Genomic DNA, 56,055 nt, shown 5'->3' with positions numbered 1-56,055 from the left:
GACGGCCCGCACGCCACCGTGCAGGTGCTCCCGTTCTCGGCCGGGGCGCACGGAGTGGGAAGTTCGATCACGTTGCTCGACTTCCTCGACGCGCCGCGCGTCGTGTACGCGGAGGGCTACGGCACGGGTCAACTCCTGGATTCCACAGCCGAGGTGCAGGACACCGCTCTGGCCTACACTCGTCTCCAGGCGGCAGCCCTGTCACCGGAGGAGTCGAAGCCGTGGCTCCGATGCACAATGGAGGAACTCCTAACATGAGCACTGCGTCCCGCCTGTCCCTCACCGAGTGGCGGAAGTCCAGCTACTCCGACGCGCAGGGCCAGGGCGACTGCATCGAGATCGCGGAGGCGTACGCCGCCTCCCACGGCGTGATCGCCATCCGCGACAGCAAGAACCCGACCGGCGAAACCCTCCTGGTGTCCGTCGACGCCTGGCACGCCTTCACCGCCGCCGTCAGCGCGGGCGAGCTCGGCTCGATCTGACAGCACCCCGCCCCACCGAGCCCCCTCCCGCAGGGGGCTTTCGGCCCTCCTGGAGGAATGCGTCCGATGTGATCAGTGATCAAAAGCGATCATTGAGCGGGAGACCGGGACTCCGATCTCGTTGCTGTGCCAGATTCCGGCGGCCAGCGCGAGGACGCGCTGGGCGGCCCGGTCCGCGACGCCCTCGAAGGTCCGTCTGCCGTGTTGTTCCAGATCGAGCTGTCCTTTGAGGGTGTCGTTGATCGACTCGATCAGTTGGCGGACCTTCTTGGGCACCGGTTCGCCGTAGCGCTTCTGCTCACGCTTGCGCGAGGGTCGCAGTAACTCGATGCCAAACTCGGCGAGCTCCCGCTCGAACGTCTTCGAGGCGAAAGCCCTTGTCCGTGATGAGCAGGATGCCTTCCCGTCGGGCGACCGACTCGGCATCGACCTCGAGCATCGCGGCCACGACTTCCCGCTCACCGATCTTCGGGTCGGCCGGCGCCCACATGATCGGCATGCCCGTCGGCGTGCGGAGCAGGTACAGGCTCAGACCCCGGAAGAACCGGGAGTGGGAGGCGCAGTAGCCGTAATCGGCCCGCCAGGTTCGAACGTTGCACGGTCGGGCGCGACATGCCGCGGGCCACTGGGGTGGAGTCGGTGATCCACACGGTGTCCGTCCAGAAGTCGCTGTCCTTTGACGAGGATCGGTACAAGAAGCGCAACACCGTGGAGCGGGCCATCAACAAGGTGAAGAACCATCGTGCGGTGGCCATCCGTTACGACAAGCGCGGCAACGTCCTCCTCGGCACCGTCACCGCGGCGGCCGTCGTCGTCCGGTTGCGCTCATGATTCGACGTCCCTGGTAGTGGTCGTCGTAGCCGAGTCGGTGCCGAGCGGCCAACGGTAGCCGGCATCATGCAGCCCGGTCAGAGCCGCATGGTCGTTGGACACCAGCACTTGGGCCAGTCGAGCTGCCGCCGCGACCACAGCAGACCAGCCAGGGGAATCCAGATAGACCTCATCGCGGGCATCAGCGCCGACCGAGTCCTGCACTGCGCTGTACGCAGCGCCGAGACGGGACATCAGCTCGACCTCCTGCTCGGTACGAAGGGACCGCCCCAACCACGGCAGCGGATTGTTCGCATCGCAGAAGTCGTCGAAAAGCACGTGCACCGTGTGGTCGAGATCCTCGAACTGCTCCGGATCCGGCCACACCTCTCGCTGCCATGTCGGACTGGCCAACGCCACAACCGCAGGCACGATGTGAAGGCGGTAGTAGGGCAGAGCAATGCCGTGATCGATCACCAGCCGAGACTACTCACCCAGTGATCGGCCGGACAGCTCCTGGCCGGGTGGTGTCACCGTCACAGCTGCTCGAACTGGAGGAACGGATGAAGCAGTCCCGGGGCTGGGAGATCGCGAACAGGACGCAGTCGGTCACCGACCGGGCGGTCAGCGGGCCGGCGGCGGTGCGGGCGGCGGTGCTCCAGGACGGGGCGAGCGGATCGGCGTCGGTGAAGTCCGGCGGGTAGAGCGCGATCAGCGGTCTTCCGCGCTGTCTCCGCGCTCCGTGCGGACAGCAGCGCGCGGGCTCCCAGCCGTCCGGCGCACAGGGCGAGTGCGCGGCCGGTGCCGCGGCCCGCGCCGGTGACGACCAGGACGGTCGGTCAGTTCCATCGGTGGCCCTCTCTCGGTGGCGCGTTCCCGGCGGGGGAAAATACCGGTGGGGGCGGAGGGAGCCGGGGTGCTGGGCTGGGGTGCTGAGGTGGCGGTGGCGTGCGGGTGCGGGGCGCGGGCGTGGCGGGAGGTGGGGCAGTCCGTTCGGGGTGGGCGGCTGTGCTGGGACGCCGAGTTGCGGTGTGCGGGGTGCGGGGGCGGCGGCTGCCTGGGTTTCGGGGAGGGGGACGCGCCGGGCTGGGTCCGTGGGCCGCTGTTGGAGCGGTACGGGCCGGTGCTGGTGCGGTTGGTCGATCCGGGGGCGGGTCGGGGCGCGGCGCTGCGGGTGGTGCGTGCGGCCTGGCCGGTGACGTTGTCGCAGGCCGTCGAGGTGCTGGGGCGGCTGGCCGGGGACGGGTTGGCCGGGACGCCCGCGGAGGCGGCCTGGCTGTGCGGGCGGTTGGCGGGGCAGGGGGTGGCGGCCGAGGCCGTGCCCGGCCCGGCGGGGGCGGACGGTGGCGGGCCGTGGGGGCCGCCCGGGTGAGGGTCGTGGGGGGTCAGTCCTGGTGGGGTTCGGTGGAGCGCTGCCGGTGGGCGGCGCGGGTGAACTCGCCGGTGCCGACGCGGGCGGCGAGGGTGTCGTCGGGGCCGGAGAGCAGGGAGCCGTAGCCGGTGGCGGCCCAGAGGCTGCGGTCGGCGGGGACCTCGAAGTAGGGGACGGTGCGGCCCTGGTCGCGGACGGCGAGCACCTGCGGGGAGCGGCGGGTCTTGAGGGCCTGGCCGCAGTCCGCGCAGACGGCGACGTCGACGCGTTCGCGGCGGCCGAGCGGGCGCCAGGTGGTGCGGCGGGCGGCGGTGCCGTGCCGGGGGTCGAAGAAGCACAGCGGCAGCCGGGGTTCGGGGGCGAGCGCGGCGCGGCCCTCGGCGGCCAGGGCGAGCACGCCGGCCAGGTCGGGGATGCCGTCGGCGCCGTCCAGGACCCGGCCGGCCGCGTCGTAGGCGTCCAGGGCGCGGCCCAGGCCGGGGGTGGAGCCGTCGGCCTCGTCCAGGGCCGCGCCGAGGGCGAGCACCTCGTCGGCGGCCTGGCGGCGCAGCCCGGCCTCGTCGGCGGCCCGGTCGGCGGCGAACACCGCGTCGGGGAAGGTGAACGCGGTGTGCCGGGGCCGGCGGCGGCTGCGGGCGACCAGGGCGGCACCGACCACCAGGGCGAGCACCAGCGCCGCGGCGAGCGCGAACGGGCCGGTGGCGGACGAGGAGGAGGACGCGCCGGGCGTGTCGTCGGTGTGCGGGCGGGCCGAGTACTCGCGGTCGACCCGGTCCGCCTCGGCCTTGTAGACCTCGGTGCCCTTGCCGGTGGCGACCAGGTCGATCACCCGGCCGACCTTGGCGGCCAGTCCGGCGTCCTTGAGTTCCTTGAGCAGGCCGACGGCGTTGGCCGAGTCCCGGACCTGGTGGGTGTCGGCGGGCCACTCGAAGCCGTTCAGCCAGCTGCCGTAGTCGTCGCTGGTGACCATGATCAGCGGCGACCGGCCGAGGCGTTCCTGCACCACGGCGGCCATCGCCTTGGCGCTGCCGTCGAAGGCGTCGCCCTTCTGGAGCGGCACCAGCACGACCTTGACGGGCAGTCCGGTCGCGGCGATCTGCTCGGTGAGCTGCTGCTGCTGGGCGGGGGTGACGGCGGCGGCGAAGGCCGGGTCGACGTACACCGGGGAGGTCTTCAGCGCCTCGGCGATGCTCGCGCCGGTCGCCGTGGTGGCGGGGGTGGCGTCGGCCCGGGCGGGGGCGCCGGTACCGGTGCCGAGCAGGGCGGCGCAGGCCAGCAGCAGGGCGGCCAGCAGGCGGGAGGCCGGTGGGCGGGAGGCCGCCCGCCCGGTGGGCACGGTCGGCGGAGTCGGCGCGGTCGCGGCGGTCGACGGGGTGCGGCGGTCACTGGACACTGGCGGACTCCCTGGCCCTGAGGATGAGTGCGTCGAGGCCCTCGCGCGCGGACGGCAGGACCTGCCCGGCCAGGTCCCAGGCGGTGCGGGTGCGGTCGTCCGGGCCGGGCGGGCGCAGCAGCAGCCGGTCGGCCTCGGCGCGGCGGGCGGCCAGCTCGGCGGCGTCGCGGGTGGCGCCACCGCTGCGGAGGGCGTCCCGGCAGTCGGAGCAGAGCTGGGCGGAGCCGGGGCCCAGGTCGACGGCGGGGAACCAGGACGGGACCCGGCCGCCGTCGGCCGTGCCGTGCAGCGGGTTGAGCCGGCACAGCAGCGGGCCCCGGCGGCCGTGCAGGGCGTCGAACCCGGCCCGGGCGAGGGCGGTGGCGGCGGCCAGGTCGGACGGGTCGGCGGTGCGCAACCCGTCCGCGCCGACCAGGAGTTCGGCGGCGTCCAGACAGTCCCAGGCGCGGGCCCGGCCGGGCGCGTCCTGGTCGACGGCGGCCAGCCGGACGGCGAGGGCGCGGACGTCCTCGTCGGCCCAGGCGCGCAGTTGGCGGGTGGACGGCTGGGCGGCGGTGCGCCGGGGACCGGGGGCGTGCTGCGGGGCGGCCGGGGCGGCGGCCAGGACGCGCCGGGAGCGGAGCACGGCCCGGGTGACGGCGATCGCGGCCCAGGCGAGCAGCAGCAGGACGCCGTACAGCAGGACGCCGAGCACGATGCCGCCGCCGAAGTCGTTGCCGAACAGCGGCGGCAGCTTGTTGCTGCGCAGTTCGGGCAGTTCGGAGCGGCCGTCGCCGGACGCCCGCTCGCCGGTGGGTCGGGCGGCGGCCACCGTGTCCAGGACGCTGTTCAGCCGGTCCGGGAGGCGCAGGTCGTCGGAGGCGGTGCTGCGGTCGGGGTAGCGCAGGTCGGCGCGGCGGAACCGGCTGGGGGCGTCCGTGCCGACGGGGCCGTACTCGGTGAGTTCGAAGTAGCCGCGGACCGGGTCGATCTGCACGTACACGCCGTCCCGGCCGGTGCGCTGGTGCACCTGGGCGAGCAGGACGGCGCCGTCGCCCTCGCTCTCGTCGTCGGAGTCGGAGGGGGTGAACAGCAGGTACACCGGGGTCTTGGCGGCGAGGTCGGCCACCCGCTGCCGGACGGCCGCGAGTTGGGCGGGCGTCAGCGCGGTCGGGGCGGAGGCGTCCTGGTAGACGCCGTCGGCGGTGAGCGCGGCGGCGGCCTCGGTGGTGCGGGCCTCCAGGTCGGCCCGGGTGACGGTGAGGTCGGGGTCGTCGATGGTCTGCGGGAAGACCGCGGGCGCGGCGAGCACCACGCCGAGCACGGCGGCCACCGTGGCCAGCAGGGTCGCCGCGAGGACGCCGCGGCGCAGCGGCTCGGCGGCGCGGGCGGAGGCGGCGCGGGCGGAGGCGGCGCGGGCGGAGGCGGGCCGCTGCGCGGAGCCCTTGGCCGGACCCTTCGCGGGGCTCTTCGTCAGACCCTTGGCGGGCTTCTTGCCCAGGTCGACGGCCCCGGACCGCCGGCCCGGTGCGCCGGTCCGGAGGGGGCGGCGGCGGGAGAGGCGCAGGCCGAGGGCGAGCAGCAGGCCGGGGAGGACCACGACGGCCAGGCCGAGCAGCAGGTTCTGGTTCTGCCGGTCGGTGGCGGAGATGTACAGCCGGGGGTAGTCGTCGTGGCGGCGTTCCGTCGCGCGCGCCTCGGCGGCGACCTGGTCCTCGTCCCGGACCACCCGGTCGGTGAAGGCGGTGAACCCGGCGAGCGGCCCGGCGTCGTACGGGGTGACGCGGTTGGCGATCCGGGCGGCGTCGGCGGCGGCGGGGAGGTCGACGCCGAACGCGGAGACGGTCAGGGCGCCGTACTCCTCCACCAGCACGTACAGGCCGTCGGCGCCCAGCCGGTCGTGCACCTGGGCGAGCAGGGTCCGGTCGGCGTTCGGCAGCACCAGGACGTAGGTGGGCACGCCGGTGCGCCGCGCGACGGCGGCGAACTGCGGGGCGAGCGAACGCGGCACCTGGCGCGGCAGGTCGGCGGAGATGTAGACCGGGTCCCTGCGCAGTTCGGCGGCCAGCCGCTCGGCCTGGGACGCCTCGGCGGGCAACTGCCCGGCGGCGGGGGCGGGCGCGGAGGCGACAGCGGTAGCGGTGGCAGTGGCGGCAGCGGTGGGCGCGGCGCTCGGGTCGGCGGCGGTGGCCGGGGCGGCGGCGGTGCCGAGCAGGGCCAGCGCGGCGAGCACGGCCGCGGCGGCCACCGGGGCTCCCGGGACCACCGGTCGGGTCGGCCGTCTCCGGCCCGGTGTCCGCTTCTGTGTCCGCATGGGGCGCCTCCCGGTGGTTCGGCCGGTCACTTTACCCGCGCTTGATGGGGACGAGAACCGGTGCCCGTCGGTTCCGGATGGTTGGATCGGGGCGGCGGCGTCGCCAGGGGCACCGCCGGACGGAGGGACGAGGACGATGAGCGGCGCGGCGCGGCCGGACGGCGGGGACGGGCAGGTCGGCGGCCAGGACGGGCACGACGGCGGGCGGCACCCGGCGGACCGGCACGACCTGATCCGGGTGCACGGGGCCCGGGTGAACAACCTCAAGGACGTCAGCGTCGAACTGCCCAAGCGCAGGCTGACGGTGTTCACCGGGGTGTCGGGTTCGGGCAAGAGCTCGCTGGTGTTCGGGACGGTCGCGGCGGAGTCGCAGCGGCTGATCAACGAGACGTACAGCGCCTTCGTCCAGGGCTTCATGCCCTCGCTGAGCCGCCCCGAGGTGGACGTGCTGGACGGCCTGACCACGGCGATCATCGTCGACCAGCAGCGGATGGGCGCCGACCCGCGCTCGACGGTGGGCACCGCGACGGACGCCAACGCGATGCTGCGCATCCTGTTCAGCCGGCTCGGCGACCCGTACGTCGGCCCGCCGCCCGCGTTCTCCTTCAACGTGCCGACGGTGCACGGCGCGGGGGCGGTCACGGTGGAGCGCGGCGAGGGGGCGAAGGCCGAGCAGCGGACGTTCGGGCGGGCCGGCGGGATGTGTCCGCGCTGCGAGGGGCGGGGCAGCGTCTCGGACATCGACCTGCGGCAGCTGTACGACGGGTCGAAGTCGCTGGACGAGGGCGCGCTGACCGTCCCCGGCTACAAGCCCGGCGGCTGGAACTACCGGCTGTACAGCGAGTCCGGCCTGGTCGACCCGGGCAAGGCGATCGACGCGTACACCGAGCAGGAGCGGCACGACTTCCTGTACCGGGAGCCGACCCGGATGAAGATCGCCGGCATCAACATGACCTACGAGGGCCTGGTGCTGCGGGTCCGGAAGTCGATGCTGGCCAAGGACCGGGCCGCCCTGCAACCGCACATCCGCGAGTTCGTGGACCGGGCGGTCGCCTTCACCACCTGCCCGGAGTGCGCGGGCACCCGGCTGAGCGAGGGCGCCAGGTCCGCGAAGATCAGGGGCCGCTCGATCGCCGACGCCTGCGCCCTCCAGATCAGCGACCTCGCCGACTGGGTACGGGAGTTGGACGAGCCGACGGTGCGCCCGCTGCTGGAGTCGCTGCGCCAACTGCTGGACTCGTTCACCGCGATCGGCCTCGGCTACCTCTCGCTGGACCGCCCCGCCGGGACGCTCTCCGGCGGCGAGGCGCAGCGGGTGAAGATGATCCGGCACCTGGGCTCCTCGCTGACCGACGTCACGTACGTCTTCGACGAGCCGACCACCGGCCTGCACCCGCACGACATCCAGCGGATGAACGGGCTGCTGCGGCAGCTGCGCGACAAGGGCAACACGGTGCTGGTGGTGGAGCACAAGCCGGAGACCATCGCGATCGCCGACCACGTGGTCGACCTCGGACCGGGCGCCGGGGCGGCGGGCGGCGAGGTGTGCTTCGAGGGCAGCGTGGACGGGCTGCGCGCCAGCGGCACCGTCACCGGCCGGCACTTCGACGACCGGGCCGCGCTCAAGCCCGAAGTACGCACCCCCACCGGCGTGTTGGAGATCCGCGGCGCGGACGCGCACAACCTGCGCACGGTGGACGTGGACGTGCCGCTGGGCGTGCTGGTGGTGGTCACCGGCGTGGCGGGCTCCGGGAAGAGCTCGCTGGTGCACGGTTCGCTGGTGAACGGCGCGGCGCTGGCCGGCGGGGTGCCGGAGGGCGTGGTGGCGATCGACCAGAGCCCGATCCGGGGCTCGCGGCGCTCCAACCCGGCGACGTACTCGGGCCTGCTGGAGCCGATCCGCAAGGCGTTCGCGAAGGCGAACGGGGTCAAGCCCGCGCTGTTCAGCGCCAACTCCGAAGGGGCCTGCCCGAGTTGCAACGGCGCGGGCGTGGTCTACACCGACCTGGGGATGATGGCCGGGGTGGCGACGGTCTGCGAGGAGTGCGAGGGCCGGCGGTTCCAGGCCGCGGTGCTGGAGTACCGGCTCGGCGGCCGGAACATCGCCGAGGTGCTGGCGATGTCCGTCGACGCGGCCGAGCGGTTCTTCGGCACCGGCGAGGCCCGCACCCCGGCCGCGCACACCGTCCTGAAGCGGCTGTCCGACGTCGGCCTCGGCTACCTGACGCTCGGCCAGCCGCTCACCACGCTCTCCGGCGGCGAGCGCCAACGCCTCAAGCTGGCCGCGCAGATGGCCGAGAAGGGCGGCGTGTACGTGCTGGACGAGCCGACCGCCGGACTGCACCTGGCCGACGTCGAGCAACTGCTCGGCCTGCTCGACCGGCTGGTCGACTCCGGCAAGTCGGTGATCGTGGTCGAGCACCACCAGGCGGTGATGGCGCACGGCGACTGGATCATCGACCTCGGCCCGGGCGCGGGCCACGACGGCGGCCGGATCGTCTTCGAGGGCACCCCCGCCGCGCTGGTCGCCGACGGCGGCACGCTGACCGGGCGCCACCTCGCCGCGTACGTCGGGTCCGGCGTCAGCTGACAGGCCGTCACCGACCGTCGCCGCCCCGTGCGTTCGCGCGGGCGGCGGCGACGGTCGGCCACCGCGCCGATCCCCTCCGTCACCCGCCACCGCCCCTCCGGTCACTCCCCCGCATCGCCTCGGCAAAGTTTTCATCCCAGGCAGGTCTTCCCCCGCGACAGCGTCCCGGCCCCGGCCGAGAATGACAGCCGGTCTGCACGGGGCACGACAACGCGGGTACGGACGGTACCGGGTACGGGGGAATGAGCATGGCCATACAGCTGTCGCTGGCCGAGCTGGACACCGAGCGCTGGACGGGGCTGGAGACCGCGCACTGGTCCAGCCCCGCGACGATGGTGCCGCGGGTGCTGCACCGGCTGGCCGCCCCCGGGCCCGGCGGCGCCCGCCCCGAGGACTGCGAACTGCTGCACTGCCTGGTCCCCGAACCGGGCCGGCCCGTCCCGTCCGCGACCCCCGTCGCCCTGCCGTTCCTGCTCGCCCTGGCCGCCGACCCGGCCACCGGCGCCGCCCGCGCCCCGCTCACCGCCCTGCTCGCCCGCCTGCTGCGGGCCGCCCCCGAACTGCCCGAACGCCACCGCTCGCACGCCCTGCCGCTGCTCACCGACCCGGACCCGGCGGTCCGCCGCGCCGCCCTCCCGCTCGCCCCCGACCCGGGCTGCCTGCTCGGCCTGTGGCGCACCGAGGCCGACCCGTCCGTCCGGCTCTCCCTGCTGCTCGCCCTCGCCCCCACCGGCACCACCGGCGCCCGCGCCGTCCTCTCCGAGACGCTCACCGAGGACCACCCGGCGCTGTACGTCGCCGCCGTGCACGGCTCCGCCGCCCACGACCCCGACCTGCCGGTCCGCCACCTCGACCGGCTGCTCACCCTGCTCACCGACCCCGCCCTGCGCCCGCGCTTCGACGACGTCTGGTACCCCCCGCACCACACCGAACCGCTCACCCGCGAGCACCTGCTCTGGTCGGTGTACGGGCTGCTGGCACACCGCCCCGACCTCCGGGCCGACCTCCCCCGCCACCTGCTCGCCGCGGCCGACCGCACCGGCGACGGGCGGCTCCGCCGGGAGGCCCTCCAGCTCGCCCGGCACCACGCGCCCTGACCGCCCCCGGCCCGCCCCGTTTCGTCTCTCAGCTCGGCAGCGGCTGTTCCACCGCCCGGGCCAGCGCGGCCCGCAGCCGGGTGAGCCGGGCGATCTCCTCGTCCAGCGCGGCGATCCGCCGCCGGACGACCGGCCCGCCGGAAGCGCTCCCGCACCGCCGGGACGGGTCGGCGACCAGCAGGTCGAAGGACTCGGCGTGGCCGCGCAGGTCCTCGATGGTCAGCCCGAGCGCGAGCAGCCCCCGGATCACCCGGACCCGGGCCACGTCCGTCCCGTCGTAGTCCCGCTGCCCCCCGGCCGTCCGGGCCGGCGACGGCATCAGGCCGCGCTCCTCGTACAGCCGCAACGCCCTGGGCGTCGCTCCGGCGGCCGCCGCCGCGTCCCCGATCCGCATCCCCGCGCGTCCTTCCTCCCCGTGCCACCCCGTCAAACCGCCGCCACCGGACGGTTGTTCCCGCCACCCGCGCTCGACGGCGAAGGCGGACGGGACGGCGGAGGACGGAACGGCGGCGGACCGAACGGCGGCGCACCCCGCGGGGGACGGCGACCCGCACGACGCCCGGCGCACCACCGGCCGCCGAGCGGAGTCCGCGCCCCCGGCTCAGGCACCGTGCCGGGCCGGGCGGGAGCCCGACAGCGGGCAGGGACGCGGACGGCCCACCACGGCGCGGCGGCCGGACCGCCCGGCTCAGGCACCGGATCGGGTCGGCGACGGGCCGGGGGGACGAGGGCAAGAGCTGCGCGAGCGGCCCGGCCGACAGCGGCCGGACGTCGGCCCGCGCACCGCCACCGCCCGCCGCCCGCCGCCCGCCACAGCTCCCGGCCCGCCCAGCCGCGCCGGGTCGCGCCGGGTCGGCGACCTGCATCCGGTCTCCCGGCCTCGTCCTCCCGGGCGGCCGGGCGGCCGGGCGCCGCGTCCCCGGCTGCGGCCCTGGCACCGGGCCTGCGGCTTCCCCTATCCCAGTTCCACCAGGACCGCGCCGAAGTACCGGCCCTCGATCATCTCCTGGAACGCCTGCGGGGCCCGGTCCAGGCCGGTGATCCGGGTGTGCGGGAAGGTGATGGCGCCGGTGCGCAGCCACTCGCCGAAGCGGGGCAGCCACTCGGCTTCCGCGGCGGCGTGTCCGTCGTTCGCGTAACCGGCCAACCGGACGCCCTTGAGGATGAGCGGGAAGGCGTCCAGGCGCAGCGGGGCGCTGCTCCCGGGGGTGCCGTCGAGCTGGTGGGAGAGGACGCCGATCAGGGCGGCGCGGGCTCCGGGGCGGGCGGCGGCGAGAGCGGCCTCGGCCTGGTGTCCGCCGACGGTGTCGAGCAGGAGGTCGATGCCGTCGGGGGCGGCCTCGGCGAGTTGCCGGGCGAAGCGTTCGGCCCGCTCCGGGCCGGGCGTGCGTTCGTCCACGAGCACGGCGTCGTAGCCGAGTTCGCGCAGCCGCTCGGCCTTGGTCGGGGAGCCGGTGGTCCCCAGGACGGTGCCCGCGCCGAGCAGTCGGGCGGTCTGGCCGGCCAGCGTGCCGACGGCTCCGGCCGCGCCGGTGACCAGCACGGTGTCGCCGGGGCGGACGGGCGCGGTCCGGGTCAGCGCCCCGTACCCGACCGCGCCGGGCGACAGGTGGGCCGCCGGGTCGGGCAGTCGACCGCCCAGCGGGGTGAGCGCCGCCGGGTCCGCCACCGCGTACTCCCGCCAGCCCTGCACGTGCGCGACCAGGTCGCCGGGCCGCAGCCCGCTGCCCGCCGGGGCTTCGACCACCTCCCCGACGGCCGGTCCGAACAGCGTCTCCCCCGGTCCGATCCCGGGGAACGGCGTCCCCGGCGGGGTGTCGCCGAGCAGCGTCGCCAGGCCGGGGAAGAGCACGAACCACCGGTTGCGCAGCAGCACTCGGTCCGCTCCGGGCTCCGGCGCGGGCGTCTCCACCACGACCAGGTCGGCGGCGACCGGACGGCCCTGCGGGAGACGGGCCAGCCGGACCTCCCGGACGGTTTCGGGCACACTCATGACGGCTCCTCGGGGAGGGCCCGGCGGACGGCCGGGCGGGCGGTCGGAAAGTGCCGGAACGGTAATCCCTGCCCCGCGGGTCAGGGTCAAGGAGGCCGGTCCGCCGCGGGCCGCGCGGGTGCGGGCGGCGGCCGGTCAGTTCCCGCCGTGGTGGGTCCGGGCCCAGTCGCAGACGGTGTCCAGGACGCCGATCAGGGAGGTGCCGAGGTCGGTGAGGGCGTACTCGACGTGCGGCGGGTTGCCGCCGTGGTCGGTGCGGGTGAGCCAGCGGTCGCGCTCCATCGCGCGGAGCGTCTCGGTGAGCACCTTGGGGCTGACGCCGCGCAGCCGGGCCTTGAGTGCGGTGAAGCGGTGCGGCCCGTCCTGGAGGCAGCGCAGCACCAGGGCGGACCACTTGTCGCCGATCCGGATCGGCGAGCGGTGCGCGCAGTGCGGGTCGAACACGGCGGCGTCCGGGGGAATGGCCATGCTCCGACGATAACCGCCGTGGGGGCCGGTTCCGTTGCGGTAACCGGGGGTCCCCGTCCTAGCCTCTGCGGCGACAGCGCGGATCGAGGAGGGCGCATGGGGAAGATCGTGGTTTTCGGCGCGGGCGGGCGGGTCGGCCGGGCGGCCGTCGCGGAGGCGGTGCGGCGCGGGCACGCGGTGACGGCGGTGGTGCGCGACCCCGCGGAGCACCCGGAGCTGGCCGGGGCGGCGGGCGTGGCGGTGGTGCGCGGCGACGCGACCGACGCGGCGGACGTCGCCGCGGCGGCGGCCGGGCACGACGCGGCGGTCAACGCCACGGCGCGCCTCGACGTCCCGTCGGTCGAGCACTACACGGCCGCGGCGCGGGCCCTGCTGGCCGGTCTGGGCCGGGCGGGGGTGGGCCGGCTGCTGGTGCTGGGGATCGCCACCACGCTGGAGACGGCGCCGGGCGTGCGGATCATGGACGATCCGCAGTTCCCGGACGAGTACCGGGCGTTCTCGCAGGGCCACGTCGCCGAGTTCGAGCTGCTGGCCGCCGGGGCGGGCGGCGTGGACTGGCTGATGGTCGTCCCGCCGATGGACCTGGCCGCGGACGCCGGGGCCACCGGCCGGTACACCAGCGCGGTCGGCACCGTCACGGGCACCGGCCGGATCTCGCACGCCGACCTGGCCGTCGCCCTGCTGGACGAGATCGACACCCCGCGCCACCACGCCGTCCAACTCGCCGTCTCGCACTGACGGGACGTCACCGGGCCGCGCCACGCCGGGTCCGGGCCGCCCGCTGCCGGTGTCGGTGGCGGCTGGCAGGCTGGCCCGATGAGTGAACCCACCACCTCGCCGCAGAACTTCTCCCCCGCCTGGTCCGACACCGCGGGCCGGGGCGATCCGCCGCTGGTCGGCGACGAGCGGGAGATCCTGCTCGCCTACCTGGAGTTCCACCGCGAGACCTTCGCGCTCAAGTGCGCGGGCGTCCCGGCCGAGCGGCTGTCCGAGTTCCTGGTGCCGCCGTCCGGGCTGACGCTGCACGGGCTGGTGCGGCACCTGGCCGGGGTCGAGCAGTGGTGGCTGCAGATCCAGTTCGCCGGGGACGAGTCCCGCCCGCTGGTGTACTACTCGGACGACGACCCGGACCAGGACTTCGAGCACCTCGACGGGGACTTCGAGCAGGCCCTCGCCACCTGGCGCGCCCAGGTGGAGGTCTCCCGCCGGATCGTCGCCGACGCCCCCTCGCTGGACGCCACCGGCACCCACAAGGCGACCGGGCAGCCGGTCTCGCTGCGCCGCGTCCTGGTGCACCTGCTGGCCGAGTACGCCCGCCACAACGGGCACGCGGACCTGCTGCGCGAGCGGATCGACGGCGCCACCGGGTACTGACCGGCCCCGCGCGGTACCGGCCACCGACCGGCCCGGCGCGGTAGGAGCCCCCGGTGCCCGGGGCCGCGCGGCCCCGGGCACCGGGGGCTCCGGGGGCTCCGGGGGCTCCGGAGGCACCGCCCGGAGCCTCCCGGGCGGGGGTTGTAGCCTGGTGGGGTGCTCCTACTCGTCAGTCGTCGCCACGTGGACCTGCTCCGCGTCACGAGCATGTCCTGTCGACGCTCCGGCTGACCCCACCCCTGCTCGACCCCTCTCTCCCGGCCCCCGCCCTCCCACCTGGACGCGCGGGCCCCCGTCTCCCCCGGCCCGTCCGGCGCGACCCGCCGTCCCCCGCCGGGGTCTTCACCACCGCGGACGCACCCCCATGACGCAGCAGCACCCCACCTCCCTCCCCGCCATCGACCTCTCGCTCGCCGACGGCTCCCCCGCCGACCGGGAGCGCCTGCACCGCGACCTGCGCGCGGCGGCGACCGGTGTCGGCTTCTTCCAGCTCACCGGGCACGGCGTCACCCCCGCCGAGACCGCCGCGCTGACCTCCGCGATGCGGGCCTTCTTCGCCCTGCCCGAGGCCGACCGGCTGGCGGTCAGCAACCTGAACTCGCCGCACTTCCGCGGCTACACCCGCACCGGCGACGAGCGCACCGGCGGCCGCCGCGACTGGCGCGACCAGCTGGACATCGGCCCCGAGCTGCCGCCGCACGTCCCGGCCCCGGGCGAGCCCGCGTACTGGTGGCTGGAGGGCCCCAACCAGTGGCCCGCCGCGCTGCCCGAGCTGCGCACCGCCGCCCTGCACTGGATCGACCGCCTCGACGGCGTCGCCCGCCGCCTGCTGCACGCCCTGCTCGCCTCGATCGGCGCCCGCCCCGACTTCTACGACGACGCCTTCGCCCCGCACCCGCACCTGCGGCTCAAGCTGGTCCGCTACCCGGGCAGCGCCCCCGACGGCCCGCCGCAGGGCGTCGGCACCCACAAGGACTACGGCTTCATCACCCTGCTCCTCCAGGACACCGTCGGCGGCCTCCAGGTCGAGCGTCCCGACGGCACCTTCCTGGACGTCCCCCCGCTGGACGGCGCCTTCGTCGTCAACCTCGGCGAACTGCTCGAGGTCGCCACCGACGGCTACCTCAAGGCCACCTCGCACCGGGTGGTCTCCCCGCCCGGGGCCCGCGAGCGCTTCTCCGTCCCGTTCTTCTACAACCCCCGGCTGGACGCCCACATCACCCCGCTCGACTTCCCGCACGCCCACCACGCCCCCGGCGTCACCCAGGACCCTTCGAATCCCCTGCACGCCGAGTTCGGCGTCAACGAACTGAAGGGCTACAGCCGGGCCCACCCCGAGGTCACCAGGCGCCACCACGCCAAGCTGCTCCCGCTGGGCTGACCACCGCCGCCCGCCCGGTCCGGACGCCGGGCCGGGCTCCCGCGCGGTCCGGCCCCGGGGTAGGCTCCCCGCGCTGATCGGGCCCGACGGGGAGGGGCGGGGCATGACCGCGTACGACCACTGGTTCCGGCTCGACCTGGAGGTGACCGGCACGGCCGGCGGCCGGGCCAGGCTGCGCGCGGGGCTGGAGGCCCACGGCTGGGTGGTCACGGTGCTGGACGAGGACGGGCCGCGCCGGGCCCGCTGGCTGGTGGAGGCCGGGGTCACCGGCGCCCGGGCCGGGGCGGCCCTCGCGGTGCGGCTCACCCTCGCCCGGCTGGTCGGGCAGAGCCCGGCGGAAGCCGACCTGCGGCTCCAGGAGCCGGTCCACCGCCAGGAGCCGCCGCGCGGGCGGTACGCCGTCCGGCGGCCGGTCCCGGGCCCGGCCCGGTGGCGTCCGTTGCTGGCCCGCACCGGGCTGTTCGACACCGGGCGCGAGGTGTTCCTGTCCCCGGGCCCCGACGTCCGTAACCGGGCCGCGGCCGAGGCGGTCCGGGCCCTGCCGGGCGTCGCGCTGCCCCCGGCGGACGGCGAGCCGCACCCGGTCGGCCCGGAACTGGTCCGCACCGGCCGCACCGGGGCCGTTCCGCTGCCGACCCGGACGGTGGTCCCGCTGCTCGCCGCGGGGGTGTTCGCGGTGCTGCTGGCCGGGCTGGCGCTCGGCGGCCTGCACGCCGGTCCGGCGGCCCGGGCGGCGGTCCTGCTGCTCGTCGCGCCGGTGGGCGCCCTGCTCGCGGCGGTGGTCGTCCACGCGCCGCACTGGACGGCCCGTTCCGCGCCCGGCACCCCGGCGGCCTGCGCGGCCGGGGCCGTCGGGGCGCCGGTCCTCGCCGCGCTGGCCGCGCTGGCCGGGGCGTCGTCGGCCCGGCTCTGGCCCACCGCCCTGGCCTCGGTCGGCCTGCTGCTGTGCGGCAACGGGCTGCGGCTGCTGCTGCGCGGCCTGACCTGGCAGGCCACCGCCGCCTGGCTGGTCCCGGCGCTGCTGCCGATCGTGCTGGTCGGGCTGCCCGGGTTCGGCTTCTCGCTGCACGCCTTCTACCTGGACGGCTTCGGCCTGAACCGGGAGGACACCCAGATCCCGGCGCTCTGGCAGGTGATCGCCGACGCCAAGGCGCTGGTGGTGGCGGCGGGCCCGCTGGTCGCGGTGTCGCTGCTCGGCTACGCCCGGCACCTGCACGCCTTCCGGACGCTGGGCGGGGTGTCGGTGGCGGCGCTGCTGCTGCTGGTCGCCTTCGCGGGGGCGGTCGTGCTGTACCAGACGCAGGTCATCGTGCCCGCCGCGCACGCCGCCGACGTCGCCCGGCAGCAGGCCCGGGCGGGCCGCCGGCCCGCGCCGTACTTCGGCGTCGCCCCGCGCCTGGTCTGCCTGCGCCCGGTCGGCGAGGCCGGCTGGGACGGGGCGGCGCCGGTGGCGGAGCACCCGTACCTGGTGTTCCCGGCCGCCGGGGACTGGGCCGCGCTGTGGGACGTCCGCACGGGCGGGACGCTGAACGTCAAGCGCGAGCAGTACCGGATCACCGACTCGACCGGGCCGGGTTGCTGACCGGCCGGACCTGGTGCGGCGGTGGAGGCGGGTGGGACACTGCTGGTGTCACAGTGGCGGCGAGGGGTGTGGGGCGTTGGCGGACGGGCCGCGGTGGACGGTGGAGGAACTGGCGGACCGGGCCGGGGTGACGGTGCGCACGCTGCGGTTCTACGGCGCCAAGGGGCTGCTGCCGCCGCCGGAGCTGGGGGCGCGCCGGGTGGGCTGGTACGGGGCCGAGCACCTGGGGCGGCTGGAGCTGATCGAGGAGTTGCAGCGGCAGGGGCTGACGCTGGCCGCGATCGAACGCTACCTCGCGCAACTCCCCCAGGACATCGGCGAGTTGGACCTGGCGATCCACCGGGCGCTGGTCGCCTCCTGGACCCCGGAGTCGGCCGAGGAGGCCGACCGGGCCCAGTTGGAGCGCCGCACCGGCCGGGCCCTGTCGGACGCGGACCTCGACTCGCTGGCGGCGATGGGCGCCCTGCACCGCACCGCCGACCCGGACGTGTTCAAGGTCGACCCGGGCCTGCTCCCGCTGGGCGTGCGGGTGCTGGACGTGCCGATCCCGCTGGAGACCCTGCTGGCCGCCCGCGCCGTGGTCCGCCTGCACAGCCGGGCCACCGCCCACGACCTGCACCGCCTGTTCCGCGACACCGTCTGGCGCCCGTACCGGGAGAGCGACCCGCCCCCCGGCGAACTGGAACGGATGCGGGAGCTGACCGACCGCATCCAGCCGATGGTGCTGCAGGCCCTGGTGACGGCGTTCCAGCGCTCCCTGGCCGAGGAACTGGCCCGCCCGGCGGAGTGACCGGGGGCGGGCGGGCGGGAACTCCGTTCGTACGGTGAGAAATTCCGAGCGCGCGCACCGCCGGGGCCCCTATGGTGTGCGGCGGTCGGGGCCGTCCGGCCCCCGTGGAAAGCGAAACGATCTGTGCCTTCCCTCCCGTCCCGTCCTTCCGGTCCGCGCCGTTCCACCGCGTCCGCGGCCGCCCTCGGCGTGCTGCTGGCCGTCGGCGGGTTGAGCCGGCCCGCCGCCGCGGCCACCGCCGACCTGCCCGTGCCCGAGGTCCGGTCCACCTCGCCGAGCACCGCCTGCGCGGGCGGCACGGTGCTGGGCGACACGTCCGTGACGTTCTCCGCCCGGGTGGACGATCCGGAGGCGGGTTTCCTGGGCTACGAGTTCAAGGTCACCGAGGCCGGTCACGACGGGACGGTCGTCGCCCGGAACGACCCGGCGCAGCTGACTGTCGGGGCGGGTCAGGACGCCCGCTACGTCCTCGCCCGCGACGTGCTGTCCGCCGCCGCCGACGGCAGGATCACCACCTTCGTGTGGAAGGTCCGCACGGCCGGTGCCGGGCACCACAGCGACTGGGCCACCTGCCGGTTCACCTTCGACCCGACCCGCCAGGGCGCGCCGGTCGTCTCCCCGCCGGCCGACGCCGTGATCGGCAGGCCCGTCACACTCACCGTCGCACCGCCCGTCGACGGCACCGTGCCCGCGGGCTACCGCTTCCAGCTGAACAGCGACCCGTGGACGGACGTGCCCGCCGGTGCCGCGGGCCGGGCCTCGTTCACGTTCACCGCTTCGCAGGAGGTGAACAGGCTCACCGTCACCAGCCTCTCGCCGGGCGGGAACCAGGGCGGGGCCGCCGAGGTCGACTTCGTGGCCGCCGCCCCGCCGCCGGACCTGACCACCGGTGACCTGAACGGCGACGGGAAGCCCGACCTGGTCACCGTCGGCGGCCGCTCCGGCCTCGCCTCCGGCATCTGGTCCGCCCCGGGCGGCGGCGACGGACACATCGGGGCCGCGAGCAACATCGGCGTCAACGGGACGGGCTTCGAGACCGAGCCGACGCCCGGCGACTTCGACGGCGCGGTCGTCCTCACCGGGCGGTTCACCGGCGGCTCCTTCCAGGACGTCCTGGCCTACTGGCCCTCCGGCCCGCGCGCGGGCCTGGCCCTGGTGCTGGCCGGCGACGGCAACGGCGGTCCGCTCCCCGGCGGCGGCGTGCACACCTCCCTGACCGACTGGGACGGCGGCAACTCCCCGACCCAGGTCGTCGAGGCCGGGAACGTCTCCGGGCTCGACCGCGGCACCAGCGACCTGCTCGGCATCGCCCCGGACGGCTCCGGCGGCACGGCCCTCACCCTCTACCCGGCCGGCTGGGCTCCCGGCGCGTTCGGCCTCCCCGTCCCGCTCGCCGTCCCGACCCCCGACGGCGACCAGAACTGGAACGACTGGACGATCGCCTCCACCGAGCTCCCGGCGCCCGGCGGCACCACCACCACCGCGCTCTTCCTGTGGAAGAAGTCCACCGGCGACCTCGTCCTGTGGAAGGACCTCGCCGCCGCCCCCGGCACCCACGTCCTCGGACACCAGGCGTTCCAGGTCGCCACCGGGTGGAACACCGGCGCCGACCTCACCCTGCAGGCCGCCGACATCGACACGGACGGCACCCCCGACCTCTGGACGCTGGACGGCTCGGGCGGTGTCACCGCGAACCTGGTGACCGGCCTCTCCGCCGACGGCCCGGCCACCGTCACCCGGGTCACCGACACGCCGGCCGGCTGACGCGCCGCGGCGGGCCGGCCGTGCGTACGGCCGGCCCGCCGGACGGGTGTCAGGGGCGGAGGGTCAGTAGCGGCCGCCGCTCTCGGCGAGGGCGACCAGGGAGGCGGGCGGGGTGAAGCGGTCGCCGTAGGCGGCGGCGAGTTCGCGGGCGCGGGCGGTGAAGCCGGCCGGGCCGCCGGGGTAGCCGTTGACGTACTGGAGGACGCCGCCGGTCCAGGCGGGGAAGCCGATGCCGAGGATGGAGCCGATGTTGGCGTCGGGGACGGAGGTGAGGACGTTCTCGTCCAGGCAGCGGATCGAGTCGATGGCCTCGGCGAACAGCATCCGCTCCTTCATGTCCTCGAACGGGATCTCCGCGCCGGGCTCGTCCTTGCCGAAATGCTCGCGCAGGCCGGGCCAGAGCCGGGTGCGGCGGCCGTCGACGTAGTCGTAGAAGCCGGCGCCGCCGCTGCGGCCGGGGCGGCCGAACTCGTCCAGCATCCGGTCCATGACCTCCTCGCCGGGCTGGGTGGTCCAGCTGCCGCCGGCCTCCTCGACGGCGCGGCGGGTCTCGTTGCGGATCTTGCGCGGCAGGGTGAGGGTGAGCTCGTCCAGCAGCGCGAGGACCTTGGCGGGGTAGCCGGCCTGGGCGGCGGCCTGTTCGACGGAGGACGGGTCGAGGCCCTCGCCGATCATCGCGACGCCCTCGTTGAGGAACTGGCCGATGACCCGGGAGGTGAAGAAGCCGCGGGAGTCGTTGACCACGATCGGGGTCTTGCGGATCTGCCGGACCAGGTCGAAGGCGCGGGCCAGCGCCTCGTCGCCGGTCTCCGGGCCGCGGATGATCTCCACCAGCGGCATCTTGTCGACCGGCGAGAAGAAGTGCAGGCCGATGAAGTCGGCGGGCCGGTCGACGCCCTCGGCGAGCAGGCCGATCGGCAGGGTGGAGGTGTTGGAGCAGAGCAGCGCGTCGGGGGCGACCAGGTGCTGGACCTCCTGGAAGACCTTGTGCTTGAGCTCGGGCTGCTCGAAGACCGCCTCGATGACGGTGTCGCAGCCGGCCAGGTCGGCGGCGTCCGCGGTGGGGGTGATCCGGGCCAGGAACGCCTCGCGTTCGTCGGCGGTCATCCGGCCGCGGGCCACCTGCTTGTCCAGCAGGCCCGCGCTGTACGCCTTGCCGCGCTCGGCGGCCGCCGCGGTGACGTCCTTGAGCAGGACCTCCAGGCCGGCCTTGGCGCAGGAGTACGCGATGCCCGCGCCCATCATGCCCGCGCCCAGCACCGCGACCTTCGCCGCCTTCCGGGTGGGCACCGAACTCGGGCGGGAGGCACCGGAGTTGACGGCCTGGAGGTCGAAGAAGAACGCCTGGATCATGTTCTTCGAGGTGGGCCCGCAGGCGAGTTCGGTGAAGTACCGGGCCTCGATCGCGAACGCGGTGTCCACGTCGACCTGGGAGCTCTCCACGGCCGCCGCCAGGATGTTGCGCGGCGCGGGGTAGGGCGCGCCGTTCAGCTGCTTGCGCAGGTTGGCCGGGAAGGCGGGCAGGTTGGCGGCGAACGCCGGGGTGCGGGGGGTGCCGCCGGGGATCTTGTACCCCTTGGCGTCCCAGGGCTGGAGGCTGGTCGGGTGGGCGGCGATGAACGCGCGCGCCTTGGCGTCCATCTCCGCCGCGTCGGAGGCGAGTTCGTGCACCAGGCCGTGCTCCAGGGCCTGCGCCGGGCGGTACTGCTGCCCCTGGAGCAGCACCTTGAGCAGGGCGTCGGCGATGCCGAGCATCCGTACGGTGCGCACCACTCCGCCGCCGCCGGGCAGCAGGCCGAGGGTGACCTCGGGCAGGCCGATCTTGCTGCCGGGGGCGTCCAGCGCGATCCGGTGGTGGCAGGCCAGCGCGATCTCCAGGCCGCCGCCGAGCGCGGCGCCGTTGATCGCGGCGACCACCGGCCGGCCGAGCGTCTCCAGCCGGCGCAGCGCGCGCTTGATCCGCATCGAGTTGGCGAAGACCTGCTCGGCGTCGGCCGGGCCGACGGCGGAGAGCAGTTTGAGGTCGCCGCCGGCGAAGAAGGTCTTCTTCGCGGAGGTGATGATGACGCCGGCCAACTCCTCGGTGGCGGCGAGCCGTTCGACGGTGGCTTCGAGCGCGTCGGTGAAGCCGGCGTTCATGGTGTTGGCGGACTGGGCGGGGTCGTCGAGGACGAGGGTGACCACGCCGTCCTGGTCCTGCTCCCAGCGGATGGGGCTGCTCACGTCGGTCATGTCGTGGAAGTCCTTGGGTGAGTACGTGAGTGGACGGGTGGTCAGGCGGTGACGCGTTCGATGACGGTGGCGATGCCCATGCCGCCGCCGACGCACAGCGTGGCCAGGCCGTAGCGCAGGTCGCGGCGCTCCAGCTCGTCGATCAGGGTGCCGATCAGCATCGCGCCGGTCGCGCCGAGCGGGTGGCCGAGCGCGATCGCGCCGCCGTTGACGTTCACCTGGTCGTGCCGGAAGCCGAGTTCGCGCATGAAGCGCAGCGCGACGGCGGCGAACGCCTCGTTGATCTCGACCAGGTCGATGTCGGCGGCGCTCAGTCCGGCCTTGGCGAGCGCCTTGCGGGTGGCGGGGGCCGGGCCGGTGAGCATGATGGTGGGTTCGGAGCCGGAGACCGCGGCGGAGACGATCCGGGCCCGCGGGGTGAGGCCGTGGCGCTCGCCGATCTCGCGCGAGCCGATCGCGACCAGCGCGGCGCCGTCCACGATGCCGGAGGAGTTGCCGGCGTGGTGGACGTGGTCGATGGACTCCACCCAGTGGTACTTCTGGAGCGCGACGGCGTCGAAGCCGCCGAGGTCGCCGATGTCCGCGAAGGAGGGCTTGAGCCCGGCCAGCGACTCCACCGTGGTGCCGGGGCGGATGAACTCGTCGCGGCCGAGCACCACCAGCCCGTTGCGGTCCAGCACCGGCACCACCGAGCGGTCGAACAGCCCGTCGGCCTGCGCCTTCGCGGCCCGGGCCTGCGACTCGGCGGCGAACGCGTCCACGTCGGTGCGGGTGAAGCCCTCGACGGTGGCGATCAGGTCGGCGCCGATGCCCTGCGGGACGAAGCCGGTCTCGTACGCGGTCATCGGGTCGGCGAACCAGGCGCCGCCGTCGGAGCCCATCGCGACCCGGGACATCGACTCGACGCCGCCGGCCAGGATCAGGTCCTCCCAGCCCGAACGGACCTTCGCCGCCGCCAGGTTGACGGCCTCCAGGCCGGACGCGCAGAAGCGGTTCTCCTGCACGCCCGCGACCGTGTCGGGCAGCCCGGCGGCGATCGCCGCGACCCGGGCGATGTCGGAGCCCTGGTCGCCGACCGGGCTGACCACGCCGAGCACGATGTCGTCGATCGCCGCCGGGTCCAGGGACGGGAACCGGCGCCGCAGCTCGTGGATCAGGCCGACCACCAGGTCGATCGGCTTGGTGCCGTGCAGGGAACCGGTCTGCTTGCCGCGTCCGCGCGGGGTGCGGATCGCGTCGTAGACGTACGCTTCGGTGGTCACGGTGGGGATGCCTCTCAGAGGGGGTGCGGACGGTTTCGGACCGGGCGGGTGACCGGGGTCAGGCGAGCAGCGAGCGGCCGATGATCTCCTTCATGATCTCCGTGGTGCCGCCGTAGATGGTCTGGACGCGCCCGTCGGTGAACGCCCGGGCGACCGCGCTGTCGCTCATGTAGCCGGAACCGCCGTGCAGTTGCAGGCAGCGGTCGGCGGTGCGCTTCTGGAGTTCGGTGGCCCACCACTTGGCCATCGAGGCGTCCACCGGGGTCAGCGCGTACCTGTTGTGCTCGCTCACGCAGCGGTCCACGAAGGCCCGGGTGACGGCGCACTCGGTGGCCAGCTCGGCGATCTCGAACCGGACGTGCTGGAGCTTGGCCAGCGGCCGGCCGAACGCGGTGCGCTGCTTCACGTACGCCGTGGTCTCCTCCAGCAGCTGCTCGGCGGCGGCGATCGCGGCGACCGCGATGGCCAGCCGCTCCTGGGCCAGGTTGCGCATCAGGTACAGGAAGCCCTGGTGCTCCTCGCCGAGCAGGTTGGCCTTCGGGACGCGCACGTCGTGGAAGAACAGCTCGGCGGTGTCCTGGGCCTTCTGGCCGATCTTGTCGAGGTTGCGGCCGCGTTCGAAGCCCGGCATGCCGCGTTCCACCACCAGCAGGCTCAGGCCGTGCGCGCCGCCCTCGGCGGTGGTCCGGGCGACCACCACGACCAGGTCGGCGAGGATGCCGTTGGAGATGAAGGTCTTCGCGCCGTTGAGCAGGTAGTGGTCGCCCGCGTCCACCGCGGTGGTGCGGATCGCCTGGAGGTCGGAGCCGGTGTCGGGCTCGGTCATCGCGATCGCGGTGACCAGCTCGCCGGAGCAGAAGCCGGGCAGCCAGCGCTCCTGCTGCTCCTCGGTGGCCAGGCCGGTCAGGTACGGGCCGATGATGTCGTTGTGCAGGCCGACGGCCAGGCCGCTGGCCCCGGCCCGGACGAACTCCTCGGCCAGCACGGCGGCGAACCGGAAGTCCGGGCTGCCCCCGCCGCCGTGGCGCTCGTCCACGGCCAGGCCGAGCAGCCCGGCCTTCCCGGCGGCCAGCCAGGCGGAGCGGTCGACGACGCCCTGCCGCTCCCAGCGGGCGTGGTGCGGGACGACCTCCCGGGCCAGGAAGGCCCGGACGGTGGTGCGGAAGTCCTCGTGCTCCTCGGTGTAGAGCTCGCGCTGCACGGACGTTCCCTTCAGGAGTCTTGCGTGGCAGGGGGGTCGAGGCCGGGGACGGCCCAGTCGCGGGCCACCTCGGCGGTGTGCTCGCCGGGCCGGGCGGGCGGGGTGCGCAGCGCGCCGGGGGTGGCGGAGAAGCGCGGGGCGGGGGCGGGCTGGCGGGTGCCGCCGTGCTCGGTGTAGCTGCCGCGGGCGGCCAGGTGCGGGTGCGCGGCGGCCTCACCGAGCGTCAGCACCGGGGCCACGCAGGCGTCGTGGCCCTCGAAGCGGGCGGTCCACTCGGCCTGGGTGCGGGTGGCGAAGCGGGCGGCGAGGGCGGCGCGCAGCTCGGGCCAGCGGGCCAGGTCGTACTGGTCGGGGAGGTCCGCGTCCAGCTCCAGCAGGCGGGCGAACTCGGCGTAGAAGCGCGGCTCCAGCGGGCCGACGGCCATCCAGCGGCCGTCGGAGGTCGCGTACGTGCCGTACCAGGGGGCGCCGCCGTCCAGCAGGTTGACGCCGCGGCGGTCCTGCCACAGGCCCGCGTCCAGCAAGCCCCAGAGCATGGTGGACAGGTGCGCGGCGCCGTCCACGATCGCTGCGTCGACCACCTGGCCGGTGCCGGTGGCGCGGGCGTGGTGCAGCGCGGCGAGCAGGCCGACCACCAGGTAGAGCGAGCCGCCCGCGTAGTCGCCCAGCAGGTTCGCCGGGATCGCCGGGGGGCCGTCCGCCGGGCCGATCAGGCCGAGCAGGCCGGAGGTGGCCAGGTAGGTGACGTCGTGCCCGGCGCGCTGCGCCAGCGGGCCGTCCTGCCCCCAGCCGGTCATCCGGCCGTACACCAGCGCCGGGTTGCGGGCCAGGCAGTCCCGCGGGCCGATGCCGAGCCGCTCGGCCACGCCGGGGCGCCAGCCCTCGACCAGCAGGTCGGCCCGGGCGGCGAGGGCCAGCACGGTGGCCGGGCCTCCGGCGGACTTCAGGTCGACCAGCACCGAGCGCTTGTTGCGGTTGGTCAGGTCCCGGGCCGGGTCCGGTCCGAGCGTCTGCCCGCCGGGGCGGTCGACCCGCACCACGTCCGCCCCCAGGTCGGCGAGCAGCATCGCGGCGAACGGGCCCGGACCGATGCCCGCGAGCTCCAGCACCCGGACGCCCGCCAGGGGGCCGGAGGGGGGTGCCGCGGAGGCCGCGGGGGGTGTTGCGGAGGTCATCGTCGACCGCCTCCCAGGTTTGACAGTGAAGCTGTCACAGTGGCGATGATAGGGACGTGACCGGCCGGTAACAAGAGCCCGGCCCGGCCGCCGCGCCCGGCGGTGCGGGATCATGGACGGACCGATCGACCGGGAGGGCCGGAACCCCATGCGTGAACTCGACCTCGACACCGCCGCACTGGACGACCCCGTGGGCCACTCGCTGGGCGGGGCGCACGCGCACCTGGCGCGGCGGTGCGGGGAGGCGGTGCGGTACGACCCCGAGGTGGCGAGCTTCAGCAGCGTCGGGGCGCGGCCCGGCCCGGGGGCCTGGGACGACCTGGTCGGGCTGCTGGGGGCCGGCGAGTTCGCCGACCTGTTCAGCTGCCCGGCCCTGCCGCCCGCCCACTGGGAGCCCGAATTCGTCCTGGAGGGCCACCAGTTGGTGCAGGTGGAGCAGGTGCGTCCGGCGCTGCCCGGCGGTCTGCGGGCGGTCGAGCTGGGCGCCGCCGACGTGCCCGAGATGCTCGACCTGGTGGAGCGCACCCGCCCCGGCCCGTTCCGGCCCCGCACCCGCGAACTCGGCACCTACCTGGGCGTCCGCGACCGGGACGGCACGCTGCTCGCCATGGCCGGCGAACGCCTCCACCCGCCCGGCTTCACCGAGGTCTCCGCCGTCTGCACCGCCCCCGGGGCCCGCGGCCGGGGCCTGGCCGCCCACCTGGTCGGCGAACTCGCCGCCCGGATCACCGCCCGCGGCGAACGCCCCTTCCTGCACGTGGCCGCCGCCAACACCGGCGCGCTCGCCCTGTACGGACGGCTCGGCTTCGCCCGCCGCGCCGACGTGGTCTTCCGCGGCTTCCGCACGCCCTGACCGCTCCCGCCGGGCCGTCCCCGACCGCCGCACCCGCCCCGACCGGTGATCTTTTCCGACCGCGGAACCGGCGGGTAGAGTGCGGCGATCTGTCGTGCCCACGGGGGGCACCACCGAAACGAACGTCCGGTGACCGCATGACCGTCTGGACCCGTCCCGCCGCCTGGTGGCGCAGCGCCATCGTCCTGTCCGCGTTCCTGGGGATCTTCCTCAGCAACAGCTCCCTGGTGTACTTCACCATCCAGAGCAACGTGATCGTGCTCGGCTACTTCCTGGCCGCGGTCTACTGGACGGCCCGGCGCGGCACCGCCGACGCCCCGGCCCCCCGCCTGCGCGGCGCCGCCGTCCTGTACATCACCATCACCGGCATCGTCGCGCACGTCCTGCTCAACCACGGCGAGAACCCGCTCCCCGGCCTGTTCTCCGGCCCCGACCGGCTCCAGCACTGGTCCAGCTTCTTCCTGCACTACACCACCCCGGTCATGGTGCTGGTCGAGTGGCTGGTGTTCTCCCCCCGCAACGCCTCCCGCTGGCGCGACCTCCCGCTCTGGCTCTCCTACCCCCTCGGCTACGCCGTCCTCACCGAGACCCGGGCCGTCCTCTTCCCCGACTTCCCGGTCCGCTACCCCTACTTCTTCCTCGACCCCACCGAGAAGGGCTACGCCTGGGTCGGCCTCCAGATGGTCCAGCTCGTCGTCGAGTTCGCCGTCCTCGGCGCCCTCGTCATCGGCCTCGACCGCCTCGGCACCAGGCTCCGCCGCAAGCCCGCCCCCGCGCCCGGCACCGACACCGTCTGAGCCCGCGCGGCGGCGCGCGGCGGCGCGCGTCAGCGGGTCGCGCCCATGCGTTTCGAGACGCGGGCGGCGGTGGCGGCGACGACCGGGCCCAGTTCGCGGGCGCGGGCGGCGGTGATGCGGGAGGTGAGGGCGGAGGTGGAGATGGCGCCGATGACGGTGTTGTTGTGGTCGAAGACCGGGGCGGCGATGCAGCGGACCTCGGGTTCGTTCTCGCGGTCGTCGACGGCGTAGCCGCGGGTGCGGATGCGGGTGAGTTCGGCGCGCAGGGCGGCGGCCGAGGTGAGGGTGCGGGTGGTGATGGCGGGGAGGCCGTCGGCGACGACGGTGGCGAAGGCGTCCTCGGGCATCCAGGCGAGCATGGCCTTGCCGACGGCGGTGCAGTACATCGGGGCGCGGCTGCCGATCCGGGAGGCCATCCGGACGGCGGTCTCGTTCTCGACCTTGTCGACGTAGACCACGTACGGCGCGTCGGGGACGCACAGGTGGACGGTGCCGCCGACCTCGCGCATCAGCTGGTGGGCCTCCTCGGAGGCGGCGGTGCGCAGGTCGAGGGTGGCGAGGTACGCCTGGCCGAGCTGGAGGGCGCCGGGGCCGAGCCGGAAGTGGCCGGTGTCGCGGTCGCGGGCGAGGAGCTGGGCGTCGACCAGCGGGGCGGCGAGGCGCAGCACGGTGGACTTGGACATCTCCAGGCCGTCGGCGAGCGCGGTCAGGCTGAGGTCGGTGCCGGCCGCCGCGTGGTCCCGGACGTGTTCGAGCACCGCGAGGGCGCGGCGCAGCGACGCGGACTGGTTGCGTTCCGGCCGGCCCTCGGGGGTCCGGTTCTCGGCGGCGGTGCTGGTCATGGGGTGTGACGCTACGGCGCGCCCGGGCGCGGTGCCAGTTCCGCAGCACATCGTTTTGCAGTGCAGAACTTTCGCGCTCTGCTCTTGTCGCCGTGCCCGGCGAGTTCCTAACGTCCCGCTCACACCGATCCCCCACTGCATGTCCCGGTTCGTCCCGGGGCGCGCAGGTGCGTCCCGCTGCGGCGAGGAGATGAGTTGAGCATGAAGAAGCTGGCCCGTGGTGCCGCCCTTGCCCTGCTGGCCGGCACCGTGGCCACGGCCTGTGCGCCGGGCACCGCGAAGACCGCGTCCTCGGAGGACAAGCAGACCGGCACCGTGAAGGTCTGGCTGTACGACGAGGCGAACCGGGCGCCGAAGGAGCAGGTGGTGGCGCAGGCCGTCGCCGACTTCAAGGCCAAGCACGCGGGCGTCGAGGTCGAGGTCTCGTACATCCCGACCGACGCCGGTCCGCGCGCCGAGAAGATGAAGGGCGCGTTCAACGACCCCTCCTCGGCCCCGGACGTGGTGGAGTTCGGCAACACCGACCTGTTCGGCTACACCGCCTCGGGCGGCCTCGCCGACATCACCTCCGACCTGGCGGACTGGGCCGAGGGCAAGGACCTGCCGCAGGACCTGAAGGACACCGCCGTGGTCGACGGCAAGACGTACGGCCTGCCCTGGTGGCTGGGCGTGCGGGCGCTGTACTACCGCACCGACGTGTTCACCGAGCTGGGCCTGTCGGCGCCGACCACGTACGACGAGCTGAAGTCGGCGGCGCAGAAGGTCCGGGCCGCGCACGGCGACCTGCTGGGCATCGCGGTCGGCGGCAAGTACACCTTCGGCGCGCTGCCGTTCGTGTGGGCCAACGGCGGCGACCTGGCGGCGCGGAGCGGCTCGGCGTACACCTCGGCGATCGACTCGGCGCAGTCGCAGGCCGGCGTGAAGCAGTACACCGACCTGTTCACGGACGCGATCTGCCCGGCCCAGCAGTGCGCCGACCTGACCGGCGGCAAGACCGTCGAGGCGTTCGCGGCGGGCAAGGCCGGCATGGCGATCCTGCCGAACTCCTCGCGCAGCGCGGTGGAGGCGGGCGCGGCGGCCGGCAAGTACGCGATCGTGCCGCTGCCGGGCACCACGGCCGGGAAGATCGCCCCGGCGTTCTCCGGCGGCAACGACCTGGGCGTCATGAAGTCCACCCAGCACCGTTCGCTGGCGGTCGACTTCATGAAGGAACTGGCCTCCGAGAAGAACCAGCTGGCGCTGTTCGACGCGATGGGCAACCTGCCGACGCTGTCCTCCGCGCGCGCCGAGGTGGTGCAGAAGCAGCCGTGGCTCAAGCCGTTCACCGACACCATCGAGGCGGGCACCAAGTTCGTCCCGAAGGACGCCGCCTGGGCCCGGATCGACGCCCAGAACGTGGTGCCGACCATGCTGCAGAAGGTCATCACCGGCAAGTCCGACGTGGCCGCCGCCACCGAGGAGGCCGCCGCCGCGATGAACACCTCGTTCAGCGGCAAGTAGCCGTCGGCCCGCAGAGGAACCGGAAGTTGTCGATGCCTGCCACGACCGTCACCGCCCGGGCGGACCACGGGGACCCCACCCCGCTCCGCCCGGCGGGCGGCGCCCCCGCCGGGGCCCGCCGCCGCCCCGGGCCGCTGGCCCGGACACCCGTCCCGCTCTGGCTGCTGCTGCCGGCCGCCCTGGTGCTGATCCCGCTGTTCGGCTACCCGCTGTACCAGCTGGGCCTGCTCTCGGTGCTCAGGTTCGGCCAGCCGCAGGCCTCCGGCGGGGTGCCGACCGAGTTCGTCGGGCTCTCCAACTACGCCGACGTGCTGGGCGACGCGCAGTTCTGGTCGGTGCTCGCCCAGACCCTGGCGTTCGCCGCGTTCTGCGTCCTGGCCACCCTGGCGGTCGGCGCGACCTGCGCGGTGCTGCTGACCCGGGTCGGCCGGTGGCCGCGGCTGATGCTGATGTTCGGCGCCCTGGGCGCCTGGGCCGCCCCCGCGATGACCGGCTCCACGGTGTGGATGTTCCTGCTGGACACCAACTCCGGCCTGGTCAACGAAGTCCTCGGCACCCAGGGCCACAACTGGATGTACGACAAGTGGTCGGCCTTCGCCATGGTCGCCGTGGTCGTGGTCTGGCACAGCTTCCCGTTCGTGATGATCACCCTCTACGCGGGCATCCAGGCCATCCCGGACTCCGTCCTGGAGGCCGCCCGCCTGGACGGCGCCGGCACCACCACGATCTTCCGCAAGATCATGCTGCCGATGCTGCGCCCGCTGCTGGTGATCGTGGTGATCCAGTCGATCATCTGGGACTTCAAGGTCTTCACCCAGATCTACGTGATGACCGGCGGCGGCGGCATCGCCGGCCAGAACCTGGTCCTCAACGTCTACGCCTACCAGAAGGCCTTCGTCGCGGAGAACTACAGCCTCGGCGCGGCCATCGGCGTCCTGATGACCGTCATCCTGCTGGCCGTCACCGCCGTCTACGTCCGCAGCCTGCGCCGCTCCGGGGAGGAACTGTGACCGGCAAGACCTTCTCGATCAAGCGCCGCGACAACCGGGTGCTGCGGCAGGGGGCCAACACGGCCGCCGTGGTGCTCGCCCTGCTGACGGTGTTCCCGCTGTACTGGATGGTGCTGTCGGCGTTGAAGCCGAAGGGCGAGATCACCTCGGCGCACCCGCGGCCGTGGACGTTCGCGCCGACGCTGGAGAACTTCCGCAACGCGCTGGGGGTGTCCGGGTTCGGGCGGTACTTCGTGAACAGCATGCTGGTGGCGGTGGTCGTGGTGGTGGTGTCCGCCGCGATCGCCTTCCTGGCGGCGGTGGCGCTGTCCCGGTTCAGGTTCCGGTTCCGGACCACCATCCTGATCATGTTCCTGGTGGCGCAGATGGTGCCGGTGGAGGCGCTGACCATCCCGCTGTTCTTCCTGGTGCGCGACATCGGCTCGGTCGCGCCGGGCTTCGGCCTCTCCTCGCTGGGCTCGCTGATGCTGGTGAACCTGGCGTTCTCGCTGCCGTTCGCGGTGTGGATGCTGCGCGGCTTCGTCGCCGCGGTGCCCGAGTCGCTGGAGGAGGCGGCCCGGATCGACGGCGCGAGCCGGTTCACCATCCTGTGGCGGATCCTGTTCCCGCTGGTCGCCCCCGGGCTGGCGGCGACCAGCGTGTTCTCCTTCATCACCGCGTGGAACGACTTCGTGTTCGCCAAGACGCTGATCCTGGACACCGACCACCAGACGCTCCCGGCCGCACTGATGGTGTTCTTCAAGCCGGACGAGAACGACTGGGGCGGCATCATGGCCGCCTCGACCCTGATGACCGTCCCGGTGCTGGTCTTCTTCGTGCTGGTCCAGCGGCACATGGTGTCCGGGCTGGGCGGCGCGGTGAAGGACTGATCCGCTCCGACGGATCAGCGCCCCGGGCGGCTCAGTCCGCCGCCCGGGCCGCCCAGGCGGCGAACGCCTCGTGGAAGCCGGGGAAGGTCTTGCGCACGCACCCCGGGTCGTCGAAGGTCGTGCCCGGGGTGCGCAGCCCGGCGACGGCGAAGGACATCACGATCCGGTGGTCGCCCCGGGTGGCGATCTCGACCGGCGCCGGGGTGCCGGGGCGGATCTCGATCCAGTCCCGGCCGGTGGCGACGTCGATGCCCTGGCGGCGCAGGTTCTCCGCGCAGGCGTCGAGGCGGTCGCACTCCTTGATCCGGGTGTTGTAGACGTCCTCGATCCGGATCGGGCCGGAGGCGAACGGGGCGATGGCGGCCAGCGTCGGCATGGTGTCGGAGATGTCCCGCATGCGGACGGTGCCGCCGGTGAGGGTGCCGCCGGTGACGGTGGTGGCGTCCGCCCCGATCTCGACCTTCGCGCCGAGCCGCTCCAGCACCTCGACGAAGCGCAGGTCGCCCTGGAGCGCGTCGCGGCCCAGGCCGGGGACGGTCACCTCGCGGCCGGTCAGCGCGGCGGCGGCGAAGAAGTACGAGGCGGTGGAGGCGTCCGGCTCGACCGGGTACCGGGCGGCGGTGTAGCCGCCCGGCGGCACCTCGAACACGTTCCCCGCGCGGGCCACCTCGACGCCGAAGCCGCGCATCATCGCCAGGGTGATCTCGACGTACGGCGCGGAGACCAGGTCGGTGACCCGGATCCGCAGGCCGGTGCGGGTGAGCGGGCCGAGCAGCAGCAGGGCCGTCAGGTACTGCGAGGACAGCCCGGCGTCGAGCACCACCTCGCCGCCCTCGACGCCCGCCGCCCGGACGCTCAGCGGGTGGTGGCCCTCGGCGCCGTGGTGCTCCAGGTCGACGCCGAGGTCGCGCAGCGCGGTGGTGAGCGGGCCGAGCGGGCGGCGGCGCATCTGCTCGGACGCGTCGAAGTGGAAGGTGCCGTGCCCGGCGGCGGCCAGCGTCGGCAGGAAGCGCGCGGTGGTCGCGCCGTCCCGGCAGAACACCCTCGCCCCGTCGGCCGCCGGCCCCTGCGGGCGCCCGGTGATCCGCCACTCCCGCTCGTCGCGCTCCACCCGGTACCCGAGCGCGCGCAGCCCCTCGGCGAACCCCTCGGTGTCGTCGGACACCAGCGGCCGCACCAGGGTGGTCACCCCGTCCGCCGCCGCGGCCAGGAACAGCGCACGCGCCGTGACCGACTTCGAACCGGGGATCTCGACCAGCGCCACGGCGCACACTCCAGCGGGACAGCGACAACAGGACCGCCCCGATCCTGCCCTCCCGTCCACCGACCGGGCCGACTCGTCCCACGGTGCGGACACCCCGGCCGGACGGGGCCGGGACGGGACGGGGCCGGGAAGGCGGGCAGGGCGATGTCGGACCGGTACGGCGACGGGACCGGGACGGCGGGCGGGACGGCGACGGGTCAGCGCGGGTCGGTCGGGCGCAGCTCACCCCCGTCCCACTCCAGCCAGCGGGTGATGCCGATCTCCCGGAGGAAGGGGTGGTCGTGGCTGGCGACGAGCAGGGCGCCGCGGTAGCCGGACAGGGCCTGGGTGAGCTGGCGGACGCTGGCCAGGTCGAGGTTGTTGGTGGGCTCGTCGAGCAGCAGGAGCTGCGGGGGCGGGTCGGCGAGCAGCAGGGCGGCGAGGGTGGCGCGGAAGCGCTCGCCGCCGGAGAGGGTGCCGGCCGGCTGGTCGGCGCGGGCGCCGCGGAACAGGAAGCGGGCCAGCCGGGCCCGGACCTCGTTGTCGGTGGCGGCGGGGGCGTGCGCCCTGACGTTCCGGAAGACGGTGGCCCCGTCGTCCAGCAGGTCGAGGCGCTGGGGGAGGTGGCGCAGTTGGACCGGGGTGGTGACCATGCCCTCGGCGGGGGCGAGTTCACCGGCGACGGTGCGCAGCAGCGTGCTCTTGCCGGAGCCGTTGCGGCCGATCAGGGCGATCCGCTCGGGGCCGCGCAGCTCCAGGTCGATCCGGCCGCCGCCGCCGTGGGCCAGCCGGACGCCCTCCAGGGTGAGGACGGTGCGCCCGGCGGGGACGGCGGTGCGGGGTAGGTCGATCCGGATCTCGGCGTCGTCCCGGACCGCCTCCTCGGCGGTGGCCAGCCGCTCCTTGGCCTCGTTGAGCCGCTCGGTGTGCATGCCGCGCAGGCGGCCGGCGGTCTCCTCGCCCTTGCCCTGGAGCTTGTCGGCCAGCGCCTTGGGGTCGTTGCGCCGCACCGAGCGCTGCTTGCCGTAGGCGGCGGACTTGGCGAGCCGCTGGGTGGCCTCGACCAGATCCCGCCGCTGCCGCTTGACGTCGGCCTCGGCGTTGCGGACCAGGCGCTCGGCGGCCTCCTGCTCGGTCTCCAGGGCCCCCTGGTAGGCGCTGAAGTTGCCGCCGTACCAGGTGACTTCGCCGTCCCGCAGGTCGGCGATCTGGTCGACCCGCTCCAGCAGCTCGCGGTCGTGGCTGACCAGCAGCAGCACGCCGGGGAAGGCGGCCACCGCGTCGTACAGCCGGGCCCGGGCCTGGGTGTCCAGGTTGTTGGTGGGCTCGTCGAGCAGCAGGACGTCGGGGCGGCGCAGCAGCAGGGCGGCGAGGTGCAGCAGGACGGCCTGGCCGCCGGAGAGCTCGCCGCTGGTGCGGTCGAGGTCGAGCCCGGCGAGGCCGAGGCGGTCGAGGGTGGCGCGGGCGCGCTCCTCGACGTCCCAGTCGTCGCCGATGGTGGTGAAGTGGCGCTCGGCCACGTCTCCGGACTCGATGGCGTGCAGGGCCTCGCGCTTGGCCCGGATGCCGAGCGTCTCGTCGACCCGCTGCCCGGCGACGACCGTCAGGTCCTGTGGCAGGTAGGCGAGTTCGCCCGCGACCCGGACGGTGCCGGCGGCGGGGGCGAGCTCCCCGGCGATCAGCCGCAGCAGCGTGGACTTGCCGGCCCCGTTGAGGCCGACCAGCCCGGTGCGGCCGGGGCCGACGGCGAGGTGGAAACCGCTCAGCACCGGGCGGCCGTCGGGCCACTCGAAGCCGAGGTCGGTGCAGAGGATCGAGGTGGTGGGTTGCGCCATGAGGGCCTCCTGGAGGTTGCCGTGGGAAGGGGAGCAACACGGGAGACACCGGGGAGGCGGGTGCGAGGAGGACCGGCACGGGGAGACGGACAGCCGTCACGGGAAACCGGGAACCCGCACGGGAGCAGTGGATCGCCGCCCTGCCGAGGTCGCACGCGCGCCCGCACGCCGATCGACCCGGGAAGGACACGGGTGTGGCGTGGCGCGGTGTCTCATGACCTCAGACGAGCAACGGCCTTCTCCAGACGTGCGGGGATGTGACGCCTCCGAGGGTACGGACCCCCGCGCGCCCGGCGCAACGGAATTAAGTCCCGGGCCCTACGTGGTGGTGGCTCGTTGATCGGGGCGTGGACGCGCTTCCGCGGCATGCCGTCTCCGCGACCGTCGTGGTTACCCGCACCGACGGCCGGGGGTCGATGCTGCACCAGGACCGTCCCCACCCCGGCCACCCCGCCTGGTGACGGCTGCCCGCCGGCCTCACCGACGAGGGCGGGACGCCGCCCGCCACCGCGCTGCGGGAGCTCGCCGAGGAGGCCGGGCTCCGGCCCGCCGAGGCACTGCGGCCGCTGACGGCGGGCCACCGGTCGGCGGCCGGAGGGTGACCGCGGGTCATCGGCTTCGCCTTCGCGGCCGAACCGGTCCCGGCCGGAGCGCCGGTGCGACCGAGTGCCGAGCACGACACGTTCGCGTGGCGGGCCCGGAAGCAGTGGCTGTCGTTCCTTCAGGTCGAGCAGCGGGCGTGGTTCGCCTCGCTCCGCACCGCCCACCGGAAGGAACGCACGGTCATGCCGGTCGACGGCGGGGACGCCGCAGGTACCGCAGGTGCCGCCGCCCGTGCGGTCGGAGAGCCGACGCAGCGTCCGGAATGGATCGTGCGGTACGGCACCGCACCCGGGCCTCCGGCGGAGGAGGGCCGGGTGCGGCACCGTGTCGGGTGGTGGTCAGCCGGTGACGGCGACGGGGGCGTCCCAGGCGTTGCGGTCGACGGTCAGGGTGACGCCGCCGTAGGTCTCCTTCTGGTTGACCTGGTACTGGTGGGCGCGGCGGTGTCCGCCGAAGAGGCCGCCGCTGTAGGGGAAGCTGCCGGTGGTGTCGGCGACGCCGTCGTACTTGGCGTACCACAGGGCTTCGGGCAGGTCGGCGGCGCCGGCTTCGGCGGCCCTGGCGATGCCGGCGGCGCTGGAGGAGGCGAAGCCGTAGAAACCGGGCCGGTAGGAGCGCGCCTTGACCGCCCGGTCGAAGGACTGGGTGTAGGCGAGGACCGCGTCCGCGCAGGCCGTGTCGGCGGTGTTGTAGGCCTCCACGTCCAGGTAGAGCGTGCTGCCGGCGCGCATGCCCAGCGCCGACGCCTTGGCCACCGCGTCCGCGCCGTCCGCCGCGCCGAGCGAGACGGCCGTGTCGGCGGTGATCTTCTCGGGGCTGGAGCCGGTCTGGCACGGCGGCTGCGCGCCGACGTACAGCGGCACCAGCTTCCAGCCCGAGCCGGCCACCGCGCCCACCCAGGACGCGGTGAGCTGCGGCTGCGCGCAGCCGCGGTTCTTGCCGCCGACGTAGACGGCGATCGCCCCGTAGGGGGAGGTGCCGCGCCAGGCGTTCATGGTGGCCAGCGGCGGGGCGGTGCAGGTGTCGAACGCCAGGCCGGTGAACACGCTCCCGCTGGACGTCCCGGCCGGTGCGCCGCCCGCCGCGGCGGCGGGCTTGGAGGCGCCGGGCGCCGAGGCCGAGGCGGCGGCCGAACCGGACGGTGACGCGGACCCGGAAGCCGAGGCCGAGGCCGACGCGGACCCGGAAGCCGAGGCGGACGCCGAAGCCGAGGTGGACGCCGAGGGCGATGCGGAGGCAGAGAGGCTGTCGGTCGCCGACGGCGAAGCCGCCTGTACTGCGCCGACCGCCTCGCCGACCGACCCACTGCGCGGATCGTCAGCTGGCTTCGCGCACGCACTGAGCGCCAGGGCGGCAGCGGCGGTCAGGCAGGCGGCGGACAGCACGGTGCTGCGCCCCCGGTGGAGGGGGGTGTTCGGCACGGGGATTCCTCATGGGCGGAGTGTCCGCGGGGACGCGGAGAGCGACTGCCGGTATGCATATCACCCTGGGAGCGGTTCGTTCCAGCCAGCTTGGGGGGAAGCAGTGAGCTTTGTCCGGGTGTGTCCGCTCTTTGGGGCACTCTTGACCTGATGGCTGGTCAGATACCAACCCGCTCCGACCGCAGAGGATTCACAGCTGACGCGCACCTCGGGATCCAGGCCCCCGGGGTCGCCTCGAAACCCGCCACGACAGGCTCGACGGAGCCGATCAAGGACCAAGGGGCCCCGGTCGAGAAGACCGGTATCCAGCATTCCGGCCTGATTCCATCCCTTCACCTTTCGCGCACATCCTCTCGCCGGACCATCCATGTTTCGGTTTCATAAATCCTTCGAACCTCCCGCGAGCCGCTTGCGGGACATTGGCATGACTGTTCGTCATATGCCCGATTCATGACCCGCATACGATCCACGCGCCCCCGCTTCAGTGGTGGGGCGATCGCAGGGAGTGGATGTGCGCGAACACATATCAAGGCGCCGCGGGCGGCTGGTGCCCCCGGGCGCCCGGGGGGTGAGCGCCGTACTGGCGCTCGCCGTGTCGGTGTCACTGCTGGCGGGGACGGAGGACGCGCTGGCCGCGCCGAAGCCGGACAAGTCCGGTCAGGCGCAGGGCACCAAGTGGGCCACCGAGGCTGCTGACATCCCGTCGGCGCGGGTCGCGGCCCGGCTGTCCGGGCAGCGGGTGGAGGCGCTGTCCGAGCGGACCGAGACGTCGACGACGTGGGTGAACAAGGACGGCTCGCTGAGCAGCGAGCTGTTCGCCGGGCCGGTGCGCTTCCAGCGCGACGGCCGGTGGACGGACGTCGACCTGACGCTGCAGCGGCAGCCGGACGGCTCGGTCGCGCCCAAGGCGCACCCGGGCGCGCTGAAGTTGGCCGCCCCGGGCGGCACCCGGGCACGCTCGCTCGCCGACTCGCAGTCCGGCAAGGGCGAGGACCGCACCCTGGTGACCCTCGGCGAGGGCGATCAGCAGGTCGAGCTGCAGTGGAAGGGCGGCCTGCCCGCACCCGAGCTGGACGGCACGAAGGCCACCTACGAGGACGCGATCAGCGACGGCGCGGCCGACCTGGTGGTGGAGGCCACCCGCACCGGCTTCGAGCAGTACACCGTCCTCAAGCAGCGCCCGACGGCGGCCGGTTACTCCTACACGATGCCGATGAAGGCCAAGGGGCTCAAGGCCGAGGCGCAGGCGGACGGCAGCGTGCTGTTCACCGACAAGAAGACCGGTGAGAAGCGGGCCGTGCTGCCCGCGCCGGTGATGTGGGACTCCGCCGTCATCGCGGAGGGCTCGCGCGAGCACGCCAACCGGGCGAAGGTCGACCTGAAGGTCGTCCAGCACGGCGACAGCATCGACCTGGTGTTCACTCCCGACGCGGCGTTCCTCGCCGACCCGAAGACCCGGTACCCGGTCACCGTCGACCCCTCGACGATCGCGCTGGGCAACGTGTTCGACACCCGGGTGCAGAAGGGCGAGAGCGTCGACTGGTCGGCGGACACCGAGCTGTACTGGGGCAACCCCGGCACCAAGAACGCCGACGGCTCCTCCCGCGAGGCCCGCGCGTTCATCAACTGGAACACCGCGCCGATCGCGGACGCGCTGATCACCAACGCGACCGTGTCGCTGTGGAACTTCCAGTCCGGCAACAGCGACTGCGCCGGCTACGCCTGGGACGTCTACGACACCTCGCTCGCCTCCACCGCCTCACGGTGGACCCTGCAACCCTCCTGGAACTCCAAGCAGGCGACGTCGACGGAGACCGCGGGCCGCACCGGCTGCCAGAACGACGGCTGGATCAACGCCGACGTCACCAACCTCGTGCAGAGCTGGACCTCGGCGAAGAACCCCACGTCCGGCATGGGCCTGCGCGCCCCGGACGAGAGCAGCACCAAGTACTGGAAGGAGGTCAACTCCTCCGAGGCCGGCTCGAACGTGCCCAAGCTGACGGTCACCTACAACTACCGCCCGCGCACCGGCACCGACCAGCAGGCCGGCTCCCCCTTCTACAAGGACGGCAACGGGACCTGGTGGGTCAACTCCACCACCCCGACGCTGCGCGACACCTTCGTCGACCCGAACAACGACAAGGTCGACGGCACCTTCCAGGTCTTCGACAACGACAGCGGCGCGCAGGTCGGCAACGTACTGGTCTCCCCGTACGTCGCCTCGGGCCAGCCCGCCTCGGTGACCGTCCCCGCGGGGCTGCTGACCAACGGCAAGACCTACCGGTTCCGCACCTCGCCCTACGACGGCCTGCACTACAACACCACGTGGTCGCCGTGGGCGTACTTCACCGTCGACACCGCCGCGCCCTCCGCGCCGTCCGCGATCACCTCGACCGACTACCCCTCCGGGCAGTGGGTCAAGGGCGCCGGGCAGTCCGGCGTGTTCACCCTGACCCCGCCCGCCGGTGACCAGAGCGCCCTGGAGTGGACGCTCGACGGCGCCACCTGGACCAAGGTCGCCACCGGGGGCTCCACCGCCCCGGTCAACCTGACCATCACCCCGGACAAGGCCGGCACGCAGACCCTGCAGGTCCGCGCCGTCGACAAGGCCGAGAACAAGTCCGAACCCGTCACCTACACCTTCCGGGTCGGGGCCGGCGGCGTGACCGCGCCCAACGACGGCACCCGCACCGCCGCCCGCCTGCCGCTGGTCGCCGAGGCCGACGCCGCCAAGTACAACGCGGTCAGCTTCTCCTGGCGCCGCTCCGACGCCGACGCCTGGACCACGATCCCGGCCTCCGACGTCACCAACGCGGGCAGCGCGGTCAGTTGGCCCGTCGCACTGAACAGCGGCAAGAGCCCGTCGCTGACCTGGAACGCCACCAGCACCGTCAACCCCGACGGCACCGTGCAGGTCCGCGCCGACTTCACCGGCCCGAACAACGCCGCCGTCTCCTCCGAGGGCATCAAGGCCGTCGTCGACCGCAAGGCGACGGGAGCTGCGACCCAGCAGATCGGTCCCGGCACGCTCAACCTGCTCACCGGCGACCTCACCGTCTCGGCCACCGACGCCTCGTTCTTCGGCCTGACCGTGGGCCGCACGCACTCCTCGCGCGACCCGAAGGCCCCGTCGAACAAGGACGGCCAGGCGCCGATCTTCGGCCCCAACTGGACCTCCGGCGTGGCCTCCGAGGTCTCCCAGTCCGGTTACACCGAGATCCGCAAGACCTCGAACACCTCGCTGGACGTGGTCCTCGCCGAGGGCGACACCATCGGCTTCACCGCCAACACGGCCGGCAACGGCTGGGTGCCCGAGCCGGGCAGCGAGGCACTGACCCTGCGCGGCTCCTTCGCCTCCGGCGACTTCACCCTCTCCGACACCGACGGCACGGTGACCACCTTCGCCAAGGTCGACCCGGCCGCCACCACCTGGACCGTGACGTCCAGCCTGCTGGACGGCATGGCCAACTCCACCACCACCGTCGTCTCCGAGAAGACCGTGGTGGGCGGCAAGACCCTGGCCCGGCCGAAGTACATGATCGCGCCGACCTCCGCCGCCACCGCGGCCGCCTGCACGGCCGCCCCGTCCACCAAGGGCTGCCGCGTCCTGCAGTTCGTCTACGCCACCGCCACCACCGCCACCGGCTACACCAGCGGCAGCGACTTCGGCGACTTCACCGGCCAGGTCTCGGCCGTCAAGCTGTGGGCCACCGCCCCCGGTGCTTCGGCCGCCACCGCCACCGACGTCGCCACCTACCGCTACGACCTGGGCGGTTCGCTGCGCCAGACCTGGGACCCGCGCCTCGGGCAGACGGCCCAGACCCAGTACTCGTACGTCGCGGGCGGAGCGTCCGACGGCGCACTGTACGCGGTCCTGCCGCCCGGCATGAACGGCGGCTACCACATGGCCTACGGCAACATCGCGGCCAACCCGGCCGCGGGCGAGGGCATGCTCACCAAGGTGTGGACCAACACCCTCACCCCCGGCACCACCGCCACCGTCAACGGCACCGCCACCACCACGATCGTGTACGGCGTGCCCACCTCCGGCAGCAAGGCCCCCGAGGACCTGTCGGTCACCGCCGGCGCCGCCTGGGGCCAGAGCGACCTGCCCACCGACGCCACCGCGGTCTTCCCCGCCGACCAGGTCCCCGCCTCCAACAGCGGCACCGACCTGAACGCGGGCGGCTACACCCGGGCCACCGTCAACTACCTCAACGCCTCCGGCCGCCAGGTCAACACCGCCGCCCCCGGCCACCGGATCACCACCACCGAGTACGACAAGTGGGGCAACGGCGTCCGCACGCTGACCGCCGCCAACCGCGAACTCGCCCTCGGCACCACCGACGCGGCCAAGGCCCAGCTCGCCGACCTCGGCATCAACAACCTGCCCAGCGGCGAACGCGCCCGCCTGCTGTCCACCACCAGCGTGTACAGCGCCGACGGCCAGCGCGAGAGCGAGAACTCCGGCCCGCTGCACCGCATCACCCTCGCCGCCGACGTCGTCTCCGGCGGCGCGACGGTCGCCAAGGCCGGCACCCAGACCGTCGCCCGCACCCGCACGGTGAAGACCTACGACGAGGGCCGCCCCACCGACGGCACCGCCAAGGTCAAGGACCAGGTCACCACCACCGTCACCGGCGGCGCCCTGCGCGCCTGGCCCGAGGTCTTCGCCGAGACCCGCACCGACAAGTCCGTCTTCGACTGGGCCCTCGGCCTCGCCACCCAGCAGATCCAGGACGCCGGCGGCCTCAACCTCACCACCACCACCGGCTACGACACCCAAGGCCGGACCACCTCCCAGTCGCTGCCCAAGTCGACCGGCACGGACGCGGGCACCACCCGCACCACCTACTGGTCCGCCACCGGCACCGGCACCTGCGCCGGCCGCCCCGAATGGGCCGACCTGGAGTGCCAGACCGGCCCGGCCGGCGACATCACCGGCGGCGGCACCAACCCGGTCCAACTGCCCGTCAAGACCGTCCAGTACGGGCTGTTCGGCCAGAACACCCAGACCGACGAGACCGCCAATGGCATCACCCGCACCACCACCATCACCCCCGACGCGGCCGGACGACCGGTGACCACCACCGTCACCGGCGGCCTCGGCACCGCCGTCCCGGCCGTCACCACCACCTACGACCCGGTCACCGGCAAGGTCACCAAGCAGACCTCCACCGGCGGCGGCACGATCACCAAGGCGTACGACGCGCTCGGCCGCCAGATCTCCTACACCGACGCCGACGGCGCGACCACCACCACCGAGTACGACGCCCTCGACCGGCCCACCAAGGTCACCGACAGCGTCCCGTCCACCACCACCTACACCTACGACACCGCCATCGACCCGCGCGCCCTGACCACCTCGGTCACCGACTCGGTCGCCGGCACCTTCACCGCCCGCTACGACGCCGACGGCACCGCCGTCACCCAGGGCATGCCCGGCGGCTACACGATGACCGACCGCCGCGACCCCTCCGGCACCACCACGGGCCGCACCTACACCCGCGACAGCGACAGCACGGTGATCGTCTCCGACGGCATCACCGAGACCGTCCAGGGCCAGTGGGCCACCCACACCGGCACCCCCGGCGTCACCGCGGCCCAGACCTACGCCTACGACAAGGCCGGCCGCCTCACCGCCGTCCAGGACACCTCGCCCGACGCCGTCTGCACCACCCGCGGCTACGGCTTCGACAACAACACCAACCGCACCACCCTCGCCACCGCCACCGCCGCCCGCGGCGCCGACTGCACCACCACCGGAGCCACCACCCAGACCACCACCTACGACAGCGCCGACCGCCTGGTGACCACCGGCTACACCTACGACGCCTTCGGCCGCACCACCGCACTGCCCGGCTCCACCGTCGCTTACTACACCAGCGACCTCGTCCAGCAGCAGACCACCGGCACCAACCGCCAGACCTGGACCCTCGACTCCAACCAGCGCTTCCGCTCCTGGACCACCGAGACCAACAACTCCGGCACCTGGACTGCTACTGGGACCAAGACCAACCACTACGATAGTGACACCGACAGTCCCCGCTGGATCGCTGAAGACGCTGCCGGAAATCTCACCCGCAACGTCGACGGCCTCAACGGAAACCTCGCCGCTACCACTACTAAGGTAGGCGGCACCATCCTGCAGCTCGCTAACCTGCACGGAGACATCGCCCTTCAACTGCCGATCAACACCGCCATCGCTCCCACCGTTCTCGACAGCGACGAGTACGGAAATCCTCGTGCCGGACAAGCCGCCACCCGTTACGGCTGGATCGGAGGTAAGCAGCGCTCTGCCGAAACTCCCGCTGGTTTTACCCTCATGGGCGTTCGCCTCTACAACCCAACCGCCGGTCGTTTCCTTTCCATCGACCCGGTTGCCGGAGGCAGCGCTAACGCCTATGACTATGTCAATGCTGACCCACTGACAAAATTTGATCTCGATGGAAAGATTTGCTGGAGCTGCGCAGGGCGATGGGCGAAGAAGCACCGAGGGACTATCGCAAGCGTGGTAGCCACAGCTGGATGCTTCGTTCCCGCCGTAGGGTGGGCCGCGTGCGCTGGTATGCAGGCCGCAGCATATGGTGTGCGTGCGCAGCAGCGAGCCTCCGAAGGAGGTGGGTGGCGCCGCACTTGGAGGAGCAACCTCGCCGATGGTATTTTCACGGCGGCGACGTTTGGCAACAGCACTGCGCTCCGGTTTGCTCGATTTAGTAGGCTTTCTGGCCTAGTTGAAAGGGCGCGGATCCCTTCGATGTTCTCCAGGGCGGCATGGAGGGGGGCGACGATCTATCACCCTGCGTATACGCTCGCCTCATCGCTTCCATCGATAGCCCACGTGCTCGGTGGTTTCTACCATCCTTTCGGGTGGTAATAATGCCGTCCGTGGTGGCCGCTATTTTGAACTGACATGATGGGGGTGCAGCGCCTAACGCTGCACCCCCATCCCCTTGCTCGTATACCTAGCGGTAGCGCAAGAGGAAAAATATGTGAGGAGAAATAAATTGCCCGTCGAAGTGAGCCCGATTAGGATGCGCTCCTATTGGCATCTGATGGAATTCTTGATTGGGATTTTCTTGGTCTTTGTGGGCTTCTCTGTGGCCGCAGGGGCGAGTCGACTGGATGATGTCATCCCGATCTTCATATTTCTCATCCCGGGCCTTTGGCTCGTTTTTCGGGTGCCATGGTGCGGGATTATTGCAGATCGCCGTTCGATTCGATATCGGGGACTATTTGGAACCATGGCCTGGGATTGGGGGGATGTAAAATCCGTGGCGCAGGTCAAGGTTCAGAACGGCGGCTTCTTCACTTCGTTCTGTCCTGAAATACAGCTCGCATCCGGCGAGAAGGTGGAGATTCGAATGCTTGCTGGATATGGTCGAGGAGGTGAAAACGGCAGGATCGCCCGGCAGGTCGAGGAGTTGGAGGTTATGAGGGTTGCCTTGGCATCCACCTAGGTTTCTCCTGTATCCCTGTCGCGTCGGGGTGTAGACGCGACAGGGTCCGGGGCGACGGGTCAACCGCTTGTCGTCCCGGGCCCATGCCCTGCTGGCCGCCTTACTGCCACTCATGCCGAGTTCGGTGAGTCGGGTGGCGCGTTCGGCCGGGATGGTGGCGCGTCGTAGGCGGCTGTTGGCGATGAACAGGCCCAGGCTCACCTCCACCTTGCTGCCGTCGTCCAGCACCAGTTCCTCGCGGTGCTGGCGACCGACGACCAGGTTCCCGGTCCGCTTCCGGTACTGCGCGGCCGCGGCGAGGTTGCGCCGTTCCTTCTCCGCGTGCGACACCTTCACCGGCGGCAACTCGGCGGCGGGCAGCGGTTCCAGCCCCAGCACGTGTTCGACCACCCACTGCTGCGCCGGGCCGAGCTTTGCCCACCCGACCCGCTGCGCCCGCGCCCACCCGGTCAGGTCCTCGCCCTGGACGACAACGGCTCCCGGGTCACCCGTCAGACCGTGTTTGAGATCTCCTTCCGCGGCCTCCCGGAGGGGTGCTCTAGGCTCGGCCGGGTGAACCTCGACAAGTTCCCTTTCGTCGGCGACTTCAGGGAGTTGGAGCACGGACGGCCGGGCGGCCCGTCGCTCCGGGCCGCTGTGCGTGCCACTGAGCCGGAGTACGGACGCGACCTGGTCCGGTATCTCCGCAGTGGCTCGGCCTTGATCGCCACTCCCAGTGCCATTCCCGACGTGCTCAGTCCCAGCGGCGCCGTCATCGGAGGGCTGCACCTGTTCACCGACGGCCAGTGGCTGTGGTACTCCGACCTTGCCTACTACGTGGAGCACTACCACGTGGCACTCGACCCCCGGTTCATCGAGCACGCGCGGAGCAATGACTGGAAGGTTCCGGAGCTCGGTGACAGCGACTTGGACGCGATGCTGACGGTGCTCACCGAGGACGACTCGGACTGACCCAGACATGGGAAGGCGTACGTAGTCACGCGGAGGTCCGGGTCAGTGGGTGCCGCTCTTGCCGGGTTGCCGGACGACCGCGCGTGAGACGGCGGATCATGATGCCGATCATCGCCCAGCGGATCATGCTCTCCGAGTGGGCCGGGCTGGCCTCGTAGTCCCGGGCAAGGCGGCGGTTCGCGGTGATCCACGAAAAGGTGCGCTCGACCGCCCAGCGCTTGGGCTGGACCTGGAAGCCGCGCTGGCCAGGGTTTTTGCGGACGATCTCCAGCTCGCGGCCGAGGATCTGGGCGGTCCAGTCGACCAGCCGGCCGGCGAAGCCCTGGTCAGCCCATATCTTCAGGATGCTCGGGTGATCGAGCCGGGTCCACAGCAGTGGGCGTTTCGCGCCGTCGCGGTCCTGGATGTTCGCCGCCACGACGTGGACGGCCAGGAGCAGGCCGAGGGTGTCGGTGACGATGAACCGCTTGCGGCCTTTGACCTTCTTACCCGCGTCGAAGCCCCTGGTGGCGGCCGGGACGGTGTCGGCGGTGCGGACGGACTGCGAGTCGATCAGACCCGCGCTTGGCTCGGCGTCACGCCCGTCGGCCTCGCGCACCTTGCCGCGCAGCGCGTCATGGATGCGCTCGACCGTGCCGTCGTCGTGCCATCACGTGAAATACCAGTACACGGTCGGCCAAGGCGCGAAGTCCTTCGGGAGCTGCCGCCAGGCGCAACCGGTTCGCACCACGTAGAAGATCGCGTCGACAATCCGCCGCCGCGGATGCTTCTCCCGCCGCCCGCCCTTCGGCCCGACCCGTGCCGGCGGCAGCAACGGCTCCACCAACGCCCACTGCTCGTCCGTCAGATCCGACGGATACCCACCCCCAGCACCACTCATAACAGGCTCAACGACCACTCCTGCCCAGCGACACAGCAGATCTCAAACACGGTCTGATGGACTTTCCGGAGAGGCTGGAGGACGCAAGGCAGGCACTCGTTCGTGCAGTGGAGTCCGGCGACCTCCTTGCATCGGCCAACCTCGGCCGTGTCCTCGCCCTTCTGGGCGATCACACCGAAAGTGTCAGATACCTCTCGCGCTCTCTCGATAGCGGCAACATGGAAATTCTTCCTGAATTGGGAACGCAGCTGGCGGCATGTGGAGACTTCGCAAAGGCCGAGGAGCGCTTTCTGGAAGGAGTTCGAAAAGGGGTCGATGGTGCCCATTCGGCATACGCGGACTTTCTGAATGGTCAAGGGGAGGGGAGGGTTTTGGAAGCCGAGCGTCAATATCGAATGGCCCATGCCGGGGGTGAATATGCCGCCTCGTGGAACTTGGCCATATTCCTTTCTGCGAAAGGGAGCTACGGGGAGGCCGTAAGATATTACGAGGATTCCCTGAAGGAAGGGTTTGAAGATGCCGAGCTGAACCTTGCCGTTGCCCTGGAAAAGACCGGCGATGCAAGCGGTGCCGAGGCGCACTATCGGCGAGCAATCGAACTTCACGACCCTTTGGCGGGCTACAATTTCACTTCATTTTTGCTTGGATCGGGCCGAATTGGTGATGCAATGAGACTTCGGGAGGAAATTGCCGAATATGCCAGACCGGAAGAATTGGCCGCAGTTGATGGCATGATTCTCAAATTTAGTGGCGCATAATCAATTTTCAAGGGGCAGCAGGGTGGGGGAGGTGCCCGTGAGGGGGGCGGCAAGCCGGTTGTCCCAACCGGGCGAGGCCTCCGCGAGGTGCTGATCAGCAGCCTGGTCGTCACCGCCGCTGGCGTTCGGCCCCGGCCGCGTCCGGCGGTGGGGATCAGGCCGCCGGGTCGGGCGTGGTGTCGGGGCGGGCGCAGGCCGCTCGACCCGGGCCACCTCGCCGGTACCTGACGCACCGCCGCCTTGCTCGCGGACCGGCGTTCCCGGGTGCCGCTGAGGATTCCAGGGGGCCTTGTTCGGGTGTGAGTAGGTCGTTGAGCTGGGCTGCTGTGGTTTGGGTGCGAGGGGTTTTCGGAGTGATGGGTGGCCGGGCGGCATGGTGTGGGCTGGGGTTGTGGTTGGTGGCTGACGCGGGGTGTGCGTGTCGTGGATGTTGCCTCGACCTAATGGCTGTTTTGGTGTTTTCACTGGTCAGGTGACTTGTGGCTGCTGTGGTTGGGATGTTTCGGTCGGGCTGTGCGCAGGGTCTGGGGGCTGTCCGAGGATGGCTCGGGGAGCGGTTGTGCGGTGTTCTCTGTGAGGGCGGGGTGTTCTCGCCCATTCACCGATATCTGGTGGTGGAAGGCATCGCGCTGTTCGGTGGCTCGGGTGGTCGGGCGGGTGTGTGGTGTTTTCGGTGGGACAGGGGTGTTCTCACCGGTTCTGCGATGCGCGCGGGCGCGCAGCGGTGTGGCAGCCGGCTGTGTCGGTTGGTGGTTGATGGGTGGTCAGTGCCGTTGCGCGGGGTGCTGGCCGGGCTGTCGTTGCCTGCGGCGTTGGCTCCCTTGGGGGTTGGTGTCTATCGGGTGCGGTGCTGTCTGGGGGAGTGGTGGGTTTCGGCTTGGTGGTCCAGGCGCACGGCGTCGAGGCCGGCTTTGGTGAGGCGTTCGGTGCCGTCGAGGATGGCGGTCTGGGCGGCTTCGCGGATGAGGCGGGTGAGGCTGCCGATGCGCCCGGCGGTGCGCTGGTGGAGGTAGGCGGCGTGGCGGGGGGGGTTCCGGGCCGGTGGCGGGTGAGGTCGAGGGCTGCTTCGAGGTCCGTCAGCAGGTCGGTGAAGGAACGCCGTTGGCCGAGGCGGGCGGGGAGAGAGCCGGTTTCGATGAGTGAGGCGCGGGCGGTGAGTTGGGCGCCGCGTACCCCGGTGAACAGGGCAGTGGCGGTGACGTCGATGCCGGCGTAGACGAAGGTGGCGCCGATCCGTTCGGTGAGGTCTTTCATCAGGTCGGCGGCTTCGGCGCCGGTGGTGGTGCGGGGGTTGAGGCGGTGAATCTCGTCGATCAGCACCAGGCGGAGCCCGGCCGCGTTGTAGGTGTGGGTGACGGCTTCCATCAACTGGGCCTGGGTGGTGCGGTGGGTGGTGGGGGTGCCGAGGTAGCGGGCGAATTGGGCGGTGAGGGTCTTCGCGCTCGCCCCGGCCGGCACCAGGACGTAGGCGACCGGCACCACCCGGTGCCCGTTACCCGGCGGGGCGGGGTGCGGCGGATGTGGGCGAGGTGGCAGGCCCGGCCCACCTCCAGCACAGCGGTGGTCTTGCCCGTCGCGGCCGGGCCGGTGACGATCAGGCTGGGCCGGGCGGTGGTGCGCTGGTGACCGCCCAGGAGCATCAGACGCCGCACGCTGGCGGCGAGGGAATCGATCGAGGGGGTGCGTACGGTGACGAACTGCGAGTAGTACGCCAGGCGTTCCTCCACTCCGCGCCCGGCACCACCGCGGGCGCCCCCGCGACCGACGCCGACCTGCTCCCCCGCGACACCCGCCCGGACCTCGGCGCCTACGAGCACCGCTGACCCGGGCACCCCGGCCCGGCCGTCCGGGGCGCTCCGGGCGGCGGCCTAGAATCGGGGCATCATGACTGCCACTCTCGTCGTCAAGGACCTCGCCGCCGGCCACGGCGAGCGCACGCTGTTCTCCGGGCTGGACCTGGTCGTCGCCCCCGGGGACGTGATCGGCCTGGTCGGGGTGAACGGCGCCGGGAAGTCGACCCTGCTGCGGCTGCTGGCCGGGCTGGACGCCCCGGAGGGCGGCTCGCTCAAGCTCAGCCCGCCGACCGCGAACGTCGGGCACCTGCCGCAGGAGCCGGAGCGCCGGGAGGGCGAGTCGGTGCGCGACTTCCTGGCCCGCCGCACCGGCGTCGCGGCGGCCCAGGCGGCGCTGGACGAGGCCACCGAGGGCCTGGTGGAGGGCCGGCCGGGCGCGGACGACGCGTACGCGGTGAGCCTGGACCGCTGGCTGGAGCTGGGCGGCGCGGACCTGGAGGAGCGGGCCGAGGAGGTCGCCGACCAACTCGGCCTGAAGGTCTCGCTGGACCTGCCGATGACGGCGCTGTCCGGCGGCCAGGCGGCCCGCGCGGGCCTGGCCTCGCTGCTGCTGTCGCGCTACGACGTGTTCCTGCTGGACGAGCCCACCAACGACCTGGACCTGGACGGCCTGGAGCGCCTGGAGGCGTTCGTGAAGGGCCTGCGCGCCGGCACCGTGCTGATCAGCCACGACCGCGAGTTCCTGGCCCGCACCGTGACCAAGGTGCTGGAGCTGGACCTGCACCAGCAGCAGGTGAACGTGTACGGCGGCGGCTACGACGCGTACCTGGAGGAGCGGGCGATCTCCCGCCGGCACGCCCGCGAGCAGTACGAGGAGTTCGCGGACACCAAGGCGGGCCTGGAGGCCCGCGCCCAGATGCAGCGCAACTGGATGGAGCACGGCGTCCGCAACGCCCGGCGCAAGGGCGGCGACAACGACAAGAAGGCCCGGGCGCAGCGCGCCGAGTCGACCGAGAAGCAGGCCGCGAAGGCCCGGCAGACCCAGCGGATGATCGAGCGCCTGGACGTGGTGGAGGAGCCCCGCAAGGAGTGGGAGCTGCGGATGGAGATCGCCGCCGCGCCGCGCTCCGGCTCGGTGGTGGCGACGCTCCGGCAGGCCGCCGTCCGGCGCGGGGACTTCGCGTTCGGGCCGGTGGACCTCCAGATCGACTGGGCGGACCGGGTGGCGATCACCGGTGCGAACGGCGCGGGCAAGTCGACGCTGCTGGCGGCGCTGCTGGGCCGGCTGGAGCTGGACGCGGGCAGTGCGGCGCTCGGCTCGGGCGTGCTGGTCGGCGAGGTGGAGCAGGCCCGCGGGCACCTGTTCGGCGGCGACGCCGGGCGTCCGCTGCTGGAGGCGTTCGCCGCCGCCGTGCCGGACCTCGCCCCGGAGGAGGTCCGCACCCTGCTGGCCAAGTTCGGCCTGAAGGCGGTGCACGTGCTGCGCCCCGCCGCGACGCTCTCCCCCGGCGAGCGGACCAGGGCGGCGCTGGCCCTGCTCCAGGCCCGCGGGGTGAACCTGCTGGTGCTGGACGAGCCGACCAACCACCTGGACCTGCCGGCGATCGAGCAGTTGGAGTCGGCGCTGGCCTCGTACACCGGCACCCTGCTGCTGGTCACCCACGACCGCCGGATGCTGGACACCGTGCAGGTGAACCGGCGGCTGGTGGTCGCGGACGGGAAGGTCTCCGAAGCCTGAGGCGAGCCCGGCGCTGCGCCGGGGGCCAGGGGCTGCGCCCGGGACCGCGGGCTGCGCCGGGGGCCGGGGGCTGGGGGCTGCGCCGGGGGCCCGGGGCCGGGGGCCGTGCCCGGTCGCTTTGGGCCGGTTCTTGCCGGGGCCCGGCGGCGTCTTCCGCCCGGGTGCGCCGTGTGCTGTGCTGGCGCGCATGGTTGACCGAGCTTCCGCCCCGGCGCCGTCCCACCCGACGGCGCCGCTGCACCCGATGAACGTGCCCGCCCACGAGGCGGCCGACCGCTGCCGGGCCTTCCACCAGGTGATGGCCCGGCGCCGCACCGTGCGCGACTACGCGAGCCGCCCGCTGCCCGAGGGGGTGCTGGAGTGGGCGGTCCGGACGGCGGCGACCGCGCCGAGCGGCGCGCACGTGCAGCCGTGGCGGTTCGTGGTGGTCACCGATCCGGAGCGCAAGCGGCGGCTGCGGGAGGCCGCGGAGGCGGAGGAGCGGGAGTTCTACGCGCACCGGGCGTCCGAGGAGTGGCTGGCGGCGCTGGCCCCGATCGGCACCGACTGGCGCAAGCCGTTCCTGGAGGACGCGCCCGCGGTGATCGTGGTGTTCGAGGTGCACAAGGGCCCGAACTCGCCGCGCCCGTACTACACCAAGGAGTCGGTGGGCATCGCGGTCGGCTTCCTGCTCGCGGCCCTGCACCAGGCGGGCCTGGCCACGCTGACCCACACGCCCAGCCCGATGCGCTTCCTCAACGAGGTGTGCGACCGCCCGCCGGAGGAGCGCGCCGCGTACGTCATCCCGGTCGGCTACCCGGCCGAGGACGCCCGGGTGCCGGACCTGGTCCGCAAGCCGCTGGACGAGGTGCTGGTGCGGCTCTGAGCCGCCGCCCGCCGGGGTGGTGCGCCCGGGTGGCGGAGGGGATATCCGCTGGTCGGCGCGTTGCCGGATGGCGCATACTCCGTCCATGAGTCACTCCACCGACGCACCTGACAACGTTGCGCGACCGCTCACCGCGGGCCGCCCGCCCGAGCTGCTGCCCCTCGGCGGCGGCGCGCACCTGCGCCGCCGCCGGGTGGCGGACGCCGCCGGGCTGAACGCCGCGGTGATCGCCAACCTGGACCACCTGCGTCCGTGGATGCCCTGGGCCCGGCAGGCGCCGACCCTCGCGGAGAGCGAGCAGCTCTCGGTGGCCGGCGAGGCGGCCTGGGAGCAGGGCACCGACTTCATGTACCTGCTCGGCCTGGACGCGGACCCGGCCGCGGTCGTCGGCGGCTTCGGCCTGCACGGCCGGATCGGCCCGGGCGCGCTGGAGATCGGCTACTGGGTGCACCACGAGCACACCGGCCGCGGCCTGGCCACCGCCGCCGCCCGCGCGCTCACCTCGGCCGCCCTCGCCCTGCCGGGCATCACCCGCGCCGAGATCCACTGCGACGAGTCGAACGCCGCCAGTGCCGCCGTGCCGCGCAAGCTCGGCTACGTCCTGGACCGGATCGAGCCGGCGGTCCCGACCGCCCCCGCCGAGACCGGACGCAAGATGATCTGGCTGACCGGGGCCTGAGCGCCCGCCGGCGCGCGCGACGAGGGGACGGCCCGGCGGGCCGTCCCCTCCGGCGTCCCGGGAGCGGACCCGCGCCCCCGCCAGCGCTCAGCGGTGGGCGAGCCGTTCGATCAGCGTCTGCCAGCCGTCCGCGAGCAGGGCCCCGAGGTCCTCCTCCGCGCAGCGGCCGGCGGCCGGGGCGGTGGGGGGCAGGTCGGCGACCAGGAAGAGCAGCGGGGGGCCCTCCAGGGCGCTGGCGAGCTGGAGGGCGAGGGTGTCGAGGTCGGGGAGGCCGAGGGCGGCCTGGGCGAGCAGCATCCGGATGTGCGGGCGGGAGAAGTTGGGGCCGACGGCGGGCGGGACGGGGCCCTTGCGCTCGAAGGCGGCGCGGGCGATGTGGTGGCGCTCCAGCAGGAAGCGGGTGCGGGCGCGGCCGTAGGCGATCAGCCGGTCGACCGGGTCGCCGCCGGGGCCGAGCGGGGGCGGGCCGGACAGCACCTGGCACTGGAAGCGCTGCTCCTCGGCGTCGAGCAGGGCGCGGAAGATCCCGGCCCGGGTGCCGAAGCGGCGGAAGACGGTGCCCTTGCCCAGCCCGGCGCGTTCGGCGAGGCCGTCCATGGTCAGGTGGTCCGCCCCGAGTTCGGCGATCATCGCGCGGGCGGTGCAGAGCAGCACCTCGCGGTTGCGGGCCGCGTCCGCGCGTTCGGTGGGGGGTTTCCCGAAGGGGACCAGGGGGCTGTCCATGCCGCCAATTTACCCGGCGAGAGAAACGGGGTAAAGTCCGTTTACGTCGAGTGCGGCGCCTCCGGGCCCGCACCTGCGCCCTGTCGCACCCGCCCGCCCGCGCCACCGCCCTCCCGGCGGGGTGCGAACCGAGGAGTACTGTCATGCACCTGTTCCGCCTGGACGCCAGCATCCTGCCCGGCACCTCGACCAGCGCCGAGCTGGCCACCGCCGCCGAGACCGAGTGGACCGCCGCCCACCCCGAGGGCACCGTCACCCGGCGCAACCTGGGCACCGACCCGCTGCCCGGCGACGCCTGGACGCACGCCACCCTGGCTGCGTTCACCCCCGCGGACCAGCACACCCCCGAGCAGCGGGAGGCCGCCGCGCTCGGCGCCTCGCTGGCCGAGGAGCTGCGCGCCGCCGACGCCGCGATCATCGCCGTGCCGCTCTACAACTGGGGCGTCTCCCAGCACTTCAAGACCTGGGTCGACCTGGTCATCGCCGCGGCCGGCCCGACCACCGAACTGCTCAAGGACAAGCCGGTCCTCCTGGTCGCCTCGTTCGGCGGCGGCTTCGCCGCCGGCACCCCCCGCGAGGGCTGGGACCACTCCACCCCCTACGTCGAGCGCATCCTGCGCGACGTCTGGGGCGCCGACCTGACCACCGTCCGCCGCGAACTCACCATGGCCGCCGCCAACCCGGCGATGGAGAGCCTGCGCGACCTGGCCGCCGAGTACCACACCCGGGCCCTGGACGCCGCCGCCACCGCCGGCAAGAACCTGGCCCGCGCCTGACACCCCGCCCCTCCGGGCAGGCAGAAGCCCCGCGCACCCGACACTTCGGGCCCGCGGGGCTTCACCGCACTGACGCGGCCTCAGACCTCGCCGAGACCACCGGACTTGACCGCCGCGACGAACGCGGCGAAGGCCGCCTCGGGGAACACCAGCACCGGCCCCTGCGGGTCCTTCGAATCACGGACCGGCAAGTGGCCGGGCAGCCCGGCCGGGGCCACCTCCACGCAGTCGCCGCCGTTGTTGCTGTAGGTGGACTTCACCCAGCGCAGCTCGGACAGGTCGACGTCGGTCACGAAAGCTCCTCGAAAGCACCGGACTTGACCGCCGCGACGAACGCGGCGAAGGCCGCCTCGGGGAACACCAGCACCGGCCCCTGCGGGTCCTTCGAGTCACGGACCGGCAGCCGACCGGGCAGCCCGGCCGGAGCCACCTCCACGCAGTCGCCACCGTTGTCGCTGTAGGTGGACTTCACCCAGCGGAGCTCGGACAGGTCGACATCGGTCATGAGAGTTCCTTCCTGACAACCCGGATCCTGGCGAGTGAAGCGGCCAGTAGACAGGGACTCCACCTGGAGCAGATCGTACTCCCTGGACCAGGTCGAAACCGCGTCCCGGCCGCGCTCCAGATGGCCCCGGCCCTGGGATTCCGCGTACCCGACGACCACCCGGTCGGGGAGGTCGAGCAGCACCAGCGGCATCCTGAACGGCGCGCGCTCGCCGATGTCGAACGGGGCGATCTGCAGGGTGATCCGGGGCCGCCCGGCCAGCTCCTCCAGGTGCCCCAACTGCTCGGCCATGACCGCCGGGCCGCCCACCGGACGCCGGATGCAGCTCTCGTCCAGGACGGCGTGCACGAAGGGCGGGTCCGTCCGGGCCAGCAGCTCCTGCCGGGTCGCCAGGAAGGCGACCCGCGCATCGGCCTGAGCCTGGGTGATGCTCCCTCGCTGCACGGCCGCCGCCGCGAGCGCGGACGCGTAGGCCGGCGTCTGGAACAGGCCGGGCACCACGCCGAGTGCGAAGGTCCGCAGCCGACGGCACCGGGCCTCCGCCGCGGTGAACTCCGCGAAGCCCTCCAGCAGGCTGGCGTTCGAGTACTGCCGCCAGAGCTGCTGGAACCGCTCCCCGGTCCCGAACACCTGATCGGCCCTGACCGCGAGGTTAAGGGTTACGGGCTTCTTCCCTCTTTCCACGTACGAGAGCAGCCCGCCCGAGTACCCCATGCGCGCGGCCAGGGCCAGCTGGGACCATCCGCGCGCCCTCCGCGACCTGCGGAGTTCCTCACCGAAGCGCAGGGCCGGAGATGACGCACCGTCAACTTCTTGATCATCGCTCACCGCTGAAGCTCCTTAACTCGCCTGAACCGTCAACGGGCAAGTACTGGTGAGCGTAGTCGTTTCTGCCGATGCTGGTGACACACCGGAAGAAGAAGGACGCGGACGGTGACCGGCGCGCGGAGCGCGGTCCCGGCGCGCGTCGGTCCGGTGCCCTCCGGGGGCGTGGACGCCCCCTTCCCGCCCGGCCCGAGCCCTGCGAGGTCCACCACCATGTCCGATCACCCATGCCCCGACCCGGGAGCGAAGTTGACGATCCGCGTCTACACGGCGCGGGCCGACGGCACCCGGGTCCAGGTCTCGTTCCGCACGTCCGACGAGCCGATCGGGCCCGCGCCGCTCTCCCCGCTGACCTGGCCGGCCTGCCGGTGCCCGCGGTGCGGTGACGGCGACGGCGCTGGGGAGCGGGCGTCGGATGCGGCCTGAGGGACAGCCGGAGGATTCCGAGGAGGAGGCGCGGCGGCGGGCCTGGGTGATCGCCGACCGGCTGACGCGGGCCGGTGGCGAGGAGGCCCGGCTGACCTCCGTCGCGGGCGGGTACCGGGTCGAGCTCCGGTCGACCCGGCCGGCGCCGGACGCGGCCGGGGTGCTGGCGGCCCTCGCGCTGGGCGACCGCTGGGGGCACCGGCGTTCGGTCCTCCCCGACGGCGGCGGTCTCGTGCAGGACAGCGTGTGGAGCGAGGTCCGGTCGGAGCCGCCCGCCCCACCGGGCACGGAGCGGGGGCGGGAGGGCGGTACCGGTGGTGTCGGCGAAGGGAGCCTTAAGGGTGGCTCAAGCGGGCCGGGGAACGCTTGACGGGCCTCGGCGGGCCGGGCATTTTGGGTGCACGGGGCGGTCCGGCCGCCCCCGGCACGGTGGTCGAGAACCCGCTTTCGGGCGGGTGTTGAGAACCAACCCCCACACGGCCCGGTCGCCGCGCTCCCCCACGGTCAGTACGCGCGGTCGGCCGGGCCGGTTCCGTGCCCGCGGGTCGGTGACGGGCGGTCAGGTGGACGTCCGGCGCGGCGGGTTGACGGGGTGCCACGGGCGGGTGAGGTTTCGTCCGCTCCGTTGACCGTCCGGGTCCGTTCGGGACCGGCCGGGACTACGATCGATCGATGACGGACACCACACGCAGAGCAAGCGACAGCACCGAACTGGCAGCCAGGTACCCGGCCCTGCACGCGCCGCAGCGCTGGGAGTGGGGCGGCATCGACGCCCAGTTCAGCACCGACCTGCCGCCGGACGAACTCATCACCAACATCCACCTGGTCGGCTTCGCCGGGGGCCGGGTCGTCCTGTGCCGGGACGTCCGCGGCCACTGGTTCCTGCCCGGCGGCACCCGGGAGGCCGCCGAGAGCGTCGAGTCCTGCCTGGAGCGCGAGCTGCGCGAGGAGGCCGGCGCCCGGCTGCTGGGGCCGCCGACCTGGATCGGGCACCACCTCGCCGTCACCGACTCGCCCACGCCCTACCGGCCCTGGCAGCCGCACCCGGTGAAGGCGTGGCTCTGGGGCTGGGCCGACGTCCTGGTCGACTCCGCCCCCACCAACCCGGACGACGGCGAGCAGGTGGTCGAGGTCCGCCCGGTCACCCCCGACGAGGCGCTGCGGCTGCTCGGCCACCACCGCGAGCCCTGGTGGTCCGAACTCGTCGCGCTGGCGGTCGAGTCCCGCACCGGCTGACCGGCGGCCCGGCCCCTCGGGGCCCGGCCGCCGGCGCGGGGCGGTGCCGCTACTTGCCCAGGCCCGCGCGGCGGAGGGCGTCGGCCATGGCGGAGTTGGCGGGGGCGGCGGCCGGGGGGCCGGGGCGGCGCTCCTGGCGCGGGGGCCGGGAGTCCCGGCGGGGGGACTGCTCGCGGCGGCTGCCGCCGGACGCGCCGGGGGCGGTCTC

50 protein-coding genes and 4 pseudogenes (2 of these 54 cut by a window edge) are annotated in these 56,055 nt (G+C 73.4%); 30 read left to right on the top strand and 24 right to left on the bottom strand.

Features of this window, described 5'->3' with window-relative positions; translation table 11 throughout:
* Both ACIP60_RS27435 and ACIP60_RS27430 read left to right on the top strand, forming a co-directional pair.
* Positions 1-258 carry the end of a helix-turn-helix transcriptional regulator gene (locus ACIP60_RS27435; RefSeq protein WP_400688907.1) on the top strand. It extends 570 nt beyond the left edge of the window, so only the last 258 of its 828 coding nucleotides appear in the window; its start codon lies off the left edge, out of view; the stop codon is at positions 256-258.
* Entirely contained in the window at positions 255-482 is a 228-nt protein-coding gene (locus tag ACIP60_RS27430) for a DUF397 domain-containing protein (RefSeq protein ID WP_400688904.1), read from the top strand. Before ACIP60_RS27435 ends, ACIP60_RS27430 begins: the two co-directional genes overlap by 4 nt.
* A 72-nt stretch (positions 483-554) precedes the next feature.
* Here the strand turns inward: ACIP60_RS27430 and ACIP60_RS27425 are convergent, their stop codons facing one another.
* Together ACIP60_RS27425 and ACIP60_RS27420 are read right to left on the bottom strand one after the other, a co-directional pair.
* Positions 555-758, bottom strand: a complete 204-nt coding sequence (locus ACIP60_RS27425) for a hypothetical protein (protein WP_400688901.1) — start codon at positions 756-758, stop codon at positions 555-557.
* A gap of 22 nt (positions 759-780) precedes the next feature.
* On the bottom strand, positions 781-981 hold the full coding sequence (locus ACIP60_RS27420) for a hypothetical protein (RefSeq protein WP_400688898.1): 201 nt from the start codon (positions 979-981) through the stop codon (positions 781-783).
* 176 nt (positions 982-1,157) lie between these two features.
* On the opposite strand from ACIP60_RS27420, the pseudogene ACIP60_RS27415 reads away from it, so the two are divergent.
* A pseudogene (locus ACIP60_RS27415) lies at positions 1,158-1,313 on the top strand (IS5/IS1182 family transposase); the annotation flags it as partial.
* Here the strand turns inward: ACIP60_RS27415 and ACIP60_RS27410 are convergent.
* Entirely contained in the window at positions 1,308-1,769 is a 462-nt protein-coding gene (locus ACIP60_RS27410; RefSeq protein WP_400688895.1) for a hypothetical protein, read from the bottom strand. The pseudogene ACIP60_RS27415 and the gene ACIP60_RS27410 overlap by 6 nt on opposite strands.
* An 86-nt stretch (positions 1,770-1,855) precedes the next feature.
* Here ACIP60_RS27410 and ACIP60_RS27405 point away from each other — a divergent pair, with 86 nt between their 5' ends.
* Both ACIP60_RS27405 and ACIP60_RS27400 read left to right on the top strand, forming a co-directional pair.
* Positions 1,856-1,996, top strand: a complete 141-nt coding sequence (locus ACIP60_RS27405; protein WP_400688892.1) for a hypothetical protein — start codon at positions 1,856-1,858, stop codon at positions 1,994-1,996.
* A 401-nt stretch (positions 1,997-2,397) separates the two neighbouring features.
* Positions 2,398-2,664, top strand: a complete 267-nt coding sequence (locus tag ACIP60_RS27400; RefSeq protein ID WP_400688889.1) for a hypothetical protein — start codon at positions 2,398-2,400, stop codon at positions 2,662-2,664.
* Positions 2,665-2,677: 13 nt separating this feature from the next.
* Here ACIP60_RS27400 and ACIP60_RS27395 read toward each other — a convergent pair whose 3' ends face one another.
* Together ACIP60_RS27395 and ACIP60_RS27390 are read right to left on the bottom strand one after the other, a co-directional pair.
* Positions 2,678-4,057 (bottom strand): hypothetical protein, encoded by a 1,380-nt coding sequence (locus ACIP60_RS27395; RefSeq protein ID WP_400688886.1) that lies wholly within the window; start codon positions 4,055-4,057, stop codon positions 2,678-2,680.
* Entirely contained in the window at positions 4,047-6,284 is a 2,238-nt protein-coding gene (locus ACIP60_RS27390; protein ID WP_400688883.1) for a hypothetical protein, read from the bottom strand. Before ACIP60_RS27390 ends, ACIP60_RS27395 begins: the two co-directional genes overlap by 11 nt.
* A gap of 202 nt (positions 6,285-6,486) precedes the next feature.
* On the opposite strand from ACIP60_RS27390, the gene ACIP60_RS27385 reads away from it, so the two are divergent.
* Together ACIP60_RS27385 and ACIP60_RS27380 are read left to right on the top strand one after the other, a co-directional pair.
* Entirely contained in the window at positions 6,487-8,940 is a 2,454-nt protein-coding gene (locus ACIP60_RS27385; protein WP_400688881.1) for an ATP-binding cassette domain-containing protein, read from the top strand.
* A 248-nt stretch (positions 8,941-9,188) separates the two neighbouring features.
* The gene (locus ACIP60_RS27380) at positions 9,189-10,037 is read left to right on the top strand and encodes a hypothetical protein (protein WP_400688879.1); all 849 of its coding nucleotides are present in this window, start codon (positions 9,189-9,191) and stop codon (positions 10,035-10,037) included.
* Between the two features lie 28 nt (positions 10,038-10,065).
* On the opposite strand, the gene ACIP60_RS27375 is transcribed toward ACIP60_RS27380, so the two are convergent.
* From ACIP60_RS27375 to ACIP60_RS27365, 3 genes are all read right to left on the bottom strand, one after another.
* Positions 10,066-10,431, bottom strand: coding sequence for a MerR family transcriptional regulator (locus tag ACIP60_RS27375; RefSeq protein ID WP_400688877.1), 366 nt, complete (start codon positions 10,429-10,431; stop codon positions 10,066-10,068).
* A gap of 561 nt (positions 10,432-10,992) precedes the next feature.
* Positions 10,993-12,030, bottom strand: a complete 1,038-nt coding sequence (locus ACIP60_RS27370) for a zinc-binding dehydrogenase (protein ID WP_400688874.1) — start codon at positions 12,028-12,030, stop codon at positions 10,993-10,995.
* A 135-nt stretch (positions 12,031-12,165) separates the two neighbouring features.
* Entirely contained in the window at positions 12,166-12,498 is a 333-nt protein-coding gene (locus ACIP60_RS27365; RefSeq protein ID WP_400688871.1) for a winged helix-turn-helix transcriptional regulator, read from the bottom strand.
* A gap of 96 nt (positions 12,499-12,594) precedes the next feature.
* On the opposite strand from ACIP60_RS27365, the gene ACIP60_RS27360 reads away from it, so the two are divergent.
* The 7 genes from ACIP60_RS27360 (at position 12,595) to ACIP60_RS27330 (ending at position 19,389) form a co-directional block, all read left to right on the top strand.
* A complete protein-coding gene (locus tag ACIP60_RS27360) occupies positions 12,595-13,236 on the top strand; it encodes an NAD(P)-dependent oxidoreductase (protein WP_400688869.1) in 642 nt (213 codons plus the stop codon).
* A 78-nt stretch (positions 13,237-13,314) separates the two neighbouring features.
* A complete protein-coding gene (locus ACIP60_RS27355; RefSeq protein ID WP_400688866.1) occupies positions 13,315-13,872 on the top strand; it encodes a DinB family protein in 558 nt (185 codons plus the stop codon).
* Between the two features lie 156 nt (positions 13,873-14,028).
* Positions 14,029-14,103 carry a putative leader peptide gene (locus ACIP60_RS27350; protein ID WP_354644872.1) on the top strand — a complete coding sequence of 25 codons (75 nt, stop codon included), beginning with the start codon at positions 14,029-14,031 and terminating at the stop codon, positions 14,101-14,103.
* Between the two features lie 133 nt (positions 14,104-14,236).
* Positions 14,237-15,253: an isopenicillin N synthase family dioxygenase gene (locus ACIP60_RS27345; protein WP_400688863.1), complete on the top strand. Its 1,017-nt coding sequence runs from the start codon at positions 14,237-14,239 to the stop codon at positions 15,251-15,253.
* Positions 15,254-15,356: 103 nt separating this feature from the next.
* Positions 15,357-16,835 carry a hypothetical protein gene (locus ACIP60_RS27340; protein WP_400688860.1) on the top strand — a complete coding sequence of 493 codons (1,479 nt, stop codon included), beginning with the start codon at positions 15,357-15,359 and terminating at the stop codon, positions 16,833-16,835.
* A 76-nt stretch (positions 16,836-16,911) separates the two neighbouring features.
* Positions 16,912-17,625 (top strand): MerR family transcriptional regulator, encoded by a 714-nt coding sequence (locus ACIP60_RS27335; protein WP_100835610.1) that lies wholly within the window; start codon positions 16,912-16,914, stop codon positions 17,623-17,625.
* A gap of 123 nt (positions 17,626-17,748) precedes the next feature.
* Positions 17,749-19,389 (top strand): FG-GAP repeat domain-containing protein, encoded by a 1,641-nt coding sequence (locus ACIP60_RS27330; protein ID WP_400688856.1) that lies wholly within the window; start codon positions 17,749-17,751, stop codon positions 19,387-19,389.
* A gap of 63 nt (positions 19,390-19,452) precedes the next feature.
* Here ACIP60_RS27330 and ACIP60_RS27325 read toward each other — a convergent pair whose 3' ends face one another.
* Genes ACIP60_RS27325 through ACIP60_RS27310 form a run of 4 tightly spaced genes read right to left on the bottom strand, consistent with a single transcriptional unit; the run spans position 19,453 to position 25,259 of the window.
* Positions 19,453-21,621, bottom strand: a complete 2,169-nt coding sequence (locus ACIP60_RS27325; RefSeq protein WP_400688853.1) for a 3-hydroxyacyl-CoA dehydrogenase NAD-binding domain-containing protein — start codon at positions 21,619-21,621, stop codon at positions 19,453-19,455.
* A gap of 41 nt (positions 21,622-21,662) precedes the next feature.
* Positions 21,663-22,883: an acetyl-CoA C-acetyltransferase gene (locus ACIP60_RS27320; RefSeq protein WP_400688851.1), complete on the bottom strand. Its 1,221-nt coding sequence runs from the start codon at positions 22,881-22,883 to the stop codon at positions 21,663-21,665.
* A gap of 58 nt (positions 22,884-22,941) precedes the next feature.
* Positions 22,942-24,084 (bottom strand): acyl-CoA dehydrogenase family protein, encoded by a 1,143-nt coding sequence (locus ACIP60_RS27315; RefSeq protein WP_400688848.1) that lies wholly within the window; start codon positions 24,082-24,084, stop codon positions 22,942-22,944.
* An 11-nt stretch (positions 24,085-24,095) separates the two neighbouring features.
* Positions 24,096-25,259 carry a CaiB/BaiF CoA transferase family protein gene (locus ACIP60_RS27310; RefSeq protein WP_400688845.1) on the bottom strand — a complete coding sequence of 388 codons (1,164 nt, stop codon included), beginning with the start codon at positions 25,257-25,259 and terminating at the stop codon, positions 24,096-24,098.
* 112 nt (positions 25,260-25,371) lie between these two features.
* Here ACIP60_RS27310 and ACIP60_RS27305 point away from each other — a divergent pair, with 112 nt between their 5' ends.
* Together ACIP60_RS27305 and ACIP60_RS27300 are read left to right on the top strand one after the other, a co-directional pair.
* Positions 25,372-26,112, top strand: a complete 741-nt coding sequence (locus ACIP60_RS27305) for a GNAT family N-acetyltransferase (RefSeq protein ID WP_400688842.1) — start codon at positions 25,372-25,374, stop codon at positions 26,110-26,112.
* A gap of 137 nt (positions 26,113-26,249) precedes the next feature.
* The gene (locus ACIP60_RS27300; protein WP_400688839.1) at positions 26,250-26,909 is read left to right on the top strand and encodes a Pr6Pr family membrane protein; all 660 of its coding nucleotides are present in this window, start codon (positions 26,250-26,252) and stop codon (positions 26,907-26,909) included.
* Between the two features lie 29 nt (positions 26,910-26,938).
* Here ACIP60_RS27300 and ACIP60_RS27295 read toward each other — a convergent pair whose 3' ends face one another.
* Positions 26,939-27,751, bottom strand: a complete 813-nt coding sequence (locus tag ACIP60_RS27295; protein ID WP_400688837.1) for an IclR family transcriptional regulator — start codon at positions 27,749-27,751, stop codon at positions 26,939-26,941.
* Between the two features lie 201 nt (positions 27,752-27,952).
* On the opposite strand from ACIP60_RS27295, the gene ACIP60_RS27290 reads away from it, so the two are divergent.
* From ACIP60_RS27290 to ACIP60_RS27280, 3 genes are read left to right on the top strand one after another with little or no spacing between them, the layout of a single operon-like run.
* Complete coding sequence (locus ACIP60_RS27290; RefSeq protein ID WP_400689272.1) at positions 27,953-29,251, top strand: sugar ABC transporter substrate-binding protein; 1,299 nt, start codon at positions 27,953-27,955, stop codon at positions 29,249-29,251.
* Positions 29,252-29,283: 32 nt separating this feature from the next.
* The gene (locus tag ACIP60_RS27285; protein ID WP_400688834.1) at positions 29,284-30,261 is read left to right on the top strand and encodes a carbohydrate ABC transporter permease; all 978 of its coding nucleotides are present in this window, start codon (positions 29,284-29,286) and stop codon (positions 30,259-30,261) included.
* Entirely contained in the window at positions 30,258-31,130 is an 873-nt protein-coding gene (locus tag ACIP60_RS27280) for a carbohydrate ABC transporter permease (protein ID WP_400688831.1), read from the top strand. Before ACIP60_RS27285 ends, ACIP60_RS27280 begins: the two co-directional genes overlap by 4 nt.
* A gap of 31 nt (positions 31,131-31,161) precedes the next feature.
* Here the strand turns inward: ACIP60_RS27280 and aroA are convergent, their stop codons facing one another.
* Together aroA and ACIP60_RS27270 are read right to left on the bottom strand one after the other, a co-directional pair.
* On the bottom strand, positions 31,162-32,394 hold the full coding sequence (gene aroA / locus ACIP60_RS27275) for a 3-phosphoshikimate 1-carboxyvinyltransferase (RefSeq protein WP_400688828.1): 1,233 nt from the start codon (positions 32,392-32,394) through the stop codon (positions 31,162-31,164).
* Between the two features lie 197 nt (positions 32,395-32,591).
* Positions 32,592-34,208 carry an ABC-F family ATP-binding cassette domain-containing protein gene (locus ACIP60_RS27270; RefSeq protein WP_400688825.1) on the bottom strand — a complete coding sequence of 539 codons (1,617 nt, stop codon included), beginning with the start codon at positions 34,206-34,208 and terminating at the stop codon, positions 32,592-32,594.
* Positions 34,209-34,672: 464 nt separating this feature from the next.
* Between ACIP60_RS27270 and ACIP60_RS27265 the strand changes: the two genes are divergently transcribed.
* Positions 34,673-34,810, top strand: a complete 138-nt coding sequence (locus tag ACIP60_RS27265; RefSeq protein ID WP_400689269.1) for an NUDIX domain-containing protein — start codon at positions 34,673-34,675, stop codon at positions 34,808-34,810.
* A gap of 339 nt (positions 34,811-35,149) precedes the next feature.
* Here ACIP60_RS27265 and ACIP60_RS27260 read toward each other — a convergent pair whose 3' ends face one another.
* A complete protein-coding gene (locus ACIP60_RS27260) occupies positions 35,150-35,857 on the bottom strand; it encodes a glycoside hydrolase domain-containing protein (RefSeq protein WP_400688823.1) in 708 nt (235 codons plus the stop codon).
* On the opposite strand from ACIP60_RS27260, the gene ACIP60_RS27255 reads away from it, so the two are divergent.
* Positions 35,850-36,383: a hypothetical protein gene (locus ACIP60_RS27255; RefSeq protein ID WP_400688820.1), complete on the top strand. Its 534-nt coding sequence runs from the start codon at positions 35,850-35,852 to the stop codon at positions 36,381-36,383. The two genes, ACIP60_RS27260 and ACIP60_RS27255, sit on opposite strands and share 8 nt — an antisense overlap.
* Before the next feature lie 417 nt (positions 36,384-36,800).
* Complete coding sequence (locus ACIP60_RS27250; RefSeq protein WP_400688817.1) at positions 36,801-43,109, top strand: DNRLRE domain-containing protein; 6,309 nt, start codon at positions 36,801-36,803, stop codon at positions 43,107-43,109.
* Positions 43,110-43,464: 355 nt separating this feature from the next.
* Here the strand turns inward: ACIP60_RS27250 and ACIP60_RS27245 are convergent, their stop codons facing one another.
* The gene (locus ACIP60_RS27245) at positions 43,465-44,082 is read right to left on the bottom strand and encodes a helicase associated domain-containing protein (protein WP_400688813.1); all 618 of its coding nucleotides are present in this window, start codon (positions 44,080-44,082) and stop codon (positions 43,465-43,467) included.
* A gap of 162 nt (positions 44,083-44,244) precedes the next feature.
* Between ACIP60_RS27245 and ACIP60_RS27240 the strand changes: the two genes are divergently transcribed.
* A complete protein-coding gene (locus tag ACIP60_RS27240) occupies positions 44,245-44,643 on the top strand; it encodes a hypothetical protein (RefSeq protein WP_400688810.1) in 399 nt (132 codons plus the stop codon).
* A gap of 25 nt (positions 44,644-44,668) precedes the next feature.
* On the opposite strand, the pseudogene ACIP60_RS27235 reads toward ACIP60_RS27240, so the two are convergent.
* Positions 44,669-45,523 (bottom strand): annotated as a pseudogene (locus ACIP60_RS27235) (IS5 family transposase).
* 56 nt (positions 45,524-45,579) lie between these two features.
* Here ACIP60_RS27235 and ACIP60_RS27230 point away from each other — a divergent pair.
* On the top strand, positions 45,580-46,281 hold the full coding sequence (locus tag ACIP60_RS27230) for a tetratricopeptide repeat protein (protein WP_400688807.1): 702 nt from the start codon (positions 45,580-45,582) through the stop codon (positions 46,279-46,281).
* An 835-nt stretch (positions 46,282-47,116) separates the two neighbouring features.
* Here the strand turns inward: ACIP60_RS27230 and ACIP60_RS27225 are convergent.
* Positions 47,117-48,026, bottom strand: a pseudogene (locus ACIP60_RS27225) (TniB family NTP-binding protein); the annotation flags it as partial.
* Between the two features lie 139 nt (positions 48,027-48,165).
* On the opposite strand from ACIP60_RS27225, the gene ACIP60_RS27220 reads away from it, so the two are divergent.
* From ACIP60_RS27220 to ACIP60_RS27210, 3 genes are all read left to right on the top strand, one after another.
* Positions 48,166-49,812, top strand: coding sequence for an ABC-F family ATP-binding cassette domain-containing protein (locus ACIP60_RS27220; protein WP_400688804.1), 1,647 nt, complete (start codon positions 48,166-48,168; stop codon positions 49,810-49,812).
* Between the two features lie 187 nt (positions 49,813-49,999).
* Positions 50,000-50,677 (top strand): nitroreductase family protein, encoded by a 678-nt coding sequence (locus ACIP60_RS27215; RefSeq protein ID WP_400688802.1) that lies wholly within the window; start codon positions 50,000-50,002, stop codon positions 50,675-50,677.
* An 85-nt stretch (positions 50,678-50,762) separates the two neighbouring features.
* Complete coding sequence (locus ACIP60_RS27210) at positions 50,763-51,356, top strand: GNAT family N-acetyltransferase (RefSeq protein ID WP_400688799.1); 594 nt, start codon at positions 50,763-50,765, stop codon at positions 51,354-51,356.
* A gap of 87 nt (positions 51,357-51,443) precedes the next feature.
* Here ACIP60_RS27210 and ACIP60_RS27205 read toward each other — a convergent pair whose 3' ends face one another.
* Positions 51,444-52,079: a TetR/AcrR family transcriptional regulator gene (locus ACIP60_RS27205; protein ID WP_199846950.1), complete on the bottom strand. Its 636-nt coding sequence runs from the start codon at positions 52,077-52,079 to the stop codon at positions 51,444-51,446.
* Between the two features lie 143 nt (positions 52,080-52,222).
* Between ACIP60_RS27205 and ACIP60_RS27200 the strand changes: the two genes are divergently transcribed.
* Positions 52,223-52,855 (top strand): FMN-dependent NADH-azoreductase, encoded by a 633-nt coding sequence (locus tag ACIP60_RS27200; RefSeq protein ID WP_400688795.1) that lies wholly within the window; start codon positions 52,223-52,225, stop codon positions 52,853-52,855.
* Positions 52,856-52,935: 80 nt separating this feature from the next.
* Here ACIP60_RS27200 and ACIP60_RS27195 read toward each other — a convergent pair whose 3' ends face one another.
* The 3 genes and pseudogenes from ACIP60_RS27195 to ACIP60_RS27185 form a co-directional block, all read right to left on the bottom strand.
* Positions 52,936-53,148, bottom strand: coding sequence for a DUF397 domain-containing protein (locus ACIP60_RS27195; protein WP_400688792.1), 213 nt, complete (start codon positions 53,146-53,148; stop codon positions 52,936-52,938).
* Entirely contained in the window at positions 53,145-53,990 is an 846-nt protein-coding gene (locus ACIP60_RS27190; RefSeq protein ID WP_400689266.1) for a DUF397 domain-containing protein, read from the bottom strand. Before ACIP60_RS27190 ends, ACIP60_RS27195 begins: the two co-directional genes overlap by 4 nt.
* Before the next feature lie 42 nt (positions 53,991-54,032).
* A pseudogene (locus ACIP60_RS27185) lies at positions 54,033-54,188 on the bottom strand (multiprotein-bridging factor 1 family protein); the annotation flags it as partial.
* 210 nt (positions 54,189-54,398) lie between these two features.
* On the opposite strand from ACIP60_RS27185, the gene ACIP60_RS27180 reads away from it, so the two are divergent.
* Positions 54,399-54,611, top strand: a complete 213-nt coding sequence (locus tag ACIP60_RS27180; protein WP_400688789.1) for a hypothetical protein — start codon at positions 54,399-54,401, stop codon at positions 54,609-54,611.
* A 672-nt stretch (positions 54,612-55,283) separates the two neighbouring features.
* Positions 55,284-55,847, top strand: a complete 564-nt coding sequence (locus ACIP60_RS27175) for an NUDIX hydrolase (RefSeq protein ID WP_400688786.1) — start codon at positions 55,284-55,286, stop codon at positions 55,845-55,847.
* Between the two features lie 49 nt (positions 55,848-55,896).
* Here ACIP60_RS27175 and ACIP60_RS27170 read toward each other — a convergent pair whose 3' ends face one another.
* Positions 55,897-56,055, bottom strand: the 3' end of a protein-coding gene (locus tag ACIP60_RS27170; protein ID WP_400689263.1) for a Tex family protein. Its footprint extends 2,166 nt past the window's final position; the window shows 159 of its 2,325 coding nt (coding positions 2,167-2,325); its start codon lies beyond the right edge, outside the window; its stop codon occupies positions 55,897-55,899.

The sequence above is a fragment of the Kitasatospora sp. NPDC088783 genome, from assembly GCF_044750705.1.
GTDB lineage: Bacteria > Actinomycetota > Actinomycetes > Streptomycetales > Streptomycetaceae > Kitasatospora > Kitasatospora fiedleri.
This window is presented reverse-complemented; position numbering and strand designations above follow the sequence as displayed.

What these genes read in the sequence shown, in the direction of transcription:
- ACIP60_RS27375 (WP_400688877.1), bottom strand. Translation starts at nt 10,431, where the DNA reads ATGCGGATCGGGGACGCGGCGGCGGCCGCCGGAGCGACGCCCAGGGCG.
- ACIP60_RS27290 (WP_400689272.1), top strand. Translation starts at nt 27,953, where the DNA reads ATGAAGAAGCTGGCCCGTGGTGCCGCCCTTGCCCTGCTGGCCGGCACC.
- ACIP60_RS27340 (WP_400688860.1), top strand. Translation starts at nt 15,357, where the DNA reads ATGACCGCGTACGACCACTGGTTCCGGCTCGACCTGGAGGTGACCGGC.
- ACIP60_RS27285 (WP_400688834.1), top strand. Translation starts at nt 29,284, where the DNA reads ATGCCTGCCACGACCGTCACCGCCCGGGCGGACCACGGGGACCCCACC.
- ACIP60_RS27385 (WP_400688881.1), top strand. Translation starts at nt 6,487, where the DNA reads ATGAGCGGCGCGGCGCGGCCGGACGGCGGGGACGGGCAGGTCGGCGGC.
- ACIP60_RS27210 (WP_400688799.1), top strand. Translation starts at nt 50,763, where the DNA reads ATGAGTCACTCCACCGACGCACCTGACAACGTTGCGCGACCGCTCACC.
- ACIP60_RS27200 (WP_400688795.1), top strand. Translation starts at nt 52,223, where the DNA reads ATGCACCTGTTCCGCCTGGACGCCAGCATCCTGCCCGGCACCTCGACC.
- ACIP60_RS27310 (WP_400688845.1), bottom strand. Translation starts at nt 25,259, where the DNA reads ATGACCTCCGCAACACCCCCCGCGGCCTCCGCGGCACCCCCCTCCGGC.
- ACIP60_RS27230 (WP_400688807.1), top strand. Translation starts at nt 45,580, where the DNA reads ATGGACTTTCCGGAGAGGCTGGAGGACGCAAGGCAGGCACTCGTTCGT.
- ACIP60_RS27360 (WP_400688869.1), top strand. Translation starts at nt 12,595, where the DNA reads ATGGGGAAGATCGTGGTTTTCGGCGCGGGCGGGCGGGTCGGCCGGGCG.
- ACIP60_RS27345 (WP_400688863.1), top strand. Translation starts at nt 14,237, where the DNA reads ATGACGCAGCAGCACCCCACCTCCCTCCCCGCCATCGACCTCTCGCTC.
- ACIP60_RS27180 (WP_400688789.1), top strand. Translation starts at nt 54,399, where the DNA reads ATGTCCGATCACCCATGCCCCGACCCGGGAGCGAAGTTGACGATCCGC.
- ACIP60_RS27270 (WP_400688825.1), bottom strand. Translation starts at nt 34,208, where the DNA reads ATGGCGCAACCCACCACCTCGATCCTCTGCACCGACCTCGGCTTCGAG.
- ACIP60_RS27205 (WP_199846950.1), bottom strand. Translation starts at nt 52,079, where the DNA reads ATGGACAGCCCCCTGGTCCCCTTCGGGAAACCCCCCACCGAACGCGCG.
- ACIP60_RS27370 (WP_400688874.1), bottom strand. Translation starts at nt 12,030, where the DNA reads ATGAGTGTGCCCGAAACCGTCCGGGAGGTCCGGCTGGCCCGTCTCCCG.
- ACIP60_RS27365 (WP_400688871.1), bottom strand. Translation starts at nt 12,498, where the DNA reads ATGGCCATTCCCCCGGACGCCGCCGTGTTCGACCCGCACTGCGCGCAC.
- ACIP60_RS27405 (WP_400688892.1), top strand. Translation starts at nt 1,856, where the DNA reads ATGAAGCAGTCCCGGGGCTGGGAGATCGCGAACAGGACGCAGTCGGTC.
- ACIP60_RS27380 (WP_400688879.1), top strand. Translation starts at nt 9,189, where the DNA reads ATGGCCATACAGCTGTCGCTGGCCGAGCTGGACACCGAGCGCTGGACG.
- ACIP60_RS27420 (WP_400688898.1), bottom strand. Translation starts at nt 981, where the DNA reads ATGCCGATCATGTGGGCGCCGGCCGACCCGAAGATCGGTGAGCGGGAA.
- ACIP60_RS27220 (WP_400688804.1), top strand. Translation starts at nt 48,166, where the DNA reads ATGACTGCCACTCTCGTCGTCAAGGACCTCGCCGCCGGCCACGGCGAG.
- ACIP60_RS27300 (WP_400688839.1), top strand. Translation starts at nt 26,250, where the DNA reads ATGACCGTCTGGACCCGTCCCGCCGCCTGGTGGCGCAGCGCCATCGTC.
- ACIP60_RS27430 (WP_400688904.1), top strand. Translation starts at nt 255, where the DNA reads ATGAGCACTGCGTCCCGCCTGTCCCTCACCGAGTGGCGGAAGTCCAGC.
- ACIP60_RS27215 (WP_400688802.1), top strand. Translation starts at nt 50,000, where the DNA reads ATGGTTGACCGAGCTTCCGCCCCGGCGCCGTCCCACCCGACGGCGCCG.
- ACIP60_RS27175 (WP_400688786.1), top strand. Translation starts at nt 55,284, where the DNA reads ATGACGGACACCACACGCAGAGCAAGCGACAGCACCGAACTGGCAGCC.
- ACIP60_RS27355 (WP_400688866.1), top strand. Translation starts at nt 13,315, where the DNA reads ATGAGTGAACCCACCACCTCGCCGCAGAACTTCTCCCCCGCCTGGTCC.
- ACIP60_RS27325 (WP_400688853.1), bottom strand. Translation starts at nt 21,621, where the DNA reads ATGACCGACGTGAGCAGCCCCATCCGCTGGGAGCAGGACCAGGACGGC.
- ACIP60_RS27305 (WP_400688842.1), top strand. Translation starts at nt 25,372, where the DNA reads ATGGACGGACCGATCGACCGGGAGGGCCGGAACCCCATGCGTGAACTC.
- ACIP60_RS27295 (WP_400688837.1), bottom strand. Translation starts at nt 27,751, where the DNA reads ATGACCAGCACCGCCGCCGAGAACCGGACCCCCGAGGGCCGGCCGGAA.